Origin of the sequence: Parazoarcus communis SWub3 = DSM 12120, assembly GCF_003226565.1 — a bacterium.
Lineage (GTDB): Bacteria > Pseudomonadota > Gammaproteobacteria > Burkholderiales > Rhodocyclaceae > Parazoarcus > Parazoarcus communis.
The window spans coordinates 344,110-388,255 of record NZ_QKOE01000002.1; the positions used below are offsets into that span (position 1 = coordinate 344,110).

Annotated in this window: 42 protein-coding genes (1 of these 42 cut by a window edge); 11 read left to right on the top strand and 31 right to left on the bottom strand. The window is 65.8% G+C overall.

Annotated features, from left to right (window positions below; translation table 11 throughout):
* The 11 genes from DNK49_RS05180 to DNK49_RS05230 form a co-directional block, all read right to left on the bottom strand.
* Window positions 1-853 carry the 5' portion of a transporter gene (locus tag DNK49_RS05180; RefSeq protein WP_243632241.1) on the bottom strand. It extends 71 nt beyond the left edge of the window, so only the first 853 of its 924 coding nucleotides appear in the window; the start codon lies at window positions 851-853; the stop codon falls past the left edge of the window.
* A gap of 507 nt (window positions 854-1,360) precedes the next feature.
* The gene (locus DNK49_RS05185; protein ID WP_110523254.1) at window positions 1,361-2,083 is read right to left on the bottom strand and encodes a type 1 glutamine amidotransferase; all 723 of its coding nucleotides are present in this window, start codon (window positions 2,081-2,083) and stop codon (window positions 1,361-1,363) included.
* An 88-nt stretch (window positions 2,084-2,171) separates the two neighbouring features.
* Complete coding sequence (locus DNK49_RS05190) at window positions 2,172-2,942, bottom strand: ABC transporter ATP-binding protein (RefSeq protein ID WP_110523255.1); 771 nt, start codon at window positions 2,940-2,942, stop codon at window positions 2,172-2,174.
* On the bottom strand, window positions 2,935-3,708 hold the full coding sequence (locus DNK49_RS05195; RefSeq protein ID WP_207806889.1) for an ABC transporter ATP-binding protein: 774 nt from the start codon (window positions 3,706-3,708) through the stop codon (window positions 2,935-2,937). Before DNK49_RS05195 ends, DNK49_RS05190 begins: the two co-directional genes overlap by 8 nt.
* Window positions 3,705-4,664 carry a branched-chain amino acid ABC transporter permease gene (locus DNK49_RS05200; protein ID WP_110523257.1) on the bottom strand — a complete coding sequence of 320 codons (960 nt, stop codon included), beginning with the start codon at window positions 4,662-4,664 and terminating at the stop codon, window positions 3,705-3,707. The genes DNK49_RS05195 and DNK49_RS05200 overlap by 4 nt, the downstream gene beginning before the upstream one ends.
* A 1-nt stretch (window position 4,665) precedes the next feature.
* On the bottom strand, window positions 4,666-5,523 hold the full coding sequence (locus tag DNK49_RS05205; protein ID WP_110523258.1) for a branched-chain amino acid ABC transporter permease: 858 nt from the start codon (window positions 5,521-5,523) through the stop codon (window positions 4,666-4,668).
* Between the two features lie 57 nt (window positions 5,524-5,580).
* The gene (locus DNK49_RS05210) at window positions 5,581-6,762 is read right to left on the bottom strand and encodes an ABC transporter substrate-binding protein (protein ID WP_110523259.1); all 1,182 of its coding nucleotides are present in this window, start codon (window positions 6,760-6,762) and stop codon (window positions 5,581-5,583) included.
* A gap of 99 nt (window positions 6,763-6,861) precedes the next feature.
* On the bottom strand, window positions 6,862-8,112 hold the full coding sequence (locus tag DNK49_RS05215; RefSeq protein WP_110523260.1) for an NAD(P)/FAD-dependent oxidoreductase: 1,251 nt from the start codon (window positions 8,110-8,112) through the stop codon (window positions 6,862-6,864).
* On the bottom strand, window positions 8,109-8,432 hold the full coding sequence (locus tag DNK49_RS05220) for a 2Fe-2S iron-sulfur cluster-binding protein (protein ID WP_110523261.1): 324 nt from the start codon (window positions 8,430-8,432) through the stop codon (window positions 8,109-8,111). Before DNK49_RS05220 ends, DNK49_RS05215 begins: the two co-directional genes overlap by 4 nt.
* Before the next feature lie 2 nt (window positions 8,433-8,434).
* Window positions 8,435-9,874 (bottom strand): glutamine synthetase family protein, encoded by a 1,440-nt coding sequence (locus tag DNK49_RS05225; protein WP_110523262.1) that lies wholly within the window; start codon window positions 9,872-9,874, stop codon window positions 8,435-8,437.
* A 15-nt stretch (window positions 9,875-9,889) separates the two neighbouring features.
* Complete coding sequence (locus tag DNK49_RS05230) at window positions 9,890-11,212, bottom strand: aromatic ring-hydroxylating dioxygenase subunit alpha (RefSeq protein ID WP_110523263.1); 1,323 nt, start codon at window positions 11,210-11,212, stop codon at window positions 9,890-9,892.
* A 565-nt stretch (window positions 11,213-11,777) separates the two neighbouring features.
* On the opposite strand from DNK49_RS05230, the gene DNK49_RS05235 reads away from it, so the two are divergent.
* Entirely contained in the window at window positions 11,778-12,527 is a 750-nt protein-coding gene (locus tag DNK49_RS05235; RefSeq protein WP_110523264.1) for a GntR family transcriptional regulator, read from the top strand.
* Window positions 12,528-12,615: 88 nt separating this feature from the next.
* Window positions 12,616-14,610: a UvrD-helicase domain-containing protein gene (locus DNK49_RS05240; RefSeq protein WP_110523265.1), complete on the top strand. Its 1,995-nt coding sequence runs from the start codon at window positions 12,616-12,618 to the stop codon at window positions 14,608-14,610.
* Window positions 14,611-14,708: 98 nt separating this feature from the next.
* Here DNK49_RS05240 and DNK49_RS05245 read toward each other — a convergent pair whose 3' ends face one another.
* Entirely contained in the window at window positions 14,709-15,170 is a 462-nt protein-coding gene (locus tag DNK49_RS05245) for a c-type cytochrome (RefSeq protein ID WP_110523266.1), read from the bottom strand.
* On the opposite strand from DNK49_RS05245, the gene DNK49_RS23905 reads away from it, so the two are divergent.
* Window positions 15,169-15,387, top strand: a complete 219-nt coding sequence (locus tag DNK49_RS23905) for a hypothetical protein (protein WP_133255089.1) — start codon at window positions 15,169-15,171, stop codon at window positions 15,385-15,387. The genes DNK49_RS05245 and DNK49_RS23905 overlap by 2 nt on opposite strands.
* A 72-nt stretch (window positions 15,388-15,459) precedes the next feature.
* Here the strand turns inward: DNK49_RS23905 and DNK49_RS05250 are convergent, their stop codons facing one another.
* From DNK49_RS05250 to DNK49_RS05265, 4 genes are all read right to left on the bottom strand, one after another.
* Window positions 15,460-16,398, bottom strand: coding sequence for a sensor domain-containing diguanylate cyclase (locus DNK49_RS05250; protein WP_168952943.1), 939 nt, complete (start codon window positions 16,396-16,398; stop codon window positions 15,460-15,462).
* Window positions 16,399-16,587: 189 nt separating this feature from the next.
* Window positions 16,588-17,535: a lytic transglycosylase domain-containing protein gene (locus DNK49_RS05255; protein WP_110523268.1), complete on the bottom strand. Its 948-nt coding sequence runs from the start codon at window positions 17,533-17,535 to the stop codon at window positions 16,588-16,590.
* Window positions 17,536-17,652: 117 nt separating this feature from the next.
* The gene (locus DNK49_RS05260) at window positions 17,653-18,258 is read right to left on the bottom strand and encodes a DUF938 domain-containing protein (RefSeq protein ID WP_110523269.1); all 606 of its coding nucleotides are present in this window, start codon (window positions 18,256-18,258) and stop codon (window positions 17,653-17,655) included.
* Between the two features lie 99 nt (window positions 18,259-18,357).
* The gene (locus DNK49_RS05265) at window positions 18,358-19,530 is read right to left on the bottom strand and encodes an FIST signal transduction protein (RefSeq protein WP_110523270.1); all 1,173 of its coding nucleotides are present in this window, start codon (window positions 19,528-19,530) and stop codon (window positions 18,358-18,360) included.
* Between the two features lie 202 nt (window positions 19,531-19,732).
* On the opposite strand from DNK49_RS05265, the gene DNK49_RS05270 reads away from it, so the two are divergent.
* The 7 genes from DNK49_RS05270 (at window position 19,733) to yfiB (ending at window position 26,806) form a co-directional block, all read left to right on the top strand.
* A complete protein-coding gene (locus DNK49_RS05270) occupies window positions 19,733-21,205 on the top strand; it encodes an AAA family ATPase (protein ID WP_243632242.1) in 1,473 nt (490 codons plus the stop codon).
* Entirely contained in the window at window positions 21,202-22,743 is a 1,542-nt protein-coding gene (locus DNK49_RS05275; protein ID WP_110523272.1) for a VWA domain-containing protein, read from the top strand. The genes DNK49_RS05270 and DNK49_RS05275 overlap by 4 nt, the downstream gene beginning before the upstream one ends.
* On the top strand, window positions 22,740-23,582 hold the full coding sequence (locus tag DNK49_RS05280; RefSeq protein ID WP_110523273.1) for a Rossmann-like domain-containing protein: 843 nt from the start codon (window positions 22,740-22,742) through the stop codon (window positions 23,580-23,582). Before DNK49_RS05275 ends, DNK49_RS05280 begins: the two co-directional genes overlap by 4 nt.
* A gap of 100 nt (window positions 23,583-23,682) precedes the next feature.
* Window positions 23,683-24,393, top strand: a complete 711-nt coding sequence (locus tag DNK49_RS05285) for a fumarylacetoacetate hydrolase family protein (protein ID WP_243632243.1) — start codon at window positions 23,683-23,685, stop codon at window positions 24,391-24,393.
* A 117-nt stretch (window positions 24,394-24,510) separates the two neighbouring features.
* Window positions 24,511-25,056, top strand: coding sequence for a regulatory sequestration protein YfiR (gene yfiR / locus DNK49_RS05290; protein WP_110523275.1), 546 nt, complete (start codon window positions 24,511-24,513; stop codon window positions 25,054-25,056).
* Window positions 25,057-25,058: 2 nt separating this feature from the next.
* Entirely contained in the window at window positions 25,059-26,315 is a 1,257-nt protein-coding gene (gene dgcN / locus DNK49_RS05295; protein WP_110523276.1) for a diguanylate cyclase DgcN/YfiN, read from the top strand.
* Between the two features lie 2 nt (window positions 26,316-26,317).
* Window positions 26,318-26,806, top strand: coding sequence for an outer membrane lipoprotein YfiB (gene yfiB / locus DNK49_RS05300; protein WP_110523277.1), 489 nt, complete (start codon window positions 26,318-26,320; stop codon window positions 26,804-26,806).
* A 28-nt stretch (window positions 26,807-26,834) separates the two neighbouring features.
* On the opposite strand, the gene DNK49_RS05305 is transcribed toward yfiB, so the two are convergent.
* The 6 genes from DNK49_RS05305 to DNK49_RS05330 all read right to left on the bottom strand — a co-directional run bounded on the left by DNK49_RS05305 (window position 26,835) and on the right by DNK49_RS05330 (window position 35,723).
* Window positions 26,835-27,797 carry a D-2-hydroxyacid dehydrogenase gene (locus DNK49_RS05305; RefSeq protein ID WP_110523278.1) on the bottom strand — a complete coding sequence of 321 codons (963 nt, stop codon included), beginning with the start codon at window positions 27,795-27,797 and terminating at the stop codon, window positions 26,835-26,837.
* Window positions 27,798-27,969: 172 nt separating this feature from the next.
* Window positions 27,970-29,181: a chromate efflux transporter gene (chrA, locus tag DNK49_RS05310; RefSeq protein WP_110523279.1), complete on the bottom strand. Its 1,212-nt coding sequence runs from the start codon at window positions 29,179-29,181 to the stop codon at window positions 27,970-27,972.
* 109 nt (window positions 29,182-29,290) lie between these two features.
* Window positions 29,291-30,430, bottom strand: coding sequence for an ABC-2 transporter permease (locus tag DNK49_RS05315; protein WP_110523280.1), 1,140 nt, complete (start codon window positions 30,428-30,430; stop codon window positions 29,291-29,293).
* Between the two features lie 15 nt (window positions 30,431-30,445).
* A complete protein-coding gene (gene rbbA / locus DNK49_RS05320) occupies window positions 30,446-33,211 on the bottom strand; it encodes a ribosome-associated ATPase/putative transporter RbbA (protein ID WP_110523316.1) in 2,766 nt (921 codons plus the stop codon).
* 29 nt (window positions 33,212-33,240) lie between these two features.
* Window positions 33,241-34,311 (bottom strand): HlyD family secretion protein, encoded by a 1,071-nt coding sequence (locus DNK49_RS05325; protein ID WP_110523281.1) that lies wholly within the window; start codon window positions 34,309-34,311, stop codon window positions 33,241-33,243.
* The gene (locus DNK49_RS05330) at window positions 34,308-35,723 is read right to left on the bottom strand and encodes an efflux transporter outer membrane subunit (protein ID WP_110523317.1); all 1,416 of its coding nucleotides are present in this window, start codon (window positions 35,721-35,723) and stop codon (window positions 34,308-34,310) included. The genes DNK49_RS05325 and DNK49_RS05330 overlap by 4 nt, the downstream gene beginning before the upstream one ends.
* A gap of 231 nt (window positions 35,724-35,954) precedes the next feature.
* Between DNK49_RS05330 and DNK49_RS05335 the strand changes: the two genes are divergently transcribed.
* Window positions 35,955-36,617: a TetR/AcrR family transcriptional regulator gene (locus DNK49_RS05335; protein WP_110523282.1), complete on the top strand. Its 663-nt coding sequence runs from the start codon at window positions 35,955-35,957 to the stop codon at window positions 36,615-36,617.
* 39 nt (window positions 36,618-36,656) lie between these two features.
* On the opposite strand, the gene DNK49_RS05340 is transcribed toward DNK49_RS05335, so the two are convergent.
* The 9 genes from DNK49_RS05340 to DNK49_RS24075 form a co-directional block, all read right to left on the bottom strand.
* Complete coding sequence (locus tag DNK49_RS05340; RefSeq protein WP_133255090.1) at window positions 36,657-36,866, bottom strand: hypothetical protein; 210 nt, start codon at window positions 36,864-36,866, stop codon at window positions 36,657-36,659.
* Window positions 36,845-37,870 (bottom strand): type VI immunity family protein, encoded by a 1,026-nt coding sequence (locus tag DNK49_RS05345; RefSeq protein WP_207806890.1) that lies wholly within the window; start codon window positions 37,868-37,870, stop codon window positions 36,845-36,847. Before DNK49_RS05345 ends, DNK49_RS05340 begins: the two co-directional genes overlap by 22 nt.
* Entirely contained in the window at window positions 37,849-38,874 is a 1,026-nt protein-coding gene (locus tag DNK49_RS05350; protein ID WP_110523284.1) for a type VI immunity family protein, read from the bottom strand. The genes DNK49_RS05345 and DNK49_RS05350 overlap by 22 nt, the downstream gene beginning before the upstream one ends.
* Window positions 38,874-39,962 (bottom strand): DUF4150 domain-containing protein, encoded by a 1,089-nt coding sequence (locus DNK49_RS05355; protein WP_110523285.1) that lies wholly within the window; start codon window positions 39,960-39,962, stop codon window positions 38,874-38,876. Before DNK49_RS05355 ends, DNK49_RS05350 begins: the two co-directional genes overlap by 1 nt.
* Before the next feature lies 1 nt (window position 39,963).
* Window positions 39,964-41,055, bottom strand: coding sequence for a beta-ketoacyl synthase (locus DNK49_RS05360; protein WP_110523286.1), 1,092 nt, complete (start codon window positions 41,053-41,055; stop codon window positions 39,964-39,966).
* Window positions 41,052-42,074, bottom strand: a complete 1,023-nt coding sequence (locus DNK49_RS05365) for a DUF2169 family type VI secretion system accessory protein (protein ID WP_110523287.1) — start codon at window positions 42,072-42,074, stop codon at window positions 41,052-41,054. Before DNK49_RS05365 ends, DNK49_RS05360 begins: the two co-directional genes overlap by 4 nt.
* A gap of 7 nt (window positions 42,075-42,081) precedes the next feature.
* Window positions 42,082-42,330, bottom strand: a complete 249-nt coding sequence (locus DNK49_RS05370) for a hypothetical protein (protein WP_110523288.1) — start codon at window positions 42,328-42,330, stop codon at window positions 42,082-42,084.
* Window positions 42,327-43,592: a hypothetical protein gene (locus DNK49_RS05375; RefSeq protein WP_110523289.1), complete on the bottom strand. Its 1,266-nt coding sequence runs from the start codon at window positions 43,590-43,592 to the stop codon at window positions 42,327-42,329. The genes DNK49_RS05370 and DNK49_RS05375 overlap by 4 nt, the downstream gene beginning before the upstream one ends.
* Window positions 43,593-43,904: 312 nt before the next feature.
* Window positions 43,905-44,146, bottom strand: a 242-nt coding sequence (locus DNK49_RS24075) for a hypothetical protein (protein ID WP_165843271.1), incomplete at its 5' end; no start/stop codon positions are given.

Here is a 44,146-nt window from a genome sequence, read left to right on the forward strand (position 1 = left end):
CGTTCAAAGTATTTCCCTTGGCAAATCCGTAACCGACGCCCAACAGCAGATCGGTGGCCGTGCGGTCGACGCCCTGACGCTCTCCATCGAAGCGGTCGGCTTGGCGGCGCGTCCATTGCACGCCAGTGGTCAGCGTAACGCGGTCGTTCACTGCAAACCCTACTGACGGATTGAGCAACAACAGGTTGCCGGGTTGGTAGTCCCGCGTGCCGTCGCGACGGGTCTGGTTGAAGCGGTAGGCGGCGGTTAGCGAGAACACTATCGGGTCGATGGCCTTATAGGTGGTGACACCGAGCATGACCGACTTGAAGCTGGCGCTATCCCGCCGGTGCTTCTCTCGCAGTGCGATTTCGACAAAACCAAGAACGGCGGGACCGTCGTCGTCTTTCCTGAACTGGTAGTTGATGCCCGTCCAAGCATCGGCGAAACCCGCTTCGCTGCTCGATGTCGTGCCGCCCACGCCGCTGCTGCGGTGGCTCGACGACAGGCTGCTCGTACGAGCATAGACCTCGGCCTTGGCCGTCAGGCCATAGCGCATGCCGAAGGTGGCAACCAGGGTGTCGCTGTTGCCGATGCTCTCACCAACGAGTGTGGGCACGGTTACGAACGAGGTGGGCCCGGTCTGGACGATGATCGGCTCACCCGTTGACACACCACTGCGATCCATGTTGGCGTAGGCCAACGACAGATCGAGTTTGACCTTGCCTTTGTCGGTGATGAGGTCCTCCACGTTCAGCGGTAGATCAGCCCAAGCAACGGGGGAGACGGTCATAAGCAGGCCAGTAAGAACACGAGAAATACGGATGAAGCTCATAGATGAGAATACGGCGCCTTTCGTTAAATCGAATGGCATTTTTATTTGTCATCTATTGGTTGTCAAGTGAATATTATCAGGCGTGCGGCCGTAGGGAGTTGTGTAGATCTAAATCATTGTTCTACTGGAATATAATTGCGTGATTCAAGCAGTTATTCGGGATGCTTCAGAGTCGTCGAGAAAGGGGTTGAGTTGGACTCTGCCTGCGGCTCCCCTTTATGCGTGACGGCGCTCCAGCGCTGGGGGCGTGCGTCGAACTCGCGACGCTATAGGCCATCGTGTGCAGCCATAGCGGCGATGTCTTCGCCATCGTGGCGCTGTTCCGGCGTGACGAACTTGATGGCCGAGTGACGGTGCTCGCGGTTGTACCGGCCCACGACCTGCATCACCTATGGCTGCGGGGCCTGGAGCGTAGTACCGTCCCCGCTCGGTTAGCCGGGGCGTACTTGAGGGCGCGGAAGAAGGCCTCGACCAGGGCCTTGTCATCGGAGATGCCGGGGACGCGGTGACGCGTTATGCCCGCGACAAGACCGAACGCCAGCTTATCTAGCGCGCCAGCGCCCGGCTCCAGCGTCGATACAGCCGGGTCATCATGTCGTGCATCACCGCGGTGCGGCGCTCGCTGTCGGCGGCAGTGTCGGCGCGGCTGCCTGCTGCGGGGTTGCCCTGCGCAACCTCACGGTCGAGTTCGTGACCGTTGCGTGCCAGGGAGCGTGCGATCAGGTCCGGCGTCATTTCCAGATGAAACTGCATGCCCAGATGGCGGTCACCGATCACGTAGGCCTGGTTGGCGCAGTGTGCGCTCCCGGCGATGCGGACGGCTCCGGGTGGAATGTCGAAGGTGTCGCCGTGCCACTGGAAGACTTCATGTTCTGACCCGCCCGGCAGGCCGAACCAGGCTTCGGCGGTGGCGTCGGGTTCGACGCGGATGCGTTGCCAGCCGATCTCCTTGACCGGATTGCGACGGATCTCGGCGCCAAAGGCATGCGCCAGCAACTGGCTGCCCAGACAATGCCCGGCCACCGGCAGGCCGCGCGCATCGGCATCGTGGATCAGGGCCATCTCCTGAAGCATCCATGGCAGGCGGTCATTGACGCCCATGTATCCGCCCATCAGGACCAGGCCGGCGTAGGGTTCGGCGTTTTGCGGAATCGGATCGCCATTGACGATCGCGATCCGCTGCCACGGAATGTCGAGACGGTCGAAGACGTCGAGCAGCGCCCCAGGGGCGCCGATCTCGGTGTGCTGCAGGATGGCAACCGGTTTCATGCAGTGCGAGGCTCCGGTGAGGGGGTATTGTTGTCGGTCCTCTGATCGTAACGTAACGAGCGGAGGGCATGCGGTCGAATGGCCGGTGTCAGGCGCCCTGCGGAAGCAGGGTGTAGCCTGCCGGCGCATCCATCGATGGCCTGCTCGGTTGCGGACGTTGGCCGACACCGAGCAGGCCATGCAGCAAGTGCGTGTCCTCGGCGAGCGCCTGGCTGTGGCCGGCATGGACCACCTGGCCGCGTTCGAGCACGATGGCATGATGCGTCATCGACAGAGTCAGCACCGGATGCTGTTCGACCACCACCGACGCCAGCCCCTCGCTTTCACACAGCAGCTTCACCACCAGGGCCAGTTCCTCCACGATGATGGGCGCCAGGCCTTCCATCGGTTCGTCCAGCAACAGCAGTTTCGGGTTGGTCATCAGTGCCCGACCGATGGCCAGCATCTGCTGCTCGCCGCCGGACAGTTGATTGCCATAGTTGCTCCGCCGCTCCTGCAGGCGGGGAAACAGTTCGTACACCCGCTTCAGGTTCCACGGCCCGGGCGTGGCGACGACAGTCAGATTTTCCTCCACGGTCAGGGACGGAAACACCTCGCGTTCCTGTGGCACCCAGCCCAGCCCGCTGCGTGCACGGCGGTGGGACGGCATGCGGGTGATGTCCTGGCCATTCCAGCGGATCGATCCGCTCATCACCCGGGTATGACCCATCAGCGTTTCCAGCAGCGTGGTCTTGCCGACGCCGTTGCGACCGAGGATGGCCAGGCTCTTGCCCGCTTCCAGCGAAAAGCTCATGCGGTCCAGGACCACTGCATCACCATAGCCGGCGGTGACCTGATCAAAGGCAAGCAGTTCAGACATGGGCTTCTCCTGCGTGGGTGCCGCTACCGAGGTAGACCTCGCGTACGCGGGGATCGTCGGAAATCTCAGCGGGTGTGCCTTCGGTCAGGATCTCGCCGGCGACCAGTACCGAAATACGATTGGAAAAGCGGAACACCAGATCCATGTCATGCTCGATGAACAGGATGCTGATGTCGTCGGGCAGTTCGGCGACGACCTCGAACAACTCGCCGCTCTCGCCCGCAGGGACGCCGGCTGCGGGTTCGTCCAGCAGCAGGATGCTGGGTCTGGCCGCCAGCGCCAGCGCGATTTCGAGCAGGCGCTGTTTGCCATAGGCCAACTCCGCCACCGGGGTATCGGCCAGCGGGTCGAGGCGCAACCGTGCGAGCAAGGCGTGGGCTTCGTCAAACGCTGCCGTGCAGCGGCGCAGCGGTCGCCACCAGGTGGCACCCAGGCCGTCGCGCTCGCTGATGGCCAGCACTACCGACAGCAAGGGGGTCAGGCTGGGAAACAGGGTATTGATCTGGAAGGTGCGCACCAGTCCGATCCGCGCCCGCTGGTCGCAGGACAGTGCGGTAATGTCCTTGTCGCCCAGCTGGATGCGTCCGCTTGTCGGGCGGTAGACGCCGGTCAACAGGTTGATCAGCGTGGTTTTACCCGCACCATTGGGGCCGATCAGGGCCTGTCGTGCGCCGGGCTCCAGCGTCAGGTTGACGCCGTCGACCGCGCGGAAGGCACCGAAACGGATGCCGAGGTCGTGGGTACGGAGCGTTGCTGCTGCCATCATGCCCTCCTGATCCGGACGAGACGCGACAGCGCGCCCATGATGCCGCCGCGGCCGACCATGACCACGACGATGAGGAAGATGCCGAGCCAGAACATCCAGTACTGCGGGTTCAGATCCGCAAACCAGTCATGGACCAGCATATAGACAATGGCGCCAATCAGGCCCCCATAAAGCCGGCCAGTACCACCGAGTACGAGAATGATCAGGATCTCGGCAGAGCGGTTGAAGCTGAGCGCTTCGATGCCGACAAACTGCGAGGTCTGTGCCATCAGCGCACCGGCCACTCCGGCAAGCGCCGCCGAAAAGCAATAAGCCATGCGCAGACGCGCGGCCACCGGCGAGCCGATCGCCTGCATGCGTTTGCGGCTGTCGTGTATGCCGCGCAAGGCAAGGCCGAAGGGCGAACTGACGATCAGCCGGGTCATCAGGAACATCGCCAGCACGACGACAAAGGCGTAGACGAAGGCCGTCTTGCCCCACAGGTCGAATTCGAACAGGCCCAGCACCGGATCAATGACGATGCCCTGCAGGCCGTCGGTACCGCCGGTGATGCCGGACAGGCGGTTGGCAAGCTCGCCGAACAGCACGCAGACCCCAATGGTGATCATCAGTCGGGTCAGATCGGCGCCGCGCACGATCAGGTAGCTCAGTGCATAGCCCAGCGCGGCGCAGACCAGCAAGGCAAGCAACAGGCCGGAGAAGGGTTCGCCCCAGCCGTGCTTTGCCAGCAGCCCTGCGGCATAAGCCCCGCAACCGAAGAATGCCGCATGGCCGACGGTCAGGATGCCGGCATAGCCCAGCGCCAGATCGAGTGAAACCGCGAACAGGCCCAGGATCAGGATCTGGCTGAGCAGGGTCAGGTGATCCGGCATCAGCCAGAAGCTGCTGGCCAGCAGCAGCCAGAAGGCGGCCTCAAGCCCGGTCAGCTGGCCTGGAGTCAGGGAAAGGCTTTTCATGTCATAGCCCCTTGCGTGGAATCAGGCCGTTGGGTCGGACGAGCAGCGTGATCACCATGAACACATAGATCAGGAAGGCGCCAAGCTCGGGCAGGTAGTACTTGCCGGCCACATCGACGATGCCTACCAGCAGTGCGGCGACGAAGGGGCCGATGATGGTGCCGGCGCCACCGACGCAGACCACGATCAGGAAGAAGATCAGATATTTCAGCGCAAAGCTGGGCTCCAGCCCCAGGATGCCCAGGCTCAGTGCGCCGCCCAGTCCGGCCAGGCCACAGCCGAACGCAAAGGTCAGGAAGAACAGACGCTGCACATGAATGCCGGTGCCGCGCGCAACGCGTTGATTGTCGACCGCGGCGCGAACCATGGCGCCGTAGCGCGTGCGATTGAGCACCAGCAGCAGGCCGGCGAGGATGGCAAAGCCGCAGACGATCAGGAACAGCCGGTAGCGGCCCACTTCCAGCCCCATCAGCGACATGCTGCCGGTCAGGCTTTCCGGGGGCGAGAAGGCTTGTATCGTCGGCCCGAAGAAGTAGGTGAATACCGCGACCGAGACGAACACCAGGCCGATCGACAACAGCACCTGATCCAGCGGATGAGCACGATAAAGGCGGCGATAGAGGGTGAATTCCAGCACGCCACCCACCAGCGCGGCGGCGACGAAGCTGGCCACCAGCGCCGGGAAGAAGCCCAGACCGAACTGGTTCATTGCGGTCACCGCCGCATAGCCACCGATCATGGCGAATGCGCCATGTGCGAGGTTGACGAAGCTCATCAGACCCATCGTGACCGATAGTCCGACCGCAATGAGGAAGAGCAGCATGCCGTAGGCGATGCCGTCGAAGATCACGATGCCCATTGGGACTCCACGGGTTGCGGGAGGAAGACAGGGCCCGCCGTGGGCGGGCCCGCACCATTACTTGGCCGCCTTGGCGGGGTCCTTGACCTTGTCGAACTGGTCGAACTCGACGTTGACCAACTCGCCACCGACCCGCTCTGTCCGGCGGATGTACACGGTCTGCACAATGTCACCCGTGGCAGCGTCGATCTCGATCGGGCCGCGCGGGCTCTCGAACTGCAGGCCCTTCAGTGCGGCCATCACCTTGTCGCCACTGACATCGCCGCCAGTCTTCTGCAGGGCGCCGGCAATCGCTGCCATGCCATCGTAGGCGGTGATCGCGAAGTAGCTCGGGCGCATCGACTTGCCGAAGGTGTCGTAGAAGTCCTTCACGAACTTCTGATTCTTCTCCGACTTGTGCGCGTAGGAATAGTGGTGGCTGGTGATCAGGCCCAGTGCGGCGTCGCCGGTGGCCTCGAGGTAGCTGTCGTCGGTCGCTTCGCCGGTGGCGAAGAGCTTGATGCCGGCTTCTTCCATGCCGCGCTCCTTCCACGCCTTCAGGAAGGCGGGCGGCATCACGCCGGAGGGAAAGAAGAAGAACACCGACTCGGGCTTGGCGTCCTTGATCCGCTGCACATAGGCCGAGAAGTCCGGGTTGTTCATCGGCGTGCGGACACTACCCACCACCTTGCCGCCGCCCATCGCGAAAGCCTGCTCGAATGCGGTATGGGCATCGGTGCCGGACGCATAGTCGGCAACCACCACATAGGTTTCCTTGACCCCCTGCTTGAGCAGCCAGGTGGCCATCGGCGCCGACACCTGCTGCACGGTGAAGGACACGCGGGCGATGTAGGGCGAGCTGGTGGTGATCGCGGAGGATGAGGCATTCATCACCACGGTCGGCACCTTGGCCTGGGTCACGATCGGTGCCAGCGCGTAGGCATTGGGGCTGAAGTCCAGGCCGGTGATGAAGCTGACCTTGTCGCGCACGATCAGCTCCTGGGCAAAGCGCTTGGCCGCATCCGGTGCCGGCCCGGCGGTGTCCTTCTTGATGATCTCGACCTTCTTGCCGGCAATCTTGCCCCCGTGCTCCTTGAGGTAGAGCTGGATGCCGGCGTCGAACTGGCGGCCATAGTCGGCATACGGACCGGAGTAGGAGGCGATCACACCGATGCGCAGGGTCTCATCGGCCTGCGCCGGGGTGCCGAGCAGGCCACAGGCCAGTGCAAGGGCGGCGATTACGGGGGTCTTCTTCAGCATTGCAGTATCTCCACGAGGGGACCGCCGGGGCGGTGTTGGGGGGGTGATGCGAAGCGTGCTTTTCTTGTGTGTGCCTGGTCGTGCGAGTCGATGGCAGGTTTATCGAGGTATCAGCGTCCGGGGGTCGAAGTCCGGGTCGGCCAGCGTGTCGGCGGCAATTGCCGTCCTTGCTGCCACCAGCTTGCGGCCCAGCATGTGATCGGCCGGCCGGCTGACGGTCTGCACCGCGGCGATGCAGCCATCGCGCAGGCAGAACACGCTGAAACGACCTGAAGCCGGATCACCGCGAACCACGACGTCGTCCGTCGGCGACATCAGTCCGGCCATCTGCAACTTGGCGTCGTACTGGTCGCTCCAGAACCACGGCACCGCGATGCACGCCTGTGGCTGGCCGGCAATCAGGCTGGCGGCGGCGCGGGCAAGATCGTTGGCGACCTGGATCGACTCGAGACGCAGCGGAGTGTCCGGTTCTGCCGCATGAGGGTTGGGGGTGGCGGCGCAGTCACCGATGGCGAGCACGCCGGGTGCCGACGTCCGTCCGAGCGCATCGGTGACAATCCCGTTTGCGCAGACGATGCCGGCGGCGCGGGCCAGCTCGTCGTTGGGCACGACACCGATGCCGGCCACCACCAGATCACAGCCCAGACATTCGCCACTTTCCAGCTCCACCGCGCTGACCTTGCCAGCATGGCCGTGGATGGCCTGTACCGCGCTGTTGCACAGCACCCGTACGCAGTGTGCGGCATGCAGGCTGGCAACGAAGCGGCTGATCTCCGGCGTCACTGCCCGGCTGAGCAGGCGTGACCCTAGTTCGACCACCGTCACCTCCAGGCCACGACCGGCCAGCGCGGCGGCAACTTCCAGGCCGATGAATCCGCCGCCGATGACGCACACGCGCTTGCCCTTGTGCGCGGCTTCGTCAAGCGCCAGGGCATCGTCCAGCGAACGCAGCGCATGCACGCCCTGCAGTCCGGCTCCCGGCATTGGCAGCGCTCGGCAGCGTGCGCCGGTGGCGAGCGCCAGCCAGTCCCAGGCCAGCGTGCTGCCGTCGGCCAGTGTCAGACGATGGGCCGCCGGATCGATGTGGCTCACCCGCATGTCGGGGACGTGCTCGATGCGGGCTTCGCGGTAGAAGTCGGCCGACTTCAACGCCAGCGCCGCCACCGTGGTCTTGCCGGTGAGCAGCCCTTTCGACAGTGGTGGCCGCTGGTAGGGCAGGTGGGGCTCGTCGCCGAACATCAGGATGCGTCCGTCAAACCCGGCATCGCGTGCGCTCGCAGCAAGCTGCACGCCGGCATACGACGCGCCGACAATGGCCAGGGTCGGGGGCGTGCTGGAAAGGGGACTCATGCCTGGGTGGCCGGTACGTGGATCACCAGGCCGTCTAGCTCGGCCACCAGCGCAATCTGACAGCTCAGGCGGCTGGTCGGGCGGCGCTCGGCAGCAACCCCTTCGAGCAGTTCGCGCTCCATGTCGTCGGGCTCGGGCAGGCGCTCGAAGTAAGCCGGGTCCACATACACATGACAGGTCGCACAGGAGGCGCAGCCGCCGCATTCGGCATCGATGCCGCGTACATTGTTGAGGATGGCGGCTTCCATCACGCTCTGGCCGATCGGGGCGTCGACGCTGCGGGTGTTGCCGTCCTTGAGGACAAAGTGGATCGTAGGCATGGTCAGAACATCTCGAAATACTCGCGGTGCTCCCACTCGGAGACCTCGAGGTTGAAACGGGCCAGCTCGGCCTCCTTGATGTGGCACAGATAGCTCACGAAGCGCGGGCCAAGCTGTTCGCACAGGTAGTCATCGCTGCGCAATGCGTCCAGTGCATCGCCCAGCGTGCGTGGCAGGGCCGGGGCGGCCGTGTCGTAGGGCGTGTCGGCTGACGGTCCCGGCTCGAGCTGGCGGCGCAGCCCATCGAGACCGGAGAACAACTGCGACGCCAGGTACAGATAGGGATTGGCGGCCGGTTCGCCAATGCGGTTCTCGATCCGCGTGGCGGCCTGACCGACCCCGCCCAGCACCCTGAGCATTGCCCCGCGGTTGTCGCGCGCCCACAGTGCGCGGTCCGGGGCCAGCGAAAATGGACGGTAGCGGCGGTAGCCATTGATCGTCGGACTGGCGAGCACCGCCGAGCCGCTGGCGTGTGCCAGCAGACCCGCCAGATAGTGGCGGCCGGTGGCGCTGAGGTCGTCGCCAGCCTGTGTCGGCACGAACACGTTGTGGCCGTCGCGCTTGCTGCGCAGCGACTGATGCAGATGCCAGCCACTCGACATCACATTGGGGATCTTGGGCCGGCACATGAAGGTGGCGTGATAACCGTGGCGGCGGCAGATCTGCTTGACCGCGCTACGTAGCAGCACCATCGCATCGGCGGGGGCGAGGCCGATGGTCGGGCCGAAGGTCAGTTCGAACTGGCTGGGGCCGAACTCGATTTCCAGCGATCGCAGCGGCAGGCCCAGCCCCTGGATGTGATGCCGCAGCAACTCCATGACGCCGTCGACATCGTCGTAACGCTGCTCGGTCAGGTACTGGTGACCATGCGACAGCAGCGACACGCTCGGCGGGGTGCCCGGCTGACCCGAGTCACCCAGTGCCATGCGTGGATCGTCGAGGCGGAACACATGGAACTCGACCTCCAGCCCGGCGACGAAATCCAGCCCGAACTCATCGAGCTGCCCGATCGCGCGTCGCAGGATCTGTCTTGAGGACAGCGGCGACGGACGGCCGTCGGCCATATAGGCGTCGCACAGCACCCAGCCGGTCTTGTGCGCCCACGGCAGCACCCGGAAGGTCTCCGGGTCCGCCACCATGGTGAAATCGGCGCCACCCTGCATGCCTTCGAAGTCAAAGCCGCCGCCGCTGGAAAACACCGGGAACACGGTCTTGTGCGACGTGTCCTTGGCGAGCAGGGTGGTGGTCATGTTGACCCCTTCGCGCAGCGCGTCCCGGGCGGCCGCTGCCACCAGGGTCTTGCCGCGCAGCACGCCATGCTGGTCGGGGTAAGCAAAGCGCACGAGCTCGAGCCCCTCGGCATCGATCCGGCGGATCAGTGCCTCGGCGGCTTCGGCCTGCGCCGGCGACCAGAGATCGAAACGATCGACGAAACTGCTCATGGTCGGGTTCCGTCCTCAGTCGGTCAGGCGCGCGGCGGCCCACGACGACTGCTCGCGGCGCTTGCGGTCGGCGTCCTTGCAATAGGTCGCGGTCCGGTCGCTGGGGCTGACGCCGTCGATCGAAGGCGGTCCGCTGAAGGCGGCGGCCTGGTCGGCATTGATCAGCATCGGTGCCGGCTGGCCGGCCTGGGTCGCTTCGATCGCACTCACCAGCAGGCGGCGGTAGGCGATGATGCCCTTGTCGGTGGTGCCGAGGTGTTCGCGGGTGCGATCCTGGATCGGCCCCTGGGACTCGATCGCCCACTGGTCATGGACGTTGATGTCGTTGCCCATGCCGGTGTAGGTCTCGTTCAACTGCTCGTCGATGTTGTAGCCGTAGTTGTTGCGCTTGTTCTTGCGCGAGGTGTAATCCGGCAGCTCATAGAGTTCCAGGCGCTGGTCACGCATCTGCTGCTTGTTCACCGGGCCGGTAAAGCTGGTGAAGATCGCGTACCAGTAGCAGTGGGTATCATCGACCGGCACATGCCATTGCGAGATCGTCATCTCCGAGCTCATCGGAATCACGAAAGCCTGCGGGAACACCACATTGGTGACGCGAACGTGCGTGCTCTCCTCGCTGAGCTTGCGCAGCGACGTCAGGCGCAGCCCGTAATCGGCGCTTTCCACCGCGATGTCCGGACGGTCGAACTCGCGCAGCACCTTGGTGATCGGCATGTCCGAGTCATTGGAGGCACCACGGAACTGCTTGCCATAGCTGGCCTCGGTGCTTTCGTCCTGGAAAAAGCGATGCAGGTAGGAGGCGTGCGCGGGGTCGATACCCACTTCCAGCGCCTGCAGCCAGTTGCATTCGAACAGCCCCTTGAACGCGAACACATGGGTGTCCGGTGCGACGAAACAGTCGAACGCCGGGAAGGCCGGCGGTTCGCCTTCGCCGATGTAGGCGAAGATGATGCCGCTCTTCTCCACCACCGGGTAGGCGGACTGCTTGATGCGGGTGCACAGCTTGCTGCCTGCCGGCTCGGCCGGCGTTTCCAGACAGGTGCCCTTCACGTCGAACAACCAGCCGTGGAAAGGGCAGCGCAGACCCCCGTCTTCGAGACGCCCGAACGCCAGATCCGCGCCACGGTGCGGACAGTCGCGGTCGAGCAAGCCCAGTTCGCCCTTCTCGTCGCGGAACAGGACAAAGTCCTGGCCCATCAGGCGTACCGCACGTACCGGCCGCTTTTCCTCAAGCTCTTCCACCAGCGCAATCGGTTGCCAATAGCGGCGCAACAGCGCGCCTGCAGGGGTTCCGGGACCGACGCGGGTGATGAAATCGTTTTGCTCTGCACTGATCAAGGGCGTTCTCCTGGGATGGTGTCTGCAATTGCATACAATGGTATTCAAGATTAACCAAAACTTGATGCAGGTCAACGAATTCGCTTCACTTTTCTGCTGATGGTTTGCATCGATCGAGGCAGGTATTGGTGCGTGATGGCTGGTTATTAAGTTAAAAAACAGATATTTAGTGAAGTTTTGTAGTGTTTCGATACTGTCTGATGAAAATCGGGGCTTGCTCTTGATTGCATGCAACTGATGATCGTTTGGCAGGGTATGGTTTTTTCTGTGTGCAAGAACTGATCCAGATCGTGGCAGTTATCCAACGGTGGTAATAATTTACTTGTCAATCAGATGCTTGCCGGGCCGGTTCTGCGCCGCGATGCGCTTCATGGGGATATGTTTTTGATCTTTTGATGATTTTTTGCAGTGGCATGGCACTGTTATGGGGTGTGGTCCGCGTCGACGCACCAGTGTGGTGAAAGCGCGCCCTGCCGGTGGCGATGTGGACAATTGGTCAAGCGGGTGATCTATTGCATACAATGAGTGCAGGCAGTCAGTCCGGCCCACAGGAGGCCTACCCATCATGCAGACGCAATCCCCTCAGTCGCAGCAGTCCCGTGTCCTCGTGCAGTTGCGCGACATGATCCTCAAGGGCGTGTTTGCCCCGGGTGAGCGTCTGGCCGAGATTCCGCTATCCGAGCGTCTGGAGGCGTCGCGCACGCCGGTACGGCTCGCGCTGGCGACCTTGCAGCACGAAGGCTTGATCGAACCGCTTGCCGGTGGGGGCTACCAGATGCGGCGCTTCACCGCGCAGGAGGTGTCCGATGCGATCGAGGTCCGCGGTGTGCTCGAAGGCATGGCTGCACGGCTGCTGGCCGAGCGCGGCGCGCCCAGGCAGTTGATGCGTGACCTGCAGGCCTGCCTGGAGCAGGGCGACGAGGCGGTGGACAAGCCGACCATGGACCTCGACGACTACGCCAGCTATCAGGAGATGAACAACCGCTTCCATGAACTGCTGGTGCAGGGGTGTGGCAACTCGGCACTGATCCGCTCGCTAGAGACGCTCAATGGCCAGCCCTTTGCGGCGGCCAGTGCAACCTTGCCGATGCAGTCGGCGCGTGACGAGGAGGGGCAGCGCTGGATGCGCCTGGCGCACCGCCAGCACCACGCCCTGGTCGATGCCATCACGCGCGGGCAAGGTGCGCGGGCACAGGCGCTGGCTCAGGAGCACGTCGAGATCGCACGCATGAACGTCGACTCGGCGCTCGAGCACGCCGACAAGATGGCCGGCTTGATGCCGGCAATGCGGCTGGTGTCGGCAAACAGGCCATGACGGCCTGGCGGCGCGATCGCTGACGATCGGGTAAACTCGTCCCCTGCCGCCTGCTCGGGCGGCATTGTTTTTTCGGTGCCCCGATTCGATGTCAGCCTTGCTCAACGCCCCTCAACGCGAAGCCATCCATTACCTCAACGGCCCCTGTCTGGTGCTGGCCGGGGCGGGCAGTGGCAAGACGCGGGTGATCACGCAGAAGATCGCGCACCTGATCACCGAATGCGGGCTCAGTCCGTCCAATATTGCGGCGATCACCTTCACCAACAAGGCGGCGAAGGAGATGCAGGAGCGGGTGGCCCACCTGATGGGCGGGCGGGCGCCGACCGGGCTGACGGTCTGCACCTTCCACGCGCTGGGGGTGCGCATCATCCGGCAGGAGGCCAAGCACTGCGGGCTGAAGCCGCAGTTTTCCATTCTCGACGCCTCGGATACGGTGCAGATCGTGTCCGACGTGGCTGGCGACAACGACAAGGGCATTGCCAAGCAGATGCAATGGCAGATCTCGTCGTGGAAGAACGCGATGATCACCCCGGAAGAGGCCGCGCAACTGGCCGACAACGAGATCGCCTCCACCGCGGCGCTGCTTTACAAGGAGTACGAGCGCACGCTGCGCGCCTACCAGGCGGTGGACTTCGACGACCTGATCTCGCTGCCGGTCCGCCTTTTCGACGAAAACCCCGAAGTCCGCGAGCGCTGGCAGAACAAGTTGCGCTATCTGCTGGTGGACGAGTACCAGGACACCAACCGCGCGCAGTACCGTCTGTTGCGGCTGCTATCGGGGGTGCGCGGCGCCTTCACTGCGGTGGGGGACGACGATCAGGCGATCTACGCCTGGCGTGGCGCGGATGTGGAGAACCTGCGCCAGTTGCAGGTCGATTACCCAAAGCTCAAGGTGATCAAGCTCGAGCAGAACTACCGCTCGTCGCGGCGCATCCTCGAGGCCGCCAATACCGTGATCGCCAACAACGAGAAGCTGTTCGACAAGCGCCTGTGGTCCGAGCACGGCATTGGCGAGCAGATCGTCGTCACCAATTGCCGCGATGCCGAGCACGAGGCCGAGTGGGTGGCGATGAAGATCAATGCCCACAAGTTCGAGAACCGCACCCGCTTCAAGGACTACGCCATCCTCTATCGTGGCAACCACCAGGCGCGCGTCATCGAACAGCAACTACGCAACCAGCACATTCCCTATGTCATGTCGGGCGGGCAGAGCTTTTTCGACAAGCCCGAGATCCGCGACCTCATCTCCTACCTGCGCTTGCTGATGAACGAGGATGACGACCTGGCCTTCATTCGTGCGATCACGGTGCCGCGGCGTGGCGTGGGGGCCGCTACCATCGAGGCGCTGGGCAACTACTCCGGCCATCGCCACATCAGCCTGTTTGCTGCGGTGTTCGAAGAGGGGGTGACTCAGCATCTCAATGCCAAGCAGCTCGAAAGCGTGCAGCAGTTTGCCGGCTTCATCAACCGCATGCAGTATCGCGCGACGCGCGAGCCTGCCGCGCAATTGCTGGAAGACCTGCTGGCGGCAATCCGCTACGAGGCCTGGCTGTTCGAACACTGCGACACCCGCGAGGCGGAGTCGAAGTGGAGCAATGTGCGCGACTTTGTCGGCTGGCTGGGGCGCAAGGGTGAGGAGGATGGCAAGAACCTGATCGAGCTGACCCAGACCATTGCGCTGATCTCGATGCTGGACAAGGAAGACCCCGATTTCGACGGCGTCCAGCTTGCCACCCTGCATGCGTCCAAGGGGCTGGAATTTCCGCATGTGTTCCTGATCGGTGTGGAAGAGGGCCTGCTGCCGCACCAGAGCAGCATCGACGAAGACAAGGTCGAGGAAGAGCGGCGCTTGATGTACGTGGGCATCACCCGTGCGCAGCGCAGCCTGAACATCACCTGGTGCGAGCGACGCAAGGCGGGGAAGGAGAGCCGGGTGTGCGAGCCGTCCCGCTTCATCGCCGAAATGGGCGGAGATATCCGGATGAACGACCGCAAGAGCAATACGCCGGTTTCCAAGGAGGATGGCAAGGCGCGCGCGGCCAATCTGTGGGCGATGCTGGAGGCGCGCAAGCCCGGCGCTTGAGGCCGGGTCACGTATCCGGGGCTGGCGTGGGGCAGAAACAACAAAGGCAGCCGAAGCTGCCTTTGGAGTGTTGCCCGGGTGTTGATCAGGCCGGGGGCTTACTGCTCGACCGGGGGCTCGGTGAAGTTTGCACCGGCCAGGTTGGCCAGGTGAGCCACGGCGCGCTTGACTTCGGTATCGGTCAGGTCGGCGCCGCCACCACGGGCGGGCATCGCGCCCTTGCCATTGATCACCGAGGCGGTCAGGCCGTTGAAGCCCAGGCCCAGGCGAGGGCCCCAGGCACCGGCGTCGCCGGTCTTGGGTGCGCCAAGCGCGGCCGAGTCATGACAGGCGGCGCAGATCGACTTGTAGATCTGCTCGCCGGTGCGGCTGCCCGGGGCGATCTTGGAAACCTTGATCTCGAGCTTGGCGACCGGCTGGATCAGCTCGGCAGTCAGCTCGTGGTCGACGGAGCTCTTCTGGCCACAGCCGGCCAGCAGTGCGACTGCCGCCATGGCGACAACAGGCAGGGCGAAGCGGTTGGGCCGCTGGGCGGCGAGGTGGGCGCGATGTTCCGACATGCTGGATCCTTTGACTGGCGCAAGGCAAAGCAAAAAGGTGGAAAAATTCCCCAATCACAAAAAAACCGCCATTGAAGCGGTTCTGCTGAAGCGGTTGGCATGTGCAGCGCAACGCTCGGCGTGCCTGAACCTGCCTGCAGGATCGGCGGCACCGGAGCCCGCACAACCTGGCAACGGGGTAAAGACCCCGCAAACAGGGCGAGATTTTATCACCTAAGACCCTACGAGGCCAGCGCATGACCGCATGCGGTCATGCAGCAAACTTGCGCGCCGCAGGTGCGGACGCGACTCAGTCTTCTCCGCGATGGGAGATCGGAACGACGCGATTGCGGCCAAGCCGTTTGGCCTCGTAAATGCCTTCATCCGCTCGGCGCATGAAGGCCGAGGGCTTTTCTCCGGGCTGATATTCCGACACCCCGACGCTGACCGTGCACCGGATCACCGCACTGGACGACAGTTGGAGCGGGGTGGAGGCAAACATCTCGCACAATCGATTTGCAAGCTGGGTGGCCGCATCAAGCGAGGTGCCGGGCAACAGCACGGCAAATTCCTCGCCGCCGTAGCGAAAGGCCGAATCGGTGCTGCGTACGCACAGCAGGATGACCCGTGCCAGTGCCTGCAGCACGTGATCGCCTTCCAGGTGGCCGTGGGTATCGTTGAGCTGCTTGAAGTTGTCCGCATCCAGCAACAGCAGGGACAGCGGTTGGTGATAGCGGCTGGCGCGCTCGCATTCCGACTGCAGGTTGGAGAAGAAGTGGCGCGAGTTGTACAGGCCGGTCAGGGCATCGGTGATGCTGAGCAGGCGGTAGCGTTTTTCGCTGTCGCGCAGGGCCTGCTCGGCGCGCTTCTGCTCGGTGACGTCCTGCAAGGTCTCGATTGCGCCGACCGTGTGCCCCTCCGCATTCCGCAGCGGGGCGGCGGTGAAGAACAGCCAGCGCCCTTCGGTGCCGATTTCGGGAAAGAAGTCTTCCGCCTCGAAAGCGCCTTCGATCAGCTGCGAGCGCCGGAACTTGCCGTGATAGAAGCGATCGACGTCGCCTTCGAGTGCTCCCTCCAGGATCAGGTCGGCCAGCGTCGGCCGGGCGCTGGGGTAGAAGGCCTGCCATTGCAACTGGGTGCCGATCATTGCCTCGGCAGGGTGGCCGGACAGGCTGGCCAGCGCACGGTTCCAGTGCAGGATGCTGTGCTCGTGGTTGAGCACGAAAATCGGAATTGGGCACCGATCCACACCTTCTGCAAGCATGAAGCCCGCAGAGGCGCATACGCCGCCCTCCGTCTGAATGTCCGGAATCGAGACCTGGTCAGCCGGAGTTGTGCCAGGGTTTGTATACATCGTTGTAGTTATCTGCCCGCGAGGGCTACAACTATCCTCCCGGAATCGCCCGATTGCAAGTGAGGTTTTCTTGTGTGAGTGGGCCTAAACGCCGCGCGCAGCTTGGAAATGGGGGCTGGCGTCGGCACTCTTCTGGCGCACCGGATGGTGCGATGCACGATAAAACGCCAGAATACGTTCGACATAGGCGCGGGTCTCTGCGTACGGCGGGATGCCGCCATGACGATCGACAGCCCCCTCGCCAGCGTTGTAGGCCGCAGCGGCCAGCGCGACATCGCCCTCGAAGCGGTTCAGCAGCCAGCGCAGGTAGGCCAGGCCGCCGCGGATGTTCTGTTCGGGGTCAAGAATGTCGCGCACGCCGAACCGTGCCGCTGTCTCGGGGATCAATTGCATCAGCCCCTGCGCGTTCTTGGGCGAGCGTGCCAGGGCATCGAAGTTCGACTCGGTTCGGGCAATCGCCAACGCCAGTCCGGGGTCGATGCCAAACTTCGGTGCCAGGCGCTGGATCATCTGCGCATGGCTACGCCGTTCGGCTGACAGGGCGCGCACGAAGCGCTCTAGTACTTCTGGGGGAACGGCCTCGCCATTGTCGGCCAGTGCGGGTGCTTCGTCCGACAACATGCAGTCTGGTGGGGCGTCGCCAAAGGGGACATCCGGGCGCATGGCTTCCAGCAGCAGGCGTTCGGCGCGTGCATGGCCCTGGCGCGAGGCCATGGCCAGCAACGCGGGGGCCCGCTGGCGCTCTGCGTTCATCTTGCGGTTCTGCAACAGCAACCGCCCAAGCAGGAACTGGCCTTCGACACTGCCGTGCCGTGCGGCGGCGCAGTAGCGTGTGGCTGCAAGCTGCACCATGCCGCGCGTTTCGGCCCGATAGCCGTCCTCGATCAGGCGTGCCAGCACCGGGGGCTCGTCGGTCCATTCGGGTGCGCCTTCGGGGTTGGTGCCGCTGGCCTGGGCGGTCTGCAAGGCCAGCGCAAGGCTGCCCAGCGCCAGACATTGGCAAAGACGTCGCAGACCGGTTACAAGGGGCATGGTGCGTCACGCGGGGTGATAGATGGCGGAATTCTATCGAAAGCTGCTCATCGTCCTCGTGACGGGTGACCGCAACAACTGCATCGGATCCTGATCCGCACTGTGCGCCTGCATTGCTCAGGCGCGTCTGAACACCAGGCTGAAGTTGTTTGCCGGCATCGGGATCAACGCTTCCAGCCTCAGGCCGTGGCGCTCGGCTTCGATCTCGACCATTTCGACATCGCGCACACCGAAGCGCGGATCCAGGCTTTTCAGCCAGGCGTCAAAGTCCTCGTTGCTGGGCGCGGTATGGCCGCCATGACGGCGATAGGGACCGTAGCAGTACAGCACGCCACCCTGCGACAGGGTGCGAGCTGCACCGGCAAACAGGGCAGGCGTTGCCTCCCAGGGCGAGTAATGAATCATGTTGATGCAGACGATGGCATCGGCCTGGGTCACCGGCCAGCTGGGCTGCATCACGTCCAGCAACTGTGGGGGGCTGATGTTGCTTGCCTTCGCATGCTCGATCCAGGCCGCAATCGACGCCAGTCCGTGCGGATTCATCTCGGTGGGATGCCAGCGCACCTGCTCAAGCGCACGGGCGAAGTACACCGCATGTTCGCCCGTGCCGCTGCCGATCTCCAGCACGCTGGCGCCGGGCGCAATCAGCCGTTGCAGGATGGGCAGGATGTAGTCGCGGTTACGTTCGGTGGCGGGTGCGAACTGGCGCAGATCAGGCTTCATGCGTCGGGATGTGATTGGAGTGGCCGGACCCGCGACTGTAGCGGCAATGCCGCACCGGGCAAAGCCCGGCCGTGCCTGCCGGATCCGGCCTGTCCGGTGTCAGCGTCGGCCGGCCGCGGTGAACACCGTCAGCACGCCGGTGTAACCGTACAGCCGGTCATTGGCGATCTCGCCGCCGGCAAAGAAGCCGGCCAGCGGTACATCGCCGAGTACCGCCCGGATCGCCCGCAACTCGGCATTGGGTGAGCCGAAGTGAGGGCCGCCGCGGCCCACGCAGCTGACGTAGTGGGCGCCGGCCACATGCAGATCACGGCGCCCCAGGTCGGCCTGGATCTCGCGGGCGATGCGGCTGACATCGGCCAGGGCCACCGCCGGGTCGCGTCGGCAGAACGCCAGCTGCGACCCGGTCTGGACGGTGTCGCCGATGGCCAGCACACGGGCCCGCGGATCCAGCCCGACGATGTGGCGCACCAGGGTGTCGGTGCCGAAACGGCTGGCCGCGTGCGAGTCCGCCCCGTCATGGCCCGCGCTCAGGCCAACCAGCGTGGTCGACAGCGCCGAGGCCATGTCTTCGGTGGCCAGGTCGCTTGCCAGCCCCAGGTCCTGCAACACACAGGCCAGGGCCGGTACGCCATCCAGGGTGATCACGACGTTGTTCTCGGCCCGGGTGATGCGCCGGGTGGGGCCGATGGGCTGACAACCCTGTGTCACCCGCGACACGATGCCCACCCGCTCGTCGAACGCCACGCCGGACAAGCCACCGGTCAGCACCGCATCGGCAAACTGAACCGGGCTGCGACGCGCCGACGACAGGCCGCCAAACAGATAGCCGCTGCGCGTGCGTTCGGCCAGCTCCGGCAGCAGGTCCTGCAGATCGGGTGTGGTCGCGTCCGCATGGACCAATGCGGTATGGGCTGGAAAGGCGTCAGGTCGTAGCGGTTGGCGGCCGGAGAACAGGCGGAAGGCATCCTTGGGCAGCTCGGCCAGCATCAGCACGATGGCGGGCTGGTCGAAGTACTCGGTACCGCTGGCCGCAATGCCCTGGCCGACGGTACCAACCCAGTGCGTGTCGGGCAGACGGTGCTGCAACTGTGCCAGGATGTCATTGGCCGAGCGTGCAAAGGGGTCGGTGATGTAGCACCAGCCGAGTGTGTGCCTGGCCACCATGGCGGGTTTGGCAACAGCATGGGCCAGTTGTTCGAAACAGCGCGCCAGCGCGGCTTGCCAGTCGGCGTGGGCTGCGTGGGCGGAGATGAAGGAGGGTGAGGCCATGTTCGCGTACGCTCTTCAGCTTGGGGTCCGGGTTTGACATCGCGACGACCGAGGCGTTTAGTTCGAGTTGCGTCGGCGCGGGCGAAGTACGCCCCCGTCCTCGCCACTGGCCTGCCCGATGAGGGCGATTGAGCCGAATCAAGGCCCCGGGCAGGGGCCTCAAGGGATCATCATTGCCGACACGGATGTCGGGAGGGGATGCATGAATCAAAGTGTAGGCGTAGATGCCCGGCTTGGGGGCGGCATGTTGCAGCGGCGGCTGAAGGCCCTGCTCGAAGTGCTCGAACAAGGCCTGGTGGAGCGCGGCCGGGTCGTCCGGCTGGCCTTGCTGGGTGCGCTGGCAGGCGAGCACACCCTGCTCATCGGCCCGCCGGGCACGGCCAAGAGCGAACTGGCGCGGCGCCTGCATCGCGCCTTTGCCGGGGGCCAGTACTTTGAACGCCTGCTCACCCGCTTCACCGTGCCGGAAGAGCTGTTCGGGCCCTTGTCGATCAGCGCGCTCGAGGCCGACCGTTACGAGCGCCATACCGCCGGCTATCTGCCCGAGGCGACGATTGCCTTCATCGACGAGGTGTTCAAGGCCAATAGTGCGATCCTCAATGCCTTGCTGACGCTGCTCAACGAGCGCGAGTTCGACAACGGCGCGGTGCGCCTGCGCTGCCCCTTGATCAGCGTCATCGGCGCGACCAACACCGTGCCCGACGATGAAGTGGGCGAGGCCTTCTTCGACCGTTTCCTGCTGCGGCTGCAGGTCGAGCCGGTCAGCGCCCACGGTTTTGCCCGCTTGCTGCGCCTGCAGGCACCGCTCGACACCCCTTGCCCGGGGCTGGACGAGGTCGAGCTGCGGCAGCTGCAGGCCGCTGCGGCTGCGGTGACGCTGGGTGAGGACGCCCTCGCGCTGCTGGGCGAGCTGCGCGAGCACCTGCGCGCCGGGCAGGTGCATGTCTCCGACCGGCGCTGGGTCAAGATCGTCGGCCTGCTGCAGATGGCGGCCGCCAGCGACGGGCGCGACGAGATCGGGCGCTGGGACCTGTGGCTGCTGCCCTGGTGCCTGGCGGCCGATGCCGCCACCGCGAGCCAGATCGAGGACTGGCTGTGTGCCCGCCTGGGAATGGGGCCGGATGCCGAGCCCCTGCGACTGCTGCGGGTGGTGGAGGCCTTCGAGGCCCAGCTGGAGGCCGAACAGAACGCCAACGACCTCGATTACGACGAGTCCGGCCGCCTGCGCCTGGGCGAACACGAAGCGGCGATCGACGATGCGGTCACCGACGCCAAGGGGGGGCGCCACGCCCTGCGCATGCGCCACACCCGGCAGCGCCGCTATGGCCGGTTGCATGTCGAGGCGCGCTTGGTCCAGCTCGATGCGCTGCGCGACCAGATCACCGCCTATGCCGGGGTGCTCGCGGTGGAACGGCGTCTGCTGGCCGACCAACTGGGGGCCAGCCTGTGGGTCGATCCGGCCTTCGTGGCGCGTGCGGATGCGCAGTTGCAGGCCACGGCGGTCGAGCTGGCTTCATGGCAGGCGCGGTGCGCGCAGGCGCGCGCCGGTTTCGAGGCGCTGCCGCGCTTGCTCGGGCCCGACGGCCCGATTGACGGCGCCCGTCCGGCGCCCATCGAGGCGGCCGCGCGGGCTGAGGCCGGCTCTGCAGCACCGGCGAGACGTGCGGCGGGATGAAGCCGGCTGCGCCACCCCCTCGCCTGTTTGAAGCCCTCGAGGCGCCACTGCTGGCGCTCGACCCCTTGCCCCGTGGCCTGTGGTTGTGGACCCTGGTGCACTCCCACGGCCGTTGGCTGGATCGTCCGGCCGCACTCGAAACCTGGCGCCAGGCCCTGATTGCCGGCACCGTGCCATCACAGCCGGGCTGGCCCTCATCCGGGCTGGCGCATGCCATCACGGACATGCTGCAGCACCTGGGCTTGCCAGCCTTCTGCCACGGCAAGGCCGAGTTGGCCGAACAGGTCTTGCGTGCCTTGCTATGGCACCTGGACCTGATCCCCGACTACCGCGACCGCGGTGCCAGCCCCGAACGTGCACAGGCCATGGCGCTGGAGGCTTTTGCCGATGACTGGCGCGAGCGCACTGCCCTGGTCGATGCGCTGACCGAGGTGCTGGGCGATCTGGGCGAGCTCAAGAACATGCGCTGGGATGTGGTGCGCGGTCTGCTGCGCAGCGAGGGCTGGCAGGCCGCCGTGCGCATCCGCCGCCTGATCGAGGACCTGCCCGGCTTGTCCGCCTTGATTGCCGGCCTCGGGCGTGATCGAGACTGCACCGCCCAGGCGGAAGAGTCGAGCACCGGAAACCAGGCGCCCCAGCCCCTGCCGGTGCCGCGCATGGTGCAGCGCCGTCTGCGCGTGCCCGATCTGCCGGGCGAGACCCGCGGCGTGCAGCGCGCCGACCGGATTGCCCGCATGCTGCCCGCCGAGGCCATGCTGCTCGGCCATCCCCGGCTGCGTCTGGTGTGGCACGCCCGCCGCGCCGAGCGCACCCTGCTGTGCTACGAGGACGACGATTGTCTGCTCGAACCGCTCCCGCGTCCGCAGCCCGCCACGCTGCCGCAGCCTCGGCCGCGGCGCGAAATGGGGCCGATGATGATCTGCGTGGACACCTCGGCATCCATGCGCGGCGGTGCCGAAGCGGTCGCCAAGGCGGTGGTGCTGGAGGCCGCGCGCATCGCCCATGCGCAGCGTCGTGCCTGCCATGTGTACGCTTTTGGGGGGCCGGATGAGGTGGTCGAGCTGACGCTGGGCTTTGACAGTGCCGGCCTGACCCGGCTGGTGGACTTCATCGGCCAGGCTTTCCGCGGGGGGACCGACATCTGCCTGCCGCTGGAACGCGCGCTGGTCCGCCTGGGCGAGTCGGGCTGGCAACAGGCCGACCTGATGATTGCGTCCGACGGTGAGTTCGGTGCCACCCCCGCACTTGCCGCCGCGGTCCTGCAGGCCAAGACGACGCAGGGCCTGCGGGTGCAGGGGGTCCTGATCGGCGACCGCGAAACCGTCGGCCTCGCCGAGCTGGCCGACGACGTGTTCTGGGTGCGTGACTGGCGCCGCTTTGGCGGCTCCAGTGCGGCCTCGCCGGTGCACGACCGCCGGCTCACCGCGCTGTATTTCCCCGGTGCGCTGCGTTCGGCGCAGAACCGCGCCGCAACCCTGGATGGCGAGGCCGCCGCACGTGCGGTGCGCGCCGGCCGCAAGGAGTCAACCCCAACATGAGCACGACCCTCGAAACCGAACTGCTGGCCGGCCTGGCGCGTGTCGCCGCCCATCATCCACTGCCCCGCGTGCGGGCGCTGCACCTGCCACCGCTGGATGCACCCAACGACACCGCGCGCGACCGGGGCGAGTTCTGTGCGCTTGAACTCGAGGACGGCGCCCTCGGGCTGGCTTATGTCCTGCTCGACGACACCCTGGCCCGCTTGCATGCCGAAACGCCGGGGCTGGGGCTGGCCGGCAGCGATCCGCTGGTGCTTGCGCGGGCCGCGGTCGGCGGACAAGGGCTGGTGCGTACGCTCGGCCTGGCGGCGATCAACGCCCTGAGCCGCCATGTCTTCGACCGTGCCGGCTATGTCCCGCCGCGCAGCACCGACTCCATCGGCCAGGTCGATCCGCAGCCGGGCGAGCGCATTGGCATGGTCGGCTACTTCCGGCCGCTGGCAAAACGCATTGCCGAGGTCGGCGCCCGTCTGGTGGTGCTTGAGCTCGATGCCGCGCTGGTGGGTGAACATCCCGACTGTACCGTCACCCTCGATCCGGCGGCCCTTGGCAGCTGTCCCAAAGTGCTGTGTACCGCCTCCACCCTGATCAACGGCAGCCTGGAGCGCATGTTGAAGGCCGCCTCGTCGGCTCGCCACTTTGCGCTGATCGGGCCAGGGGCGGGTTGCCTGCCGGACGCCTTGTTCGCCCATGGGGTCACGCTGATGGGGGGCAACTGGATTGCCGATGGCCCGGCTTTTGTCGACGCCTTGCGTCGCGGCGAGGGCTGGAGCGGTCATGGCTGGAAGTTTGCCATCGAGCGCGGGCACTACCCCGGGCTGGACGCCTTGCTGGCGTGATGTTCCGCTGCCGACCCTGGATCTGGCGTCACCCCGGGTTTGGCGTTAGGGTCCACCGCCTGCCGCTGCCATGCGGCCCTGATTGATGGAGACCTCCGCAGTGAGCCAGCCCGATTCCAACCCGTTCCTGTTTCCGCCCACCATCCCCAGTGTGGCGATCGATGGCAGTACCGACCGCTTTCCCGTGCGGCGGGTGTATTGCATCGGCCGCAACTATGCCGACCACGCGCGTGAAATGGGGCATGACCCCGACCGCGAGCCGCCCTTCTTCTTCACCAAGCAGGCCGACAGCCTGCTGCCCGACGGTGCGCTGCTGCCGTATCCGGTGCAGACGCAGGATCTGCACCACGAGATCGAACTGGTGGTGGCGATCGGTCGCGGTGGCAGCAACATCGCCCCGGCTGCCGCGCTCGAGCACGTCTTCGGCTATGCCGTCGGGCTCGACATGACCCGGCGCGACCTGCAGGCCGAGGCCAAGCGCCTGGGGCGGCCGTGGGAAATCGGCAAGGCCTTCGATGGCGCCGCACCGTGCTCGGCCATCCTGCCGGCGGCGCGCATCGGCCATCCCGCGCAAGGCGCGATCTGGCTCGAGGTCAATGGTCAGCCGCGCCAGCGTGGCGATCTGGCCGACATGATCTGGCCGGTGGCCGAACTGGTCGCGCACATGTCGCGTTACTTCCGGCTCGAAGCCGGCGATCTGATCTACACCGGCACCCCGGCCGGCGTCGGCGCCGTCCAGGTTGGCGACCGTCTGCATGGCGGGGTGGATGGCGTTGCGACTCTCTCGGTGGAAATCGGCCCCCCGGTGTGACCGAATGCGTTTGTTCTACCCGTCGAGTGCACTACACTGACGCCTGCTCCTACGTACCGGCGCGTGTGACATGCGCCCGTCCTGCCTGTGCCCGCTGACTCCGCGATCTCCGCCTCCATGCCATCCTGCCGGCATTTGCTGGTCTCCTTCTCGCTGCTGATCCTGCCAGCACTTGTGCAGGGCCAGTGGCATGGAGACGAGCGCCTGGCAAGAAATCCGCTGGCCGCGGGGGCGACAGTGATGGGCATCGCTGGCTACACGCGGTGGCCGGAAGCGCCGCTGCCCCTGCGTATGTGTGTCATCGGTGACGGCGATCTGGCGGAATCCGTCAGGCTGCATGCAAACCGGGTGCAGTCCGAAACCCCATTGACGCTGCGTGAGCTCGATCCTGCCCGTCCCGATATTGCCGACTGTGACCTCGTCTATTTTGGCAACATGTCCGCCGAGACGGTCGAGGCGCTGCTGCGTCAGCTTGCCGGCAAGCCGGTGCTGACGCTGGGTGAAGGCGCCGAGTTCTGCTCCGATGGTGGCATGTTCTGCCTGGACGTCGTCGATGGGGAGATCCGATTCTCGGCCAATCTCGACGCCATCTCGCGCAGCACCTTGCGGGTCAATCCGCAGGTCCTGCGCATCTCCCGCCAGTTGCGTGGTCAGGGTGTCTGAACATGGCTCGCTCCACACTGTTTGCCGCGCTGCGTCAGACGTATTTTCGCTCGACACTCTTTGCCATCGTGCTGGGTGGCGTTGCCCTCGCGGCCGTTGCCTTCCTGGCATTGCGCGCGCAGGTTGAGGACAACCTGGACCGCATCGCCCGGACCGTGGCCTATTCGGTCGAGGCTGCGGTGCTGTTCGGCGACAAGCAGACCGCCGATGAAATCCTGAGCCAGATTGCAGTGCGCGAGGGGCTGGTCGAAGTCGCCGTTCGCCGGGTCGATGGCGAGACCTTCGCCTATGCGCGCAACGCATCGGGTGAACCCCTGCATCGCCTGGGCACGCAGATGGACGGCGCGTTTGTGTCCCACGGCGTGCGGGCCGAAGTGGTCAGCGGGCAGCAAGTGCTGGGCCGCGTCGAGTTGCGCGGTGATGGCAAGGTGTTCGTGGTTCTGTTCTTCCGTGTCCTCGGCGTATTGCTGCTCAGCCTGGGCTTGGCCGCACTGGTGGCCAAGGTGCTGGCCAGACGCACCGAGGGCCGTATCCTGGCGGAGCTCGATGCGCTTGCGGGCATGGCCCACACGCTGCGCCTCGACGGACAGTTCGAGCGCAGGCTGCCAACCTTCGAGATCGAAGAGTTCGACGCCCTGGGGCAGGACTTCAATGCCCTGCTGGCAGAAATCCAGCTGCGCAATGCCGAACTTGTCGATCGCCAACTGCGCCTCGAGCGCGCCAACCAGTCGCTGCAGCATCTGGCCGATCACGACAGCCTGACCGGCATGGCCAATCGTGCCCGTTTCGCCACCCTGCTGAAACAGGCACTGACGGAGGCGGCCGCATCGGGCTCGCACGTGGGCGTGCTGTACCTCGACAACGACCGTTTCAAGTCGATCAATGATCGCTTCGGTCATGCTGCCGGCGATGCCTTGCTGATCGATGTGGCGCGACGGATTCGCGGTGCGGTGCGCGAGAGCGATCTGGTGGCGCGTCTGGGCGGAGACGAGTTCGCGGTGCTGCTTGCGCCGTTGCGGGACGTTGGCGATGCGCAGCGGGTTGCCGACAAGATCCTTATGGCGATGACCCGTGGTCTGCGACTGGCCGACGGCGTCGATATCGAACTTGGCGTCAGTATCGGCATTGCCGTCTATCCCGATCATGCGAGCAGTGATGAATTGCTGCTGCAAGCGGCGGATCACGCCATGTACGAAGCCAAGCGCCTGGGGCGAGGGCGTGCCTGTACCTACTCGCCTGATGTACGAATGGAGCCGTGAAGATGAAACTGATTCGCTTGCTGATGGTTGTCGCGGCCTTGTTTGCTGCTGCCGGCTGCCAGAATTCACCGCCTTTGCGGGGCGGGCTGACTGAAGCACAGATTGCGGTCCTGGAACGCGTCGGCTTTGGCCAGACGGGGGACACCTGGAGCCTGGACCTGGACGGTCGCCTGCTGTTCGAAACGGATAACGCGGCCCTGACCCATCAGACCCGCGACATCATCGAGCGGGTGGCGCTGGCGCTGAAGTCGGTCGATATCGACCGGCTGACCGTCGAGGGGCATGCCGACAACACCGGAGATGCACGCTACAACCGTGAGCTGTCCCTGCGGCGTGCCGCGTCAGTGGCACGCGCCTTTACCGCCTATGGCATTCCTTACGACCATATCGTGGTGCGCGGGCGCGGCAGCGAGCGCCCGATTGCCGACAACGCCACGGCGGAGGGACGTGCCCAGAACCGGCGGGTGGTCCTGATCGTACCGGCTGGCTGATGGCCCGCGATTGGCGCGTCGGTGGCCTTCAGTCGGTCGCCTTGACCAGGTTGCGCGGTGTGCCCCCGACAAACAATTCGATATTCTCGATCAGCTGATCGGCCAGCGTCTGCTGGGCCTCGTCCGAGGCCCAGGCCACATGCGGGGTCAGGATCACGTTGCGGCGGGCGGCGGCCTGCAGCAGCGGATTGTCGTCGGCGGGTGGCTCGCCATCGGTGACGTCGAAGCCGGCGCCGCTGATCAAGCCTTCGTCCAGCGCCCGTACCAGGTCGGTTTCATTGACCAGACCGCCGCGTGCGGTGTTGATCAGCAAGGGTGTGCACGACATGGCGCGGAACTCGGCCATGCCGATCAGGTTGCGGGTGCTGGCGGTCAGCGGGCAATGCAGGCTCAGCACCGAACTGGTGGCCAGCACTTCGTCAAAGGCGGTGTAGCCCTCGGCGGGCGCGCAGCCCTTGCGCGCGGCGAACACCGGTTCCATGCCAAAGGCGCGGCCCAGCGCCGCCACCCGCTCGCCGAGCAGGCCTTTGCCGATGATGCCCAGCCGGGTGCCGCGCAGATCGCGGATCGGGTGGTTGAAAAAGCAGAACTGCGCTGCGCGCTGCCATTCACCGGCAAGCACATCCTCCCGGTAGGCGAGCAGATTGCGGCGCAGGGCCAGGATCAGCGCGAACACGTGTTCCGGCACGGTATCCACCGAATAGCCGCGGATATTGCATACCGCGATGTCCTGCGCCGCGCAGGCCGCCTTGTCCACACAATCGGTCCCGGTCGCGGCGACTGCCACCAGGCGCAGTGCGGGCAGTTGCGCCAGCAGTTCGGCCCGCAGCGGCACCTTGTTGGTGATGACGATGGTCGCGTCCGCCAGGCGTTCGAGCAACTGCGCCGGGGCCGTGCGCGGATGCTCCACCCAGTCGTGGGCAAAGGCCGGGCGGCGCAGCCGGATGTGCGGGGCCAGGGTATCGCGGTCGAGAAAGACGATCTTGTGCATGACGTTCGGCAAACGGAAAGGGGGCGGGGCGCCCGGGCGCCCCACAGGGTCAAGGTGGCGTCAGTGTAGCCCGCTTCATCCGCACCGGCTGCGTCGCGTCCGTCCCGCGTGGCCCCGGGGGGGAGTGTCCCCGGGGCCATCACCCCAGGTCCGTCTCCCCGGGTCCATCCGCTCAGGCCAGCAACCAGCCGCCTGCCGCGCAGCCCAGCACCACCAGCCAGGGCGGCACTTTCCAGGCCATCAGTGCCACCAGCGCCAGCAAGCCCAGGGCAAAATCCGCTGGGCGGTGGATTGCGCTGGTCCACACCGGGTCGTACAGCGCCGCCAGCAGCAGGCCGACCACCGCCGCGTTGATGCCGGTCAGCGCAGCGCGTACGCGCGGGCTGCGGCGCAAGGCCTCCCAGAACGGCAGGCAAGCCACCACCAGCAAGAAGGCCGGGGCAAAGATCGCCAGCAGACACACCATGCCGCCGATCCAGCCGCCGGGTGTCATCGCCGCGCCCAGGAAGGCGGCAAAGGTGAACAGCGGGCCGGGTACCGCCTGTGCCGCACCGTAGCCGGCCAGAAACACATCCTTGCCCACCCAGCCGGCATCGACCGTCTCGGCCTGCAGCAGCGGCAGCACCACATGGCCGCCACCAAACACCAGCGCGCCGGCACGGTAAAAGGCGTCGATCTGTGCCAGCGGGCCGTCGGGCAGGGCGGCAGCCACCAGCGGCAGGCCCAGCAGCAAGCCCAGGAACAGCACCAGGCAGACCACTGCCGCTGCGCGCCCCACCGGTATCGTCAGGGCGTCGTGGTGGCCGTCGTCGGTGGGCTTGAACGCGGCCAGCCCGATCAGCCCGGCCGCCACGATGATGCCGACCTGCGTCCACGCGCCGGGTACGGCCAGCACCACACAGGTTGCCACCGCCATCAGGCTCAGCCGCGGCGCGTCCGGGCACAGGCTGCGGCCCATGCCCCACACCGCTTGTGCCACCACCGCCACCGCCACCACCTTCAAGCCCTGCAGCAGACCCGCGGGCAGGGCGTCGCCCTGGCTGCCGATGCCGATGGCCAGCACGATCAAGGCGATGGCCGACGGCAGGGTGAACCCGGCCCAGGCCGCCAGCGCGCCGGAATAACCCGCCCGCGACAGCCCAAGCGCCAGGCCCACCTGACTGCTGGCCGGACCGGGCAGGAACTGGCACAGCGCCACCAGGTCGGCATAGCTGCGCTCGGACAGCCAGCGCCGACGGTTGACGAACTCGTCACGGAAGTAGGCCAGATGCGCAATCGGCCCGCCGAAGGACGTCAGCCCCAGGCGCAGGAAGATCAGGAAGACCGCCCACGGACTGTGGTCGGCAGCGGTGGCTGGGGTCGGCTGAGAGGCGGGCGCAGACATGGGGCGATCCTGTTGAGGGTCGGCACATGATAGCGAAGCAAGGTGACAGTCCGAAGCCGTGCCCCGCCATTCAGCCGCGCCGGGTGGGGCCGCATGGGGCCACACCGGCTCACGACTGCATCTGCCCGATCGTGCTGCGCAACCGGTGCAGCGCGAGCATGAAGAAGGCTGCACCGATGGCTATCATCATCAGCAGTTGCGGCCACACGATGTCCAGCCCGGCGCCGCGGAACAGGATGGACTGTGCCAGCGCCACGAAATGGGTGGTGGGGGCGAGCGACATCAGCCCCTGGATGATCTCCGGCATGCTCTCGCGCGGCGTCATCGAGCCGGACAGGATCTGCAGCGGCAGCAGCACCAGGATGGACATCAGCCCGAACTGCGGCATGCTGCGCGCCACCGTGCCCATGAAGATGCCGATCGAGGCCGCGGCAAACAGGTACAGCAGGCTGCACAGACCGAACAGCACCGCCGAGCCGGCAATGCTGACCCCGAGCAGGCCCTTGACCACCACCTGCAGCGAAAACGCCGACGCCACCAGCACCACCACGCCCATCGACCACACCTTGGACAGCATGATCTCCAGCGGGGTGACCGGCATCACCAGCAGGTGCTCCAGCGTGCCGTGCTCGCGCTCGCGAATCAGTGCCGCACCGGTCAGCAGGATGCCCAGCATGGTGATGTTGTTGATGATCGAGGCGATCGCGGTGAACCACGACGCCGACAGGTTGGGGTTGAACATTGCCCGCGTCACCAGCTCCACCTGCGGCGTGGCCGCCGGCCGGCCGCGCTGCACGAAGTCGCGGATCTCCTCGCCGACAATGTTCTGGATGTAGCCGGCGCCGGTTTGTGCCTGGCTCTGGCGGGTGGCATCCACGTTGAGCTGCAGCGCCGGGCTGCGGCCGGCCAGCACGTCGCGCTGGAAGTTGGGCGGAATGTCGAGCACAAAGGTGTGGCGACCGGCATCCAGGCCCTTGTCGATGTCGGCCAGACTGATCAGCTCCGGATCAATGAACTGCGGCGGGTGCAGTGCGGCGACGATGCGGGTGGATAGCTGCGAGGCATCTTCGTCCACCACCGCGATCGAGGCACGCTGCAGGGTTTCCGGGCGCGCGCGGGCGTCGGCGTAGATCGACGCGGTAAACATGAACACGATCAGCACCATCATCGCCACGTCGCCGCCCAGACTGCGGAATTCCTTCAGTCCCAGCGTCCAGGTATTGCGCAGCAGGGTCGTCGAGCGTGCCATGGGCTGTCTCCTAGGTCAGCGCGCCTGCTTTTGCAGCAGTGCGGCCGAGGCCAGGTTCAGCACCGGAATCGCCAGCAGCAGCGGCAGCAGCGAGCCGCCCAGGTCGGCAAAGCCCAGCGCCTTGGAGAAGGTGCCGCTGCTGATGGTGAAGAAATGGCTGGTCGGATACACCGCGCCGATCAGCGCCCCCGCACCTTCGAGCGAAGACACCGGATCCATCAGGCCGGAAAACTGGATGGCCGGCAGCAGGGTGCCGATCGCGGTGCCGGCAATGGCCGCCACCTGGCTGCTGGTCATCGTCGACACCAGCAGGCCCAGCCCGGTGGTGGCGGTGACGTACAGCGTGGCACCCAGCAGCAGCGTGGGCAGGCTGCCCTTGAACGGCACCTGGAACAAGGTCAGCGCCAGCCCGAACATCAGCACGAAGTTGAGCAGCGACAGGCCGATGTAGGGCAGTTGCTTGCCCAGCAGGAACTCCAGCCGCGTCACCGGCGTGGTGTAGACGTTGAGGATGGAGCCCAGCTCCTTCTCGCGCACCACGCCCAGCGCGGTCAGCATCGACGGAATGAACACCAGCATCAGCGGAATCATCAGCGGCACCATCGACACCAGGCTGCGCAACTCGGGGTTGTAGCGGTAGCGCACCTCGATGCTTGCGGCGCTGGCCGGCGCGTTGCCGGTGGCGGCGGTGGCGGCTTCGGCCAGCGTTTGCGCGTGCAGGCCGCCGACGTAGGCGCGTGCCAGTTCGGCGCGCATCGGCATCGAACCATCCACCCACACCGAGATCCGGGTGGGGGTGCCGCGCGCCAGGTCGCGGCCGAAGCCGGGCGGAATCTCCACTGCCATGGTCAGGGTGCCGGCCTGCATGCGGGCGTCCAGTTCGCCATGGCTGGCCAGCGGCGGCTGCTCGGCGAAATAGCGCGATCCGGCAATCCGCAGCGCATAGCTTTGGCTGGCCTGGGTCTGGTCGCGGTCGAGCAGGGCGTAGCTCAGGCGCTCGATGTCCATGTTGATGCCGTAGCCCATCACGATCATCAGCACGATGCTGCCCAGCATCGCCAGCGTCAGCCGGATCGGGTCGCGGCGCAGCTCCACTGCCTCCCGCGCGGAAAAGCTCAGCAAACGGCCCAGGCTGAAGGCCGGCGCGCGTGTCGTGGCGGCCGGCTGCACGCCTGTGGCGGATGGGCCGGGGGTGGGCTGGTGAGCCGCTTGGTGAGTCGCTTGGTAAGTCGGCTGGTGGGGAGGCTGGCGGCCGCCACCGGCCGCTTCCAGGTGGTGGATGAAGGCGTCTTCCAGGCTGCTGCAGCCGCAGGCGGCCACCAGTGCGTCCGGCGTGTCGCTGGCCAGGATACGGCCGGCATGCATCAGCGAGATGCGGTCGCAGCGCTGGGCCTCGTTCATGAAGTGGGTGGTGATGAAGATGGTCACCCCCTCGTCGCGCGACAGATCGATGATCAATTGCCAGAAGGCATCGCGCGCCACCGGGTCCACGCCCGAAGTGGGCTCGTCCAGGATCAGCACGTCTGGCCGGTGCAGCACCGCCACCGCCAGCTGCAGGCGTTGGCGCAGGCCCAGCGGCAGCGCGTCGGGCTTGGTGTCCATGACCGGCAGCAGGTCGAAGCGGCGTGCCAGCTCGTCGATGCGCGCCGCGCCGTCGGCGGCCGACAGGTCGAACAGGCGGGCATGCAGTTCCAGGTTGGCACGCACCGGCAGTTCGCCATACAGCGAGAACGCCTGCGACATGTAGCCCACCCGCCGGCGGGTGTCGATGTTGCGCGCATCCAGCACTTCGCCCAGCAACCTGGCCTCGCCCCGGGTGGGCGGCAGCAGGCCGGTGAGCATCTTCATCGTGGTCGATTTGCCGCAGCCGTTGGAGCCCAGAAAGCCGAAGATCTCGCCGCGGCGAACCTGCAGGCTGACATCGTCCACTGCCACAAAATCGCCAAAGCGCATCTGCAGGCCACGGGCCTCGATCACCACCTCGCCGCTGGTAAGTGCTGGTATGTCGAGGGCGTGGTGGCCCTGGCGGCGGCTTTCCGGCAGCAGCGCGAGAAAGGCGGCTTCCAGCGTGGTGGTGCCGGTCCGGGCACGCAGCTCGGCCGGGCTGCCGGTGGCCAGCACGCGGCCGCTGTCGACCGCCACCAGCCAGTCGTACTGCTCGGCCTCTTCCATGTAGGCGGTGGCCACCAGCACGCTCATGCCGGGGCGCTCGGCACGGATGCGCGCGATCAGCTCCCAGAACTGGCGGCGCGACAGCGGATCGACGCCGGTGGTGGGTTCGTCCAGGATCAGCAGGTCGGGGTCGTGGATCAGCGCGCAGCACAGCCCCAGCTTCTGCTTCATGCCGCCCGACAGCTTGTTGGCCGGCCGCTCGGCAAAGGCGGACATGCCGGTGGCGGCCAGCAGGGTGTCGATACGCTGCGCCCGCTCGGCGCGCGACTGGCCGAACAGGCGGCCAAAGAAGTCGATGTTTTCGAACACCGACAGCGTGGGGTACAGGTTCTTGCCCAGGCCCTGCGGCATGTAGGCGATGCGGGGGCAGACCGCATGGCGGTGGTGGCGGTCGGCCATGTCGCCGCCCAGCACCTCCACCCGGCCCTGCTGGATGCGGCGGGCACCGGCAATCAGCCCCAGCCAGGTGGATTTGCCCACCCCGTCCGGGCCGATGAAACCCACCATGCAGCCGGCGGGAATCTCCAGATCCACGCCATCGGCCGCCGCCACCGCGCCATAGCGGTGCTGCAGCCCGCTCAGGCGGGCCACGATGGCGGGGGCCGGCATGGCCGGCGGCGGGGTCTGGACGGGGTGTGTCACGGCAGCCTCGTCTGCAGCGCATCGGGCCAGGCGCGGCTGGCGTCGAGTCGCACATGGGCGATGCCGGGCAGGCCGGTCTTGACGTGTTCGGGGTAGCGCTGCAGCAGTTCGGGGTCGATGCGCGCCTTGACCCGGAACACCATCTTCTGGCGCTCGTTCTGGGTTTCCACCGTCTTCGGGGTGAACTGGGCGACGCTGGCCACGTACGACACCTGTGCCGGAATCACCAGATTGCGCGCAGCGTCGAGCACGATGCGCACCTCGCTGCCCAGCGCCACCCGGCCGGCCGCCATCTCGGGCAGGAAGAAGGTCATGTACACATCACCGATGTCGATCAGGCTGACGATCTTGCCGCCCGCCCCCACCACCTCGCCCGGCTGCACGATGCGGTATTGCACGCGGCCACCGCGCGGCGCGGTCAGCGTGGCATCGTCCAGCTCGGCCTGCAGCTGGGCCACGCTGGCCTGCGCGGCCTCGACCCCGGCGGCGGCCTGCGCCACCTGGGCTTCGGCCGCGGTGATGGCGGCGCGGGCGGCACTGATCTGGGCCTGGGCCACCGCCACCATGGCTTCGGCATTGCGCGCGCGGGCGCGGTCGTCATCCACCTGCTGCTCGGAGGTGGCACGGTCGGCCAGCAGGGTCTGCGAGCGTGCGCTGGTGCGGCGGGCGACCTCGAGTTCGGTGCGGCGCTGGGTCAGCACCGCCTCGGCCATCACCGCATCGGCACGGCGCTGGGCAACGAAGGCCAGCGCGCTTTCGCGGGCTGCGCGGGCACTGGCGGCCTGAGCCTGGGCCTGGGCAAGGCGGGCGGCCAGGGTCTGGGTGTCCAGGTGGGCGATCACCGCGCCCGGTTTCACGAAGTCGCCCTCGTTTACCAGGATGTCGGCCACCCGGCCGGCCGCCTTGGCCGCGACGTCGACCTCGGTGGCCTCGATGCGGCCATTGCCCTGCACAAAGCCCTCATCGACGGCCGCCGGGCGGGCAAAGGTCCATATCACGATACCGGCCACGACCACGCCTGCGACAAGCGCGCTGCGGCTGAGCCAGGTCTGGGTTCGGGGGTTCATTGCATCTCCTCGGAGTCAGGCTGGGGGCCGCCGCCCAGCGCCTTGTAAAGCTCGACGGTGGCGCTCATGCCGGCGCGCAGCAGCTGTACCCGTGCCTGCTCGGCGGCAAACTGGGCACGCTGTGCGTCCAGCACATCCAGGTAGCTGCTGGCGCCGCGCTCGTAGCGCAGGCTGGCCAGGCGGGCGCGTTCGGATTCGGCGCGCAGCAGTGCGTCCTGCTCGGCCAGCTGGCGGCTCAGCCAGTGGCGGCTGGCCAGGGCATCGGCCACTTCGCGGAAGGCGGTCTGTACGGTGGCTTCGTAATCCGCCACCGCGGCAATCTGGCGGGCTTCGGCCAGGTTCAGGTTGGCCCGCGTGCGGCCGCCGTCAAACAGGGGCATGCGCAGGCTGGGGGTAAAGCTCCAGCTGCCGCTGCCCGCCTGAAACAGGCCGTCCAGCCCGGCACTGGCGGTGCCGCCGGAGGCCGTCAGCACAATGTTGGGAAAGAACGCCGCGCGTGCCGCATGCACATTGGCCTGTGCCGCCGCCAGTCGCTGTTCGGCCGCGCGGATGTCCGGGCGGCGGGTGAGTAGCGCGGCCGGCAGGCCCGGGGCGATCTCCGCGTCCAGCCCTTGTCCGGTCAGGGGGCGTGGCGGCGGGGCGGCCAGCGGTGCGTGGCCGGTCAGCTGGGTCAGCAGGGTGTCGGCCTGCGCCGCCTGGCGCTGCAGCGCGGCCAGCTCGCTGCGGGTGGCCAGCAGCAGGGTTTCGACCTGGCGTTGTTCCAGCTCGCTATTGACGCCGACTTCCACCCGCCGGCGCATGATGCGGAAGGATTCCTCGCGGCTGGCCAGGGTCTGTTGCGCCAGCGCAATGCGCTCGTCCAGCTCTCGCGCCAGCAGGTAGGTGTTGGCAACTTGCGCGATCAGCGTGGTTTCGAACGCCCGGCGGGCTTCGTCGGTGGCCAGGTACTGTGCCAGCGCGGCCTCGTTCAGGCTGCGCACCCGGCCCCAGAAATCGATCTCGTAGGCCAGCAGATTGACGCCGGCACGGTATTGCCCGGCCACTGTGGTGCGTCCGCTGACGGTCAGGTCGGCCGGGGTGCGGCTGCGCGTGCCGCTGGCGCCCAGCTCGACCCCGGGGCGTGCGGCGGCGGTCTGGATGTCGTACAGCGCTGCCGCCTCGGCCACGCGTGCCAGCGCCAGCCGCAGGTTGCGGTTGTGCGCCAGCGCCGCGGCAAGGCTGGCCTGCAGGCGCGGGTCGGGAAACATGGCGTGCAGTGCCGGCAGGGCCGGGTCGGCAAGCGGGGTCGCGGCACCCTCAGTGGTGGCCGCGTACTGTGGCGGCAGGTCGGTGACCGGCGCCGGCGGCGGCGTGGTGGTGCAGCCGGCCAATGCCGAGACCAGTCCGATCAGCAAAAAGCGATGACGCATCATGGCGGTGTCCGTAAGCGGGTTCAGCCAGGTCGGGTTCAGCCAGGGCACATCCGTTCCGACTATTTCAACAGATGTTGGAAATATTCTAGGCCAGTCAGCCGCCGTGTGCGTCGCGGATCGCACGCTGTCTGATCTTGATCAAGTGCTGGCGGGGGCCGCGTTGAGCCTGCCTGGCCCGCGTGATACAACCGCAGCACCGTCACCCTTGCTGCGCCCCGCCGCCATCCCGCCGTGCCCAAGACGCCCGCCCCAGCCGCCACTGAATCCAGCCGCAGCCCCGGCCGGCCGCGCGGTCGCGACTCTGATTGTCGCCAGCGCCTGCTCGATGCGGCGCTGCAGGCTTTTGCCACCGGGGGGTATGACGCCACCAGCCTGCGCAAGGTGGCAGCAGGCGCCGCGTGCGATGTGTCGATGGTGGCGCACTATTTCGGCTCCAAGCTCGAACTGTGGCAAGCCATTGTCGACACCGTGGCCGCCCGCATCGAAGCCGATCGCGAGCCGCTGGCCGCGCGGCTGTACGCACCCGGCATCGACATCGACCAGCGTTTGCGCGCCGGTGTCGAGCACCTGTTCGACCAGATCGCCGCCCACCAGCAGTTTGCCCGCCTGATCCTGCGCGAACTGACCCAGGAGAGTGCACGCGCCCAGTATGTCGAGGACCGCCTGCTCAAGCCCAGCCTGGCGCTTTACGCCCCGCTGTGGTCCGAGGCGATGCAGGCCGGCGCGCTCGGCCCCATCGACCCGGTCATCGCCCACATGGCCATGACCGGCTCCATCGCCCTGCTGATCTCGTCGCTGGCCACCGTGTCACGCCTGGGCAACACCGACTATGACCTGCCGCGCCTGCGGGACGCGTTTTGTCAGTGTGTGCTGCGGCAGGTGGGGGCGGGGTGATGACTGCGGCGATGCCGCCCGTCACCACCGAAACCGACCTCAGTCGGCAATCACCAGCGACACATCGATACGCAATTGTTTGCGGTCATAGGGGGCGACATAGCGCTCTGCGCCAAGTCCGAACATGGCCATGAGCTGGCCGCGAGGGGTGGCGATAGCGAGGCGGTCGAGCAGGGAGGGATGACCTTCGCAGGCGAGGAGGTCTGTTGGCGGGATGACAGGCATGTTCAGTCGAAGCGAGTGATCCATTTCAGCACCTCATCGCGTTCTTCAAGAGGTTTAAAAACGCCAAACAGACCTGACTGAGAATACGCCTCGAATCGCACGGTCCGGGTGAACTGGGCGACCTTGCGGTAACGTTCGGGGATGAGTCCGCGATGGGTGTCGCCAAGCTGGGGCAGGGGGCCGGCCTGGATGAGGAGGCCCCCCGGATAGGGATACAGGGTGCAGTCTGGTTCGAGCGCGCGCCGCGCGGCTTCAATGCCGCCAAGTTCTTCGAGGATGGGCTCGCCGAGTACGGTGAGCCAGTTGACGCATTTGATGCGGTTGAAGATGCCCTTGGTTTCCATGACGAAGGGAACGGGAGCATGGATGTCCAGGCCTGGATGACGTTGCAATGTGGCGTAGGTGTAGGGTTGGCCGCTGATGGAGCCGACCTCAAGGATGACGGAGAATCCGGCCTGTCCGTGTGCGGGCTTCAGTCGAGTGGCCCAGGCGAGCACGCATTCGCGTAGGGTGTCGAAATGAAGGCCCCCTTGGCCATTGCTAACGGGGAGGTAACTGGCGTAGTGGGAGAACCTGTTGTTTCGTGCGGACGAGACGAGAAACGAGCCGACCCAAGGCGTCACCGTGCCACCATTACGAGGAAAATCAGGGTGTACATAACGTTTGAACAAAACGCTTTGGTAGCCTTGATCCGAGGGCCAATCGCCGATGAGATTACGTACTTCAGGAATGGGATTGCCTGTCAGTTTCAATATTTTTCCGTCACCTGAGACATCATCAACCAAGTATCGGTCGATGTGATCCTTGAACCGTAGGTAGTAGTCCTCCTGCACGTCGAGCATGTCCAGACGCAATTGTTTGCGGTCATAGGGGGCGACATAGAGCTCTGCGCCAAGTCCGAACATGGCCTTGAGCTGGCCGCGAGGGGTGGCGATAGCGAGTCGGTCGAGCAGGGAGGGATGACCTTCGCAGGCGAGGAGGTCTGTTGGCGGGATGACAGGCATGTTCAGTCGAAGCGGCGAACCCATTTGACAGCTTCTTCACGTCCGACCATGGGCTCGAATACCCTGAACAGCGAGCTTCGATACGCCTCGAATCGCACGGTCCGGGTGAACTGGGCGACCTTGCGGTAACGTTCGGGGATGAGTCCGCGATGGGTGTCGCCAAGCTGGGGCAGGGGGCCGGCCTGGATGAGGAGGCCCCCGGGATAGGGATACAGGGTGCAGTCTGGTTCGAGCGCGCGCCGCGCGGCTTCAATGCCGCCAAGTTCTTCGAGGATGGGCTCGCCGAGCACAGTGAGCCAGTTGACGCATTTGATGCGGTTGAAGATGCCCTTGGTTTCCATGACGAAGGGAACGGGAGCATGGATGTCCAGGCCTGGATGACGTTGCAATGTGGCGTAGGTGTAGGGTTGGCCGCTGATGGAGCCGACCTCAAGGATGACGGAGAATCCGGCCTGTCCGTGTGCGGGCTTCAGCCGCGTGGCCCAGGCGAGCACGCATTCGCGTAGCGTGTCGAAATGCAGTCCTTCTTGCGCGTCTCCGATTGGGAGGTGATTTGTGAAAAACGAAAGTTCATTGTTCCGTTCAGCTGCTACCAGGAAGTTGCTTTCCCACGGGGTGATCCTGCCAGCGTCCCGGGGATAGTCCGGGTGGACGTAACGCCTGAGGAGCTCATTAGCATAGCCTCGATCAGAAGGCCAATCGCCCATCGCGTCCCGGATTGCCGGAAACGGACTCTCGCCCGTCAGTTTGATGATCTGGCCGTCGGGCTGTTTTTTGGAGGGAAAGCGACATCGGTCGATTTGATCCTTGAACCGTAGGTAGTAGTCCTCCTGCACGTCGAGCATGTCCAGACGCAATTGTTTGCGGTCATAGGGGGCGACATAGAGCTCTGCGCCAAGTCCGAACATGGCCATGAGCTGGCCGCGAGGGGTGGCGATAGCGAGGCGGTCGAGCAGGGTGGGATGACCTTCGCAGGCGAGGATGTCTTCTGTGTTGAGCGGCATATCTTTTCCTTGAAGTTCGTCCATCAGAATCCAAACTTGATTCCCATGCGTGCGGCTTGGCCGAGGAAACCGGCGCCGGCGGCGCCTTCACCAAGCGGACCATCGAAGGGGATCAACGCAAGCGCGATTGTGGCAAGCCCCAGACCGACGAGCAGGGCGTAATCGCCAGCACTGGCCTCCGCTTTGGCGGTGACGTCCACAGGCGCAAGTTCGGTGGCTTCCTGCAGATTGGGGTCCCCGCAGCCACCGCATTCGTCAGCTATATTGAACTCCTTGAAGTTTTCGGGATCACCTGTGTGCTTCTCGGCGATTTCCCGGTATTCACGTTCTCGCTCCCCACCCAACTTCCCATTTCCGGTCGGATCGGTCGGGAACTTGACATCGAATATCTTCGACATCCCGTCCTTACCGAACTGGACAAGGTCTGGACGCCGGCTGTTGCCGCGGATGACGTTTGCGGTCGGTTTTCCTTGGTGCGTTCCGCTTTCGATCATGTCCCAACCGCTACCACGGTCGAATGGTACTTCTCGCCAGACATTTGCGTCATCTTTTGGATAGCCATTGTCATAGCATTCGGCCTCGATTTTCTTGTTAAGGCAGTTCTGAAAGGTCTGGCCTTTGCTGAGTGGTTCGGGGCCATCGGTTTTGTGGGCGTTCCAGCATTCACAGGCCATCGTGCACAGCCAGTCGTGGAATTCCGATTCGCTGAGAAAGCCCTGTTGCTCGCCGCACAAGCTCACCGTATTGCGATGATTCATGAACATTTTGTCGGTGAGCCGGCAGGCGGGTTTGCCCTCGAAGAAGACGTCGAAGGAATGGGTGATCCAGTCGGCCTCGGCCATGTGGGTGCCGGAGAGGATGCCGCCCATGGAGCCGGGTTCGTCGAAGACGGAGACGGCGAACTCGGAGCCGAGGTTGGCGATCATGTTGCCGCCGTCGGCGAAGACCGAGGTGGTGCCCTTGGCGAGGTCTTTGGAGTAGGCCTCGTTCTGGTAGGGGATGGGTTTGCCTTTGCTCGGGGTTTTGCACACGTCGGGCAGGGTGTTGTGTACCCAGCCCTGGCTGCCTTTGTGGGCGAGGGTGAGACCGTTGACGTTGATGGTGACAGGCATCTCAGGCTTCCTGTGCGGGAGTCAGGACGAGGGCTGCGCGCAGGGGCTCGTCGCTGCTGGCGAGGACGAGGGTGTTGCGGTCCGGGGTCGTGCCGTGACGGAGGGGGGGAGCGGGGTCGGTGCGCAGTTGCCAGGCGGCGATGGCCAGGTGGGTGGCCAGGCTCGCGCTCATCAGGTCGCCGCTGGCGAGCGCGGGGGTGGTGCGGCGCCAGCCGGGGGCAAGGTGCTCGGCCAGGCGCAGTGCGGTGAAGCCGAATTCGTCGGCCCGGTAGGGTTCGCCGTTGGCGTCGTGGATGAGGTGGCCGATGCGGGTCCCGGCGGGCCCGGCAGCCTCAAGGGCGGCGTGGGCCGCGGCGCTGAGCCCAGCCCCCACGCAGGGCCCCTCGGTGTCGAAGGTGAGCGGCTCGGCGGCGGTGCCCAGCCCGGCTAGATGGCACCACGCTGGTGTCCCTCCGCGAGGTCCGAGCAGCAATGCGGCGGCGGCCTCGCCCGGAATGCGACCATAAGGATTGGCGCGCGCAAGGCCCCGGTACGGGGTACGGGCGCCGTGCACAAGGCCGCGTGCTTCGAGCCCGGCCAGGGTGTCGGCCGCGTGCGGAGAGTCGATTGCGAGCACGAGTGCGGGCCGGTGCCGCTGTTCGATCCAGATGCCGGCCGAGGTGATGGCGATGGCGGTGGCCGCGTGGGTACCGGTCACCACCTCGATCTGGGCCCAGTTGGGCTCAAGCGCTTGAACCAGGCGGGTGATGAGTGCTGGCGGCAGCCCCGGGCGGTCTGCGTCGGGCAGCACCAGCCACAGCGCAATGGCACGCTCGCGCAGGTGAGGAAGCACCGTCTCGGGCAGATGGGTGGCAAGATCGAACAGCGCGGCGTCTGCCAGTTCGAACCAGCGGCGCAGGGGCTCGGGTTGGGTGGGAAACACCGAGCAGCGCACCGGGTGGCCGCAGCGATCGACGTAGCAAGGGTGGCGACGCGTGAGGCACAGCGATGCGCGCACCGCCACCTCGGCCAGTGCGAGCGAAGGGCCGGACGGGAAGACGCAGCCTGCTGCCAGCACCGACAATGGGGCCCAGCCCCCAGGCGGTGCACTCATTGCTGTGGCTCCGGTTGGTCGAGTGGGCGATGCTTGACGGTAATGATGGTGCGATCGAGCAGGTTCACCTTGGGATGGCAGGGCAGCGCCATGTGATGGACGATGCTCACCCGCGGGTAGTCGGGTTCGAGAATGACCGTGTGGATGGTGCTGCGACTGCGCTGGCGGGTGCCGTCATAGAACCAGGTCTCGAAGCCGAGCGAGAGCTTGGGCAGGGGGAACTGCAACAAACCCTCGTGCCCGAACCCAGGCGGCGTGAGGTGGATCAGCCCGACCGGTTCACCGCCGCGCAACCGGCCCGGGTATTGCTGCTCGGGCGGTGCGGTCTGCCAGTGGCGCGGATCGAGATCGGCTGGCAGCAAGGGATGCCGACTACGCCGCCAGGCCTCGTCATAGGTGCCAGCGTAGCGCATGCGTGCTGGCCAGTGGCGGGGTACGGGGCCGAAGCCGACCGCGGGCGGGCGGTCCCAGGGTAGCTTGAGGCGCTGGATGTGATGCTCCACATTGGGTAGTGCGCACGCAGCCCCGTCGCTGACTACGCCGCAGCCGTCTGGGTTGGGCAAGGCTTCTCCGGTCTTCGGATCGAGACCGCCGAAGGCGCGGCTCCAGGTGAGGGGCATGCGTTCGAAGGGCTCGGGCGGGCTCGGCTTGACCCATGCCAGGCTGCGTACCCAACGGCGGTTGCCGAAGACGCGTGCCTCGCGGATCAACTCACCGACCCGAAAGCCGATGTCGAGCGTGGTCACGGGTTTGGCGGCGGGTGCATGGGCGTGACCGAGGAGGATGACATCGGTGGCGAGCTTGGCCGGGCCAAGGTCGGTTTCGGTCACCAGGGTTCCGTTGTCGTCGGTCACCGGTCCGTGGGCGACCGGGGGTTGCAGGTCGGCCGGTCGGGTGCGCCCGCGCGGATCGATGTCATAGGTGGCCTTGACCGCGACGATCCAGATCTCGCGTCCCTCCGGGTCGCGGATCCAGCTACCGGCGGCGGCGAAGGGGCTGCGGTTGTCCAGTTGCCACATGTGTAGGTCAGTTCAGCTCGATGCGTCCGCCGGCGATCCGGTTGACGTCATCGGCCTCGCTCAGGATGTACTGGCCGCGCAGCACGATCTTGCCGTTGGGGTATAGGGTGAGGCTGGATTTTCCACAGCGAAGCACGATACGTTGTGTGGCGGTGAGTTCGAGTTCGGCCGGCGGCTCCAGGGGGGGGTTATTTGCCTTCGTTCTGGTGTGGGACGCGGTAAGCTGATCAAGGTCGATCTCGAGGGTTTCGTTCATGATGTGGGCTCCAGGTCGGGGTCGAGTCGGGCAAGCGTGGCGTACTGCATGGAAGCGGGTGCGGTGGTGTCGAGTGCACAGCCGGGGGTGTGGCGCTGGAGCATCCATGCGGCCGCGGCCCGCCAGTTCAGCGGGGCATGTCTGAGCAAGGTCAGCAGCTTGTGAGGGGTGCGGGGCTGCCCCAGCAGATATGGCTGCTCGCTGTCGAACGATGTCCGATGCTGCGCCCACCAGTTCACAAAGCCCCTGTGCTCAGGCCATGGCAGATCGCGGTCCGGGTCGGGCTTGGGTCGTGCCGGGTCACGGAGCAGGCCCGCAGGTGGGGCCGGCGCCAGCCAGCCGTCACGGTCGGGGACGGCGCCGGTGATCATTGTCAGTACGTGTGCGGCGGTGCGTGCGTGGGTTGGGTTCTCGAGCAGTGTGACCAGGTGGGGTACGCTTTGGACGCTGCCATGCCAGCCTAGCGCGATCAGCATGCGGCGATCGCTCCCGGTCCGCTCATACAGTGCCCGCAAGAAGCGCCGTCCGCGGGTGCCGGGTTCGGCTGCGAACAGCGCGCTCCAGCGCTCGCCGTCGATACCCGGTTCCAATGCCCGCTCGAAGTGCTGTTCGAGCACTGCGTCTCGCTCAGCCTCACTCCCGAACAGGAGTTGATGTCGACACAGCGCGCGCAAAGTCCGCGTATCGGATGCGATGTGGGTAAGTGCGCGAACGGGGACCCAGTCGGGTCGGTTGCACAGGCGCGCGGCACGCAGCAGTAGGCGCAACCCCTCGGGCGACTGAGCATCGGGGGCCGGATGTGTCGCTATGTCGAATCGTGCGTGCGTGCGCAGACGCAAGCGCACCAGACGGCTCATCTCGGTGGGGGCTTGTGTGTGGCTCGAGGCCACCTGAACGTCTGCGGGCGTAACCCAGTCAAGGGCAGAGATGAATGCGCTGCGCAGATGCGGTAGCGCCTCCGCCATAGCCGCGCAGGTGGCGAAACGGTGTGTGTCACGCACGACGCAGGCTTGTATGACGAGAGCGAAGAGACTGCGTGCATCGAGCTCTTCGGACAAACGCGTTCGACTGGTTCGCAGGCCCGGCTCGCCGAGGTGACGCAAGCCGTCTACCGCATACCACATGCCGTGCTCGCGCTCGCCTAGCGTGGCCAGATTGGCTTCCAGATCTGCGAGCAGGCGGGTGCGGCGGCGCCAGTCGAATCCCAGCCGTTCGAGGAACTGCTCTGTGAGCGGTTCGTAGGTGCTCTGGCTGATCGACATTTCAGTCAGTGCCGATGAGTTGCGTTGGCTTCGAACTCGACCGCGTACAACTCTGCGATCAGGGGAGGGTTCATCAAGATCGGTTGGTTTGTCTGGGATATGAAAATGATATTCGAGTTGTCTGAATATGTCGATGTTCTAGGCCGGGCGAGCCGACGCGGAGATGTTCTCCGTCGCACTCAGCGAAGCTTTGTCGAGTTGAGTTGTCGGTTATCCGGGGGGACTCGAAGACCGATCGAGTGTCGCGGGTTCATCGCTGGGGATGAGGTAGCGCCCACTCTCGCAGTACACCTAGGGGGCGGACGGGACGCATCACCGGGTCGATGGGGGCTGTTTCCAGCGTTCGTTCGGGGGCAACTGCATCCTCTGCTGCCAGTCGAGTGCGCTTTTTATCTGGTCGTCGTCGGCACCGATGTCGCGCAACATCGCTTCGTTGAAGGGGATCCCGTCGTGTATCCAGTCGTCGATCTGGCGGTAGGGCTGGGGTAGCAGCACTTCTTCGTCGTACCACTTGAGCACGCGGCGCACGGTATCGTCGTCCGCGCCGTGCGCGC

What these genes read in the sequence shown, in the direction of transcription:
- dgcN (WP_110523276.1), top strand. Translation starts at nt 25,059, where the DNA reads ATGGCTCGCTCCACACTGTTTGCCGCGCTGCGTCAGACGTATTTTCGC.
- DNK49_RS05305 (WP_110523278.1), bottom strand. Translation starts at nt 27,797, where the DNA reads ATGCACAAGATCGTCTTTCTCGACCGCGATACCCTGGCCCCGCACATC.
- DNK49_RS05200 (WP_110523257.1), bottom strand. Translation starts at nt 4,664, where the DNA reads ATGAAAAGCCTTTCCCTGACTCCAGGCCAGCTGACCGGGCTTGAGGCC.
- chrA (WP_110523279.1), bottom strand. Translation starts at nt 29,181, where the DNA reads ATGTCTGCGCCCGCCTCTCAGCCGACCCCAGCCACCGCTGCCGACCAC.
- yfiB (WP_110523277.1), top strand. Translation starts at nt 26,318, where the DNA reads ATGAAACTGATTCGCTTGCTGATGGTTGTCGCGGCCTTGTTTGCTGCT.
- DNK49_RS05350 (WP_110523284.1), bottom strand. Translation starts at nt 38,874, where the DNA reads ATGGACGAACTTCAAGGAAAAGATATGCCGCTCAACACAGAAGACATC.
- DNK49_RS05355 (WP_110523285.1), bottom strand. Translation starts at nt 39,962, where the DNA reads ATGCCTGTCACCATCAACGTCAACGGTCTCACCCTCGCCCACAAAGGC.
- DNK49_RS05330 (WP_110523317.1), bottom strand. Translation starts at nt 35,723, where the DNA reads ATGATGCGTCATCGCTTTTTGCTGATCGGACTGGTCTCGGCATTGGCC.
- DNK49_RS05205 (WP_110523258.1), bottom strand. Translation starts at nt 5,523, where the DNA reads ATGGGCATCGTGATCTTCGACGGCATCGCCTACGGCATGCTGCTCTTC.
- DNK49_RS05345 (WP_207806890.1), bottom strand. Translation starts at nt 37,870, where the DNA reads ATGGGTTCGCCGCTTCGACTGAACATGCCTGTCATCCCGCCAACAGAC.
- DNK49_RS05225 (WP_110523262.1), bottom strand. Translation starts at nt 9,874, where the DNA reads ATGAGCAGTTTCGTCGATCGTTTCGATCTCTGGTCGCCGGCGCAGGCC.
- DNK49_RS05260 (WP_110523269.1), bottom strand. Translation starts at nt 18,258, where the DNA reads ATGAAGCCTGATCTGCGCCAGTTCGCACCCGCCACCGAACGTAACCGC.
- DNK49_RS05235 (WP_110523264.1), top strand. Translation starts at nt 11,778, where the DNA reads ATGCAGACGCAATCCCCTCAGTCGCAGCAGTCCCGTGTCCTCGTGCAG.
- DNK49_RS05240 (WP_110523265.1), top strand. Translation starts at nt 12,616, where the DNA reads ATGTCAGCCTTGCTCAACGCCCCTCAACGCGAAGCCATCCATTACCTC.
- DNK49_RS05360 (WP_110523286.1), bottom strand. Translation starts at nt 41,055, where the DNA reads ATGAGTGCACCGCCTGGGGGCTGGGCCCCATTGTCGGTGCTGGCAGCA.
- DNK49_RS05185 (WP_110523254.1), bottom strand. Translation starts at nt 2,083, where the DNA reads ATGAAACCGGTTGCCATCCTGCAGCACACCGAGATCGGCGCCCCTGGG.
- yfiR (WP_110523275.1), top strand. Translation starts at nt 24,511, where the DNA reads ATGCCATCCTGCCGGCATTTGCTGGTCTCCTTCTCGCTGCTGATCCTG.
- DNK49_RS05195 (WP_207806889.1), bottom strand. Translation starts at nt 3,708, where the DNA reads ATGATGGCAGCAGCAACGCTCCGTACCCACGACCTCGGCATCCGTTTC.
- DNK49_RS05190 (WP_110523255.1), bottom strand. Translation starts at nt 2,942, where the DNA reads ATGTCTGAACTGCTTGCCTTTGATCAGGTCACCGCCGGCTATGGTGAT.
- DNK49_RS05210 (WP_110523259.1), bottom strand. Translation starts at nt 6,762, where the DNA reads ATGCTGAAGAAGACCCCCGTAATCGCCGCCCTTGCACTGGCCTGTGGC.
- DNK49_RS05215 (WP_110523260.1), bottom strand. Translation starts at nt 8,112, where the DNA reads ATGAGTCCCCTTTCCAGCACGCCCCCGACCCTGGCCATTGTCGGCGCG.
- DNK49_RS05365 (WP_110523287.1), bottom strand. Translation starts at nt 42,074, where the DNA reads ATGTGGCAACTGGACAACCGCAGCCCCTTCGCCGCCGCCGGTAGCTGG.
- DNK49_RS23905 (WP_133255089.1), top strand. Translation starts at nt 15,169, where the DNA reads ATGCTGGATCCTTTGACTGGCGCAAGGCAAAGCAAAAAGGTGGAAAAA.
- DNK49_RS05265 (WP_110523270.1), bottom strand. Translation starts at nt 19,530, where the DNA reads ATGGCCTCACCCTCCTTCATCTCCGCCCACGCAGCCCACGCCGACTGG.
- DNK49_RS05370 (WP_110523288.1), bottom strand. Translation starts at nt 42,330, where the DNA reads ATGAACGAAACCCTCGAGATCGACCTTGATCAGCTTACCGCGTCCCAC.
- DNK49_RS05255 (WP_110523268.1), bottom strand. Translation starts at nt 17,535, where the DNA reads ATGCCCCTTGTAACCGGTCTGCGACGTCTTTGCCAATGTCTGGCGCTG.
- DNK49_RS05340 (WP_133255090.1), bottom strand. Translation starts at nt 36,866, where the DNA reads ATGGATCACTCGCTTCGACTGAACATGCCTGTCATCCCGCCAACAGAC.
- DNK49_RS05275 (WP_110523272.1), top strand. Translation starts at nt 21,202, where the DNA reads ATGAAGCCGGCTGCGCCACCCCCTCGCCTGTTTGAAGCCCTCGAGGCG.
- DNK49_RS05325 (WP_110523281.1), bottom strand. Translation starts at nt 34,311, where the DNA reads ATGAACCCCCGAACCCAGACCTGGCTCAGCCGCAGCGCGCTTGTCGCA.
- DNK49_RS05270 (WP_243632242.1), top strand. Translation starts at nt 19,733, where the DNA reads ATGAATCAAAGTGTAGGCGTAGATGCCCGGCTTGGGGGCGGCATGTTG.
- DNK49_RS05375 (WP_110523289.1), bottom strand. Translation starts at nt 43,592, where the DNA reads ATGTCGATCAGCCAGAGCACCTACGAACCGCTCACAGAGCAGTTCCTC.
- DNK49_RS05315 (WP_110523280.1), bottom strand. Translation starts at nt 30,430, where the DNA reads ATGGCACGCTCGACGACCCTGCTGCGCAATACCTGGACGCTGGGACTG.
- DNK49_RS05280 (WP_110523273.1), top strand. Translation starts at nt 22,740, where the DNA reads ATGAGCACGACCCTCGAAACCGAACTGCTGGCCGGCCTGGCGCGTGTC.
- rbbA (WP_110523316.1), bottom strand. Translation starts at nt 33,211, where the DNA reads ATGCCGGCCCCCGCCATCGTGGCCCGCCTGAGCGGGCTGCAGCACCGC.
- DNK49_RS05220 (WP_110523261.1), bottom strand. Translation starts at nt 8,432, where the DNA reads ATGCCTACGATCCACTTTGTCCTCAAGGACGGCAACACCCGCAGCGTC.
- DNK49_RS05245 (WP_110523266.1), bottom strand. Translation starts at nt 15,170, where the DNA reads ATGTCGGAACATCGCGCCCACCTCGCCGCCCAGCGGCCCAACCGCTTC.